This window comes from Sphingomonas kyeonggiensis, from assembly GCF_030812785.1.
Lineage (GTDB): Bacteria > Pseudomonadota > Alphaproteobacteria > Sphingomonadales > Sphingomonadaceae > Sphingomonas > Sphingomonas kyeonggiensis_B.
In genome coordinates, this window is sequence record NZ_JAUSTJ010000003.1 from 677073 (window position 1) to 731085 (window position 54013).

Here is a 54013-nt window from a genome sequence, read left to right on the forward strand (position 1 = left end):
TTTGCTCTTCCTCGGCGGCGCGCTCGTCCAGGGCTTCGCGCACGATCACACCCTGTTCGTCATCGCCCGCATCATCGGCGGCGTCGCGGTCGGCGCGGCCTCGGTGCTGTCGCCGGCCTATATCTCCGAAGTCGCCCCCGCGAACATCCGCGGCCGGATGACGACGGTGCAGCAGATCATGATCATCTCCGGCCTCACCGCCGCGTTCGTGGTCAATTATTACCTGGCCCAGGCCGCCGGCAGCTCGCTCGGCCAGCTCGGCGGGATCGAGGCATGGCGCTGGATGTACCTGATGCAGGCGATCCCCGCCGGCGTCTTCCTCGTCGCGCTGTTCTTCATTCCGGAGAGCCCGCGCTACCTCGTCGCCAAGCAGCGCAACCCCGAAGCGCTCAAGGTGCTCACCAGCCTGTTCGGCGCGACCGAGGGCGGCCTCAAGCTCGCCGAGATCCAGGCCAGCTTCTCGACCGATCACCGTCCGCGTCTCGCCGATATCTTCGCGCCCGGCGGCTTCCTCGGCATCCGCGCGATCGTCTGGGCTGGCCTGCTGCTCGCGGTGTTCCAGCAGCTCGTCGGCATCAACGTGATCTTCTATTATGGCGCCACCCTGTGGCAGCTCGCCGGCTTCACCGAGAATGACGCGCTGCTGATCAACATCGTCTCGGGCGCCGTCTCGATCGCCGCCTGCTTCATCACCATCGCGGTGATCGACAAGATCGGCCGCAAGCCGCTCCTCCTGATCGGCTCGGCCGGCATGGCAGTCACCCTGTTCGTGATGGTCTTCGCCTTCAGCCAGGGCACGCTCGACCCGGCCGGCAAGCTGGTCCTCACCCCGCAGATGGGCATGGTCGCCGTCGTCGCCGCCAACCTCTACGTGATCTTCTTCAACGTCAGCTGGGGCCCGGTGATGTGGGTGATGCTCGGCGAGATGTTCCCCAACCAGATCCGCGGCTCGGCGCTGGCGGTCTGCGGCTTCGCGCAGTGGGGCGCCAACTATGTCATCGCCCAGACCTTCCCGAGCATGGCCAAGTGGAGCCTCACCGGCGCCTACACCTTCTACGGCGTCTGCGCGGTGATCAGCTTCTTCCTCGTCCAGAAGTTCATCCACGAGACCAAGGGCAAGGAACTGGAGGCGATGGAGGGATAAGGGCCTTAAACTCCTCCCCGGAACGGGGAGGGGGACCGCGCCCGAAGGGCGTGGTGGAGGGGGCCCGCTCTCCCCAAACTGTTTCGCTGGTGGAGGGCGGGGCCCCCTCCACCATGCTTCGCATGGTCCCCCTCCCCGTGCCGGGGAGGAGTTTTTTGGAGCATGTCATGACCACCCGCCAACCCGTCCGTCCGTTCCGCTCGCGCGAATGGTTCGCCGCGCCCGGCCGCGCCGACATGGCTGCGCTCTATCTCGAGCGCTTCATGAACTACGGCATCACCCCGGAGGAGCTGACCAGCGGCAAGCCGATCATCGGCATTGCCCAGTCCGGGTCGGACATCGCCCCCTGCAACCGCATCCATCTCGAGACGGTCAAGCGCGCCCGCGCCGGCATCTTGGCAGCAGGCGGCGTGCCGATGGAGTTCCCGCTCCACCCGATCTTCGAGAATTGCCGTCGCCCCACCGCGGCGCTCGACCGCAATCTCGCCTATCTCGGCCTGGTCGAGATCCTCAACGGCTATCCGATCGACGCCGTCATCCTCACCACCGGCTGCGACAAGACCACGCCCAGCTCGCTGATGGCCGCCTCCACCGTCGACATCCCGGCGATCGTCCTGTCGGGCGGTCCGATGCTCGACGGCTGGCACGAAGGCGAGCTGGTCGGCTCGGGCACCGTCATCTGGCGCAGCCGCCGCAAGATGGCCGCCGGCGAGATCGACGAGGCAGAGTTCCTCAAGCGCGCGATGGAAAGCGCACCCAGCTCGGGCCATTGCAACACCATGGGCACCGCCTCGACGATGAACAGCATCGCCGAGGGCCTCGGCATGTCGCTCCCCGGCTGCGCGATGATCCCCGCGCCCTATCGCGAGCGCGGCCAGATCGCCTATGAGACCGGCAAGCGCATCGTCGAGATGGCCTATGAGGACCTTCGCCCGTCGAAGATCCTGACCAAGGCGAACTTCCTCAACGCGATCAAGCTGCTGACGGCGATTGGCGGCTCGACCAACGCCCAGCCGCACCTCGTCGCCATGGCCCGCCACGCCGGCATCGAGATCACCCCGGACGACTGGCGTTCGGGCTATGACCTGCCGCTCGTCGTCAACATGCAGCCGGCGGGCGAATTCCTGTCGGAGCGCTTCCACCGCGCCGGCGGCATCCCCGCCGTCCTCACCGAGATGCTGGCCAATGGCGCGCTAGACGGCTCGGTGATGACCTGCACCGGCAGGACGCTGGCGGAGAACGTCTCCGGTCACGGCGTCACCGATCGCGCGGTGATCTTCGATTGGGACAAGCCGCTCAAGGAGAAGGCCGGCTTCCTCGTCCTGTCGGGCAACCTGTTCGACATCGCGATCATGAAGACCAGCGTGATCGGCGAGGATTTCCGCGCCCGCTATCTCTCGCGCCCCGGCGCCGAGGGCGTGTTCGAGGGGCGCGCGATCGTGTTCGACGGCTCGGACGATTATCACCACAACATCAACGATCCGGCGCTGAACATCGACGAGAACTGCATCCTCGTCATCCGCGGCTCGGGCCCGATCGGCTGGCCCGGCTCGGCCGAGGTGGTCAACATGCAGCCGCCCGATCACCTGATCCAGAAGGGCATCATGAGCCTGCCGACGCTCGGCGACGGCCGCCAGTCGGGCACGTCGGACAGCCCCTCGATCCTCAACGCCTCTCCCGAGAGCGCGGCGGGCGGGGGCCTCGCCTGGCTGCGCACCGGCGACACGATCCGCGTCGATCTCAACAACGGCACCTGCGATGCGCTGGTCGACGCCGAAGAGATCGCCCGCCGCAAGGCCGAGCCGGCCCCGCCGATCCCGGAGAGCAACACCCCCTGGGAAGAGCTCTACCGCGAGAAGGTCGGCCAGCTGGGCGAGGGCGGCGTGCTCGACTTCGCGCTCAAGTACCGCAAGACCAGCGAGAAGGTGCCCCGGCACAACCACTGAGGGGCAACCGGCATCCCACTACCAACCCGTCACCCCGGCCTTGTGCCGGGGTCCACGGTGCCGCACGGGCTGTCCGTCGAGCCTCCTGTCCTCCGCCCGCTTCCCGGTGGACCCCGGAACAAGTCCGGGGTGACGAGGGAGGATAGAGTGGCGCCCGATCCCAACCGTCATCCCATCCCACCAACCGCCATCCCGGCGAAGGCGCGCAACCCTCACCCAAACCGTCACCCCGGCCTCGTGCCGGGGTCCACGGCGCCGCACCGACAATCCGTCGAGCCTCCCGTCCTCCCCCCGCCTCCCGGTGGACCCCGGAACAAGTCCGGGGTGACGAAGGAGGGCAGGCAGTCGTCCCATCCCCAACCGTCACCCCACCCCAATCGTCATCCCGACGAAAGTCGGGATCTCAGGCGAAGGCGCGTAACCCTCACCCAAACCGTCACCCCGGCCTCGTGCCGGGGTCCACGGTGCCGCACCGACAACCCGTCGAGCCTCCTGTCCACCGCCCGCCTCCCGGTGGACCCCGGAACAAGTCCGGGGTGAAGGCAGGCAGTCATCCCATCCCCAACCGTCACCCCACCCCAATTGTCATCCCGACGAAAGTCGGGATCTCAGGCGAAGGCGCGCAACCCTCACCCAAACCGTCACCCCGGCCTCGTGCCGGGGTCTACGGTGCCGCACCGACAACCCGTCGAGCCTCCTGCCCACCGCCCGCCTCCCGGTGGACCCCGGAACAGGTCCGGGGTGACGAAGTAGGGCATGACGCAAGCGTTTGCCCCCACGCCCCAACCGCGCCAAACCACCCCCATGCACCCCCTCGACAACCCCATCTGGACCGCGCTCACCACCAGCCAGCGACACCTTGCCCGCGGCGCACCCCCGGCGCTCCGCTACGACCAGGACCACGCGATCTTCGCCGCCACGCCGGACCATGGCCCGCAAGCCCTCGCCGCGCTGGCCGCGCTCATTTCCGAGACCGGACCGGCCATCATCGCCGAAGCCGCGCCGCTCCCGCCGGTGCCGGGCACGATCGTCCAGAAGCACCGCATGGCCGTCCAGATGGTCGCAGAGCATCCGGCCCCGGCGGACGCCGATCTTGCCTTTCTCGAGCTGGGCGACGCCGATGCGGCGGAAATGCTCGCGCTCGCCACCCTCACCGAGCCCGGCCCCTTCTTCTCCCGCACCCATGCGCTCGGCCGTTTCATCGGAATCCGCCACGCCGGCAGGCTGGTCGCGATGGCCGGCGAGCGCATGGCGGTCCCCGGATACACGGAAGTGAGCGGTGTCTGCACGCACCCCGATTCCCGCGGCCAGGGCCTTGCCGGGCAGCTGATGCGCGTCGCCGCCGCCCGCATGGTCGCACGCGGCGACACGCCGTTTCTCCACGCTTATGCAGACAATGCGGGCGCGATCGGGCTGTACGAGCGGCTCGGCTATCGCTGGCGCGCCGACATCCACATCACCGTGCTCGCGCCTGCCTGAGCCGGACACCTGCCAACTTTCGGGGCGGATTCAGTCCGCCGGCACCTGATCGCGTCCGATCTCGATCAGCTCGGCCAGCACTTCGCGGGCGTGCAGCAGCTTCTCGGCGCCCATCCGCGCCAGCAGCTCGGCGTCGATCGCCTCGCGTGCCGCCTTCTGGGTGTCCGCCGCGGCCTGGCCGCGCTCGGTAAGCGTCACGGTCAGCCGGCGCCGGTCGTCGGGGTCGGTCTGCCGCTCGAGATAGCCGCGCAACACCAGCGCATCGACCAGCTGTCCCGCCGCCTGCTTGGAGACGCGCAGCTCGCGGATGATCTGGCTCAGCGGCGCCTCGCCCAGCGCCAGCGCGCCGATCACGTACAGGCCGTTGCCGGGGATGTCGTCATAGCCCCGCGCGACCAGCGCCGCGCGCATCGCCGCGCCATAGGTATGCCGGGCATGGCGGAGCAGCGCAGGCAGCGCGACTTCGAGGAGCGGGGAGGGGGTATCGTCGGACATCGGACAAGCTTCCTTCCGTCATGCCCGCAAAGGCAGGAATGATGCGAAGTACTTTACAGTCCACAATATTGATAGTCAATTAAATTGACTATTTGTCCGCCAAAGCACCCCCTAGGTGTAACCTTGGCGAACGAAAGTGTCCGCTCAGACCCCTTCGCGGACCAGCGTCCCCGCCACTCCCGGCACCGAGACCCGGAAGGAGAACAGGTCCCCCGCCTGCGGGTTGGCCGCCTTGGCCTCGGCGGAGAGGTGCTTGTTGGCGGTGGTGGCATAGACCGTCTTCAGGTCCGGCCCGCCAAAGGCGATCTTGGTGATCGCATCGACCGGAAATTCCACGATCTCAAGCAGTTCGCCCGTGGGCGAATAGCGCCGCACCGCCGATCCCATGTACAGCCCGATCCACAGGCAGCCTTCGGAATCGACCGTCGGCCCGTCGGGATAGCCCTGGTCGTTGGGGATGCGGGCGAACGCGCGCCGGTTGGTAAGGCTGCGGTCCTCGGCGACGTCGCAGGCATAGATCACCCCGCCCAGCGTATCGACATGGTAGAGGGTGCGGCCGTCCGGGCTCAGCGCCGGGCCGTTGGTGATCGAGTAAGGCGGGCTGGAGGGCACGCACAGGCCATCCTCGCCCAGCCGGTGGATCATGCCGGTATCGGCCGCCTCGGCATCGTCCATCGTCCCGAACCACAGCCGGCCGTCGGGGCAGACGGTGCCGTCGTTGAGCCGGTTGCCGGGCAGATGCGGCTCGGGGTCGGTGAGGGGAGTGAAGCTGCCGTCCTCTGGGTCGAAATGGGCGAGGCCCGTCTGCAGCCCGGCGACGAAGCCGCCGCGCTCGACCGGCAGCACGAAGCCCACCTGCGCCGGCGCGTCCCAGCTCTTTTTGTCCCCGGTTTCAGGGTCGTAGCGATGGACCTTGTGGCCCTTGATGTCGACGAACCACAGCGCCGCGTCGCGCGCCACCCAGACCGGCCCTTCGAGCAACGGCGCGGCAAGCGGCCAGACACTCTCCGGTGCCGACGTCACCACGCGCATCGCTTACCTCCAGCCTGCGTCGACGAAATACTCATGCCCCGTGATAAGCCGCGCGTCGTCGGAGGCAAGGAACAGCGCCATCGCCGCGATGTCGTCGGGCACCAATCGGCCCTTGAGGCACTGGGCCTTGACGATCTCGGCCTCGCCCTCGGGCGTGTACCACTTCATCTGGCGCGGGGTCCTCACATTGCCCGGTACGATGCAGACCGAGCGGATATTGTCCGGCCCCAGCTCGCGGGCGAAGCTGCGGGTCAGCCCCTCGATGCCGGCCTTGGCGGTCTGGTAGAGCGTCAGCCCCTCCAGCGCGAGGTGCCAGGAGATCGAGCCCAGGTTGATGATCACCCCGGCGCCCTTGGCCTTCATCCCCGGGATCACCGCCTGGGCGCAGAAGAACAGGTGGCGCAGGTTCACGTTGAGCCGGTTTTCCCAATAGTCTTCCGTCACTTCCTCGATGGTGTGGCGGTCGTCATTGGCGGCGTTGTTCACCAGGATGTCGAAGCTGCCGAAATCCTCGATCAGCTGGGCGATCTTCGCCTTGGCACCCTTGATGTCGGTCAGGTCGACATTCTCGTAGACCGGCGCCTGGCCGATGCCGGCGAGGCTGGCGACCAGCTGCTGCGAATCCGCATCGGCGATGTCGAAGAAGGTGACGTCGGCACCCTGGCGGACAAAGCCTTCGACCAGCCCCGCACCGATCCCCGAGCCGCCGCCGGTGATCAGCACGCGCTTGCCCTTCAGGCTGGGATAGATGGCACGCTGATCGCGAGTCTGGGTCACGTGCATGGGATCAGCTTCCGACATGAGAATGAATTACCTTGGAAAAACGTAGAGGGGTGGCCGCTCGCGGCGCTCACAGCAGGCCGCGGCCCGCCAGGTTGCGCATCAGCTCGCGAATGCCGAAGGTCCAGGGCGCGGCGGCCTTGGAGGTGGTGACCCGGTTGACCAGTGCGCCGAGCTTGGGGCTCGAGATGCGCACCACGTCGCCGTCCTTGTGGGTGAAGCCGCGGCCGACATGGTCGCGGTCCTGGATCGGCGCGAACAGCGTGCCGAGGAACAGCGCGAAGCCGTCCGGATATTGATGCTCGCTCAGCGCCTGGCGGATCAGGTCCGTGGGATCGCGGCTGATCTGGCTCATCTTGTTGGTGCCCTCGAGGCGATATCCCTCGGGTCCGTCGATGACCAGGTCGACCTCGGCCGCGCGGACATCGTCCATCGTGAAGCCGGCGTCGAACAGGCGGATGAACGGCCCGATCGCGGTCGAGGCGTTATTGTCCTTGGCCTTGCCGAGCAGCAGCGCGCTGCGCCCCTCGAAGTCGCGCAGGTTGACGTCGTTGCCGAGCGTCGCGCCGCGCGGCGTGCCGGTCTTGTCGACGATCAGCACCACCTCGGGCTCGGGATTGTTCCAGTCGCTGTCCGAGCGCACGCCGATATCGGCGCCCGCGCCCACTGCGGAGAGCACCGGCGCCTTGGTGAACACCTCGGCATCGGGGCCGATCGCCACTTCGAGATATTGCGACCACATGCCCGCCTCGATCAGCGCAGCCTTGAGGTTCGCCGCCTCGGCCGTGCCCGGCACCACCGAGCGGATGCCAGATCCGACCTTGGCTTCCAGGTCACCGCGGATCTCGTTCGCCTTGTCGGCATCGCCGCGCGCGCGCTCCTCGATCACTCGCTCGATCGCCGAGAGGGCGAAGGTCACGCCGCAGGCCTTGACGCACTGCAGGTCGATCGGGGCGAGCAGCACGGGACCGTTATCGCTACCAAGTTCGGACACGGCGCCAATGTCGGTGCCGGTCACGCTCGCCGGATCGGCAAGGTCGAGCAGGTCGGACACGGTCGCAGCACTGGCCGAGACATCGTAGATTCGTCCGCCGCGCAGAATCACGGGACTGGGACCCGCTTCCGTCAGGACACGGCCAACCAGAATTGCCTGCTCGTGATCGGCAGGCAGCATTTCCGCCGGGGACGCTTTCAAAATCCTCTCGCCTCGATATTAGCTTGTGATAGCGCTACCATGCCGGGGCGCGGGTAGCGCTGTCAAGCGTGTCGCGCGGCTTTAGGGGTTATTTCGGAACCGCTTCCAGCAGGGCGACGATCTCGCCGACGATCTCGGCGGGCGGGCGCATCGCCCCGTCCGTGCTGGCGTGGACCATCCGCCACGGTCCGAGCAGCCCCGCCTCGACGATCGACTCATAATTGCCGCGCACGCGCTGCTGGAGCGCGACATCGGCCTCATACTCGTCGAAGCTCTTGCTGGTGTAGCTGCGCTCGGCCTTTTGCAGGATGAGCTGGCGGGCAAGGTCCCAGGGCGTGTTGAGATAGACGGAGAGGGTGGGGACGGGCAGGGCGAACTGGCCGGTCTCCAGCGCCAGGATCCACTCCATCAGCGCGCGGCTCTCCTCCGCCGGCACCCGCGCGCCCTGATAGGCCATGTTCGAGGCGACATAGCGGTCGAAGATCAGCACGTCATGCGCTTCGACGGCCTTCAATATCTCGTCCCGCCACTCGAACCGGTCGAGCGCATAGAGTGTCGCGGCGGCATGCGGGCTGACCGGCACGGGCATGTCGCCGGCCAGATAGCGGCCGATCGTCACCCCGGCGACGGTCTCGCCATAGCGCGGGAAGCCGATCACCGTGGCGGTCTTGCCCACGGCCTGGAGCGTCTCGCAGAGCAGCCTGGAGGTGGTGTTCTTGCCGACGCCGTCGGCGCCTTCGATCGCGACAATGATCCCCATGGGGCCGCGCCCTAGCACGGGCGCCGCGATCAGAGGAAGACGGCGGAGACGATCGCAGCGAGGCTCGCCGGATCGCAGTCGTCGAGCGGGACTTCCATGTCCGGGTTGACGCTATAGCCGATCATGCGCCCGTCGCGGCCCGAGGCGACCGAGAGCAGCCGCCAGCCTTCGCCTTCGCGCAGCGCCGCAAGGCCGCCGGGCAGGGGCAGGCGATCGGGATCGGCGACCACCGTCGCCTGAGCGGGCAGGCCGCCGCCCAGCGTCGCGCGGCACACCTTGAGCCCGAAGGCGCGGGGCCCGGCGATGTGTGGCGCCTCGACGGTCTCGCCGGTCGGCTGGTGGCCGATCAGCCCCTGGGGCAGCGGCATGCCGAAGATCGGCACCAGGCGGATCGCGCTCACCGGCGCGCCCGGCAGGGGCAGCGGCACGGCCGCCGGCGCGGAAGCGACAGGCACCTCCTCGTTCAGCGCGGCGACCAACTCGGCGATGCGCTCGCGGGTGCGCGCGATGCGCGTCTCCGGATTGGCGATGGTGGCGAGAAAGGCGTCGAGCGTCCCCGCGGCATGGCGCTGCTCCACCTCGGCGCGCAGTCCCGCTTCGTCGGCGACGTCGAACAGCGCGAACAGCGCGGTCTGCACCGCCCCGTTCCAGCGGGCGAAGGGCTTCTGCGCATTCTCGACCCGCGAGAGATTGACCGGGGGCAGGCCATAGTCGCGCTCGATCACCGCGATGGTCAGCGCCGGGTCGAGCGTGCGGCGGGCGCGCAGCGCGGCGCCGAGCAGCACCGCGAAACGCTCCTCGTCCTGGTCGAGCGCGGCACCGTCGCTGAACGGCTCGGCCCAGGCGGCTATGTCGAAATCGGGCGCGTCGATGTCGATCAGCAGGTCGGCCGGCGCCAGCTCGAGCGCGGCGGCGACGCGGCGCAGCTCGTCCGGCCGCGCCACGACTTCGCCGCGTTCGATCTTCGAAAGACGAATATAGGGAATCTCGGGGATCTTGGTCGAAAGGCGGAGCAGTTTGGCAAAACCGCGCCACTGGCGCTGCTCGCGCACCCGGTTCGGGAAGACAATGGCACGATAGAAGTCGATCATGGGTTCGCCTGCGGATCCCGTCCGCATCTTACCCTTCCCGTTCGCACTTGCCATGCCGATTCCCCAGAGACTCGGCGTACCTTGAAGCAATTCAAGGATAATACAAGGTAAACGGGGTTTCGTTAATGGAATGATCCGGCCGACTGGCTGCCGGAAAGCAGGCCGCAGGGACCCGTCGGATCGAGGTCCAGGATCATCGCCAGCGTGCTCTCGCCGATGGCGTGGCGCAGCAGCCAGCCTTCGGCCGAAGGGGCCGGATGATCGGGCGCGAAGGCCACGCCGGTGCCGTCGGTGATCACGCCGAGCGCGGCGGGCGGGCTCGGCCAGCGGCCGGCGAGATAATCGAGCAGCGCGGCGGCGGCGTCCTGCAGCGCGCCTTCGTCGCTGTCTTCGGGGCAGAAGGCGTCGGGCGCGGCAGAGATCGCCGCAACGCGCTTGAAGTTGTGCCGGCGCCACCAGATCAGGTGGATCTGGCCGTCGGCCGTGGCTTCCAGACCCAGGATCAGGTCATTGCCGGCGGGCAACAGCGGCTGGGCCAGGCGCGCCGCGTCCTGCGCGAGCGCGGTCAAGCGACGGTTGGGGCGCGGCAGGGATCCCTGTGCCTCTCCGCTGCCGTTCCAGTCGTAATTGCGATGCATCGGTTCCTCCTACCCTCTCAGGGGCATTATAGGATGGGGTTGGAAACGCCGTGCGTTCGGATGCGATCAGTGAAGCGAGGCGGTCGAGGGAGCCGGGGCGACGGTGAGCTGGATCGCCTCGACGCGCTCGCCCTGCTGGGCGGCGGTGGCGATGACCGGCGAGAGTGTGGTCGGGTCGACGGCGCGGACGCTCGCCAGGCGGTTGTGCGGCAGGCTGGCATCCGGAAGGATCGGCGTGGTGCACGCGGCCGGGGCCGGGCGACGCTTCGGGGTGCCGGGCTGGCCATATTCGGCCATCACGGCGAAGCGCGGATCCTTGGCTGCGATCTCGGCGATCGCCTTGGCGGCGCGCTTGGTGATCTGGCGGACGCGCTCCTTGGTCACGCCGGTGTCGAGCGACAGGTCGTCGAGCGTGGCGGTCTGGAACACGCGGCGCTCCACGATCTCGCGGTCACGGGCCAGCTTGGCTTCGAGCTTCTCCAGCTCGGCGGGATCGATGCCATGGGTGGCCGAGCGCAGGCGCGGACCCTCGGCGCGGCGCAGCGCGGCTTCGGCGCGCTTCGGGCGGGGGCGGCGGCGGAGCGCCTCGACGCCGACCTTGCGGAGCTGGTCGACATAGGCGTCGATGAGCTCGGAGACGGCGCCCTCGGCGAGATAGTCCGACGCGGCGGCCTCGGTGCGGCTCAGGGCATCCTCGTCCTCGATCATCGCCTCGGGCGAGATCTCGTCGCCGTCCGGCGAGGTGGCGAGGGCGCTGAGCGAAACGGTGGTCGCCTCGACCTTCTTCGCCGACGGGCGCTGGTCGGTCATCAGGCGGAAGCGCAGGCTCTGCAGCTCGCCGCGGATCTGCCAGTTCACGAAGGTGGTGAACTGGGCCTTGGCGGGGTCATAGGCTTCGATGGCGCGGTGCACGGCGATGGCGCAGCACTGCTCGGCGTCTTCCCAATGTGCGGTCAGGCCGTACTGGCGGACGAAGTGGCGGATGCGCGGGGCGATCAGCTTGAGGATCTGGGCGAAGGCACGATCGACATAGACACGCTGGCGGTTGCTGCGAGCGGCGCCGTCTTGCGGCGTATTCTCGATGACGGTGGCGACGGCTGCTTCCAGCGCGATCGTGATCTTCGACATTGCAAATCCCCTGTTTCGTCGACTGCCGGTTTCGGCCGCCGCTGACAGGGGCAACATGGTCTCTAATCCTTTAACAGAACCCTTAAATTCCTATATGTAGTCCTACCAATCGTGGAATCCCTCTAAGGTTCCACGTTAACCATAAAAGTCGGAAAATATGTGTTTTTATCCGGTTTTCCGCGCCTCGAAGGCTGCGGCAAAAACATTATAGGATAAAAAAATTTACCCTGCGAACTGTTCCGGACGGATTCTGCGATCGATGAATCCGAGCAGCCATTGGCGGTGTGCCTGGGTCGCGTTGCCCGCCGCGGCGATTCGTTGTTCGGCCGCGCCGCCGCCGATCTGGGCGGCGAGCAGCATGCGGGCGCGGCCCGGCTCGATCCCGCCGGCGAGGAACTTCTTGGCGTCGCCCAGCCCGAGATGGTGCGAGAGATAGGCCGACTTGGCCAGCGTCTCGGCATCGGTGTTCACCCGGATGCCCGATTGCTCAAGCTTGGTAAGGTTGACCTTGGCGAAGTCGGCGACGGCGAGGATCGAGGCCTGGCCGTCATAGCGCAGGGCGAGCAGCTCGCTGCGCGCGCCCGCCACGACCTTGCCGCGCCCGTCGAGCCAGCCGCGTTCGGAGGCGACCTGGTTCAGCCAGGTGCCCGAGGTCTCGGCGAGATGCTCCCAGGTTCCGCTCAGGAACTGGCCGAGGCCGGCGGCGCTGGAGCGCGGGTTGCGCGACATGGTGTTCCAGCTGCCGTCGCGGCCCTTGGCCGCCTCGGCATCGACGATCGCGGCGAGCGCGGTCGCGGGGATGCCGGTGCGCGCCTCGGCCATGGCGAGGGCAGGGGCGAAACGGCTGTTGGCGCCGAGCGCGAGGCCCGAATCCACCGCGCCCTTGGCAACCGAGACGGTCGCATTGGTGCTCATCATCGCCGCCATCCGGCGGCTGCCCTGCTCGGCGGCATCGCCGATCGCGCCGCGCAAATCCTCGACGCAGTCATTGGCGAAGCTCGCGCTGGCGGGCTTCTGGTGGCAGGAGCAGGCACAGGCGCAGTGGCAGCCCTGGGCGGCGCCCGGCTGCACGCCGTTCTGCTTGCCGAGCAGCTCGAGCAGCGAATCCCCGGCCAGTCCGTTCTGGCCGATGCCGCCATTCTTCTTGTCGTCGCGGTCGCCATCGCCGAGCGCCGCGCGCCAGAGGCGGCTGGCGAGCTCGGTCTGCGCCTCGCTATAGATCACCTTGGCGCGGTTGGCCGGGCTCAGCGATGCGAGTTCTGCGCGCGGAATCATGCGTTGCGCTCCACAGCGCGGCGCGCGATGACCAGCTTGGCGGCGGCGATATCGTCGATCATCGCCTGCTCCGCACCCGCGGCAACGCGCTCGGCTTCGTCCTTGAAGCGGCCGGCGGCGCCTTCGATGGCGCGCATCGTGCCATAGACCTCGACGGCCTGGGCACGCAGCGTGGTCAGCCGGACATTGGCGAGCTGGGACTGCTGGTCGAGCCGCGCACGCTCCGCCTTCATCCGCAGCCGCCAGGCGTCGCTGGCGACCGGCACGGTGAGGGCGAGCGCGCGCTCCTCGCGCATGCGGATCTCATGGGCCAGGGTCTGCTGGTCGAGGGTGGTGATCGTCTCGACCTCGACGCTGATCGACACCTTCACGGCATCGACCTCGCGGCGCTTGACGCGCAGCGCAGTATCGAACGGGGTCATTCGCCCATCTCCATGCTCAGCGCGACGACCTCTCCGAGCGCGGCGAAGGCGGCGTCGGCACTGCCCTGGTCGTTCTTGCCCTGGTTGAGCATCGCCTCGATCCGCGGGGCGAGCGCCACTGCGCGGTCGACCTCGGGCGAAGACCCGGCCTTGTAGGCGCCCAGCCGCACCATCTCTTCCATGTCGGAATAGGTGGAGAGCAGCTTGCGCGCGCCGACGCGGATGTCGTTCTGCTCGTCGTTCATGCAGTGCGGCAGGGTGCGCGACACCGATTTGAGGATGTCGATCGCCGGATAGCGGCCGCGCTCGGCGATCGCGCGGCGCATCACGACGTGGCCGTCGAGGATGCCGCGCACCGCGTCGGCGACCGGCTCGTTATGATCGTCGCCGTCGACGAGCACGGTGAACAGCCCGGTGATCATGCCCTTGCCCGGCTCGCCGGGGCCGGCACGCTCGAGCAGCCGGGGCAGCTCGGCGAAGACGGTGGGGGTATAGCCCTTGGTCGCCGGCGGCTCGCCCGAGGCGAGGCCGATCTCGCGCTGCGCCATGGCGAAGCGGGTGACCGAGTCCATCAGGCATAGCACGTTGAGCCCCTGGTCGCGGAAATGCTCGGCGACGGCGAGGGTGGTCCAGGCGGCCTGGCGGCGCATCAGCGCCGGCTCGTCCGAGGTGGCGACGACGACGACCGAGCGCGCCATGCCCTCGGGTCCCAGATCGTCCTCGATGAATTCCTGCACTTCGCGGCCGCGCTCGCCGATCAGGCCGATCACGGCGACGTCGCATTGGGTCCAGCGCGCCAGCATCGAGAGCAGCACCGACTTGCCGACGCCCGAGCCGGCGAACAGGCCGAGGCGCTGGCCGCGGCATAGCGGCACGAACAGGTCGAGCGTGCGTACCCCGGTCTCGATCCGCTCGGCGACGCGGGCGCGGTTGGCGGCGGCGGGGGGCGGGGCCTTGATCGGCTGCGGGTCGGCGCCATTGGGCAGCGGGCCGAGCCCGTCGACCGGCTGGCCGAGGCCGTTGATCATCCGGCCGAGCCACGCCTGGGAGGGGCGGACGCTGAACTGGCCGGCGCCGAGCTCGGCGCGCGCGCCCAGGCCCACACCCTGCGGGTCCACGAAGGGAAGGCACAAGGCGACTTCGCGGTCGAGCGCGGTCACTTCGGCCTGGACGATACCATTCGGCGAGGTGATCTCGATGCGGCTGCCGATCTGCGCGGCACCGGCGAGCCCTTCCACTTCGATCAGCGCGCCGCGCACGGCGACGACCCGACCGAAGCGGCGGTCGGGGATCATGTCCCGGATCGCACGGGCTGCGCTGGCAAGCGTCTGCACCTTATAGGTCCTCAGGCTGCCTGCTGGGCGATGACGGCGTCCTCGAACGCGATCACTTCGCGCGCGCTGGCGAGCGCCTTGTAATATTCGCCCTGGGCGATCTCGCCGGCGAAGCGGATGCAGGCCGCCTTGGCCTCCTGCGTCTCGAACGCGCCGATCAGCGCGCCGACCAGGCCGACCACGGTGTCGTGGTGGCTGTCGCGGCTGGCCGGGTCGATATAGGCGAGCATCGCGGAGAAATAGAGCTGGCGCGCCGGGGTGGTGGCTTCCTCGGGGCGCATGATCTCGCGCCCGCGCAGGATGGATACCTTGTTCTCCACGGCGATCTGGGTGCGGCCCACCGCACGGATCACCGCGCCGTTGACGATCGCCTTCTCGCCGTCGCGAAGGGTGATGCGGAGCATTGGGATACAGCCTTTCGTTCGTTTGGCTGCATTATAGGATGCCTTTCGCATCACCGGCGCCGCACCCGGCAATTTTTGCCCAGCACGATCTTTTTGCATGTGCTTCGGCGGTCTTCGCTTTCCTTATCCTACAATTGGGGCGTGGGCCTGCGCGCGTTTCGCGGGCATCGAGGGAGTATACGTCTTGAGCCTCTATTCCGCTCTCTACGCCGGCGTTTCCGGTCTCAACGCGCAGTCCAGCGCGATGGCAGCGGTTGCCGACAACATCACCAACATCAACACCATCGGCTACAAGGGCGTCGAAGCCCAGTTCAAGACGATGGTCACCGACGGCCGCGCCCGTTCCAGCTATTCCGCCGGCGGCGTCGTCGCCGCGCCGACCGCGATGATCTCGAAGCAGGGCATGATGCAGGCTTCGAGCAGCAGCACCGACATCGCCATCGACGGCAAGGGCTTCTTCGTCACCCGCACCGCCTCGGGCGGCCAGGGCGAAGTCGCCTTCACGCGCGCCGGCTCGTTCCGTGCCGACGAGGAAGGCTTCCTCAAGAACCCGGCGACCGGCCTGTACCTCTATGGCTATCGCCTCGATGCCGAGGGCAAGTACAACAACACCGGCAACATCGACGATCTCGAAGCGATCCGCGTCAGCGACCTTACCGGCACCGCCGCGGCGACGTCGCGCATCCAGGCCCGCATCAACCTCAACACCGCGACCGACGTGTCGCCGGCCGCTGCCGGCTACACCAAGGGCGACCTGGCCAAGTATGCGGCGAACAACAGCTACACGCCGAAGACCGAGAACCAGTTCCAGCGCTCGTTCACCGTCTATGACCAGCAGGGCGGTTCGCACACGCTGAACATGGCCTTCATCAAGACCGGCCCGAACGCGTGGAAGGCGGAAGTCTATTCGGTCCCGGCCAGCGACATCATGGACACCAGCGTGACGCCGGCGGTGCCCAGCACCAACGGCCTCATCGCGGGCGGCGACGTCAACTTCAAGCCGGACGGCAGCCTCGACCTTCCGTCGGGCAGCTGGCTGAACAGCGCGCTGAACGTCACCTATGCCAACCAGGCATCGTCGGTGCCGATCAAGCTCGAACTGGGCAGCGACGGCAAGATCGACGGTCTCACCCAGTTCGGCCAGCCGAGCTCGCTGATCTCGGGCAACACCGACGGCGGCACGCTGGGCAACCTGTCGCAGATCGAGATCACCAAGGAAGGCGTGGTCAACGCGGTGTTCGACGACGGCACCACCCGTGCCGTGTTCCAGCTCCCGCTGGCGACCTTCCAGAACCCGGACGGTCTCACCCGCGTGTCGGGCAATGCCTACACCGCCAGCCGTACCTCGGGCGGCTTCACGCTGAACGAGCCGGGCGAGCTGGGCGCGGGCGCCATCGCGCCGAACTCGCTCGAAGCATCGACGGTCGATCTCGCCAGCGAGTTCACCAACATGATCCGCTTCCAGCGTGCGTACAGCGCGTCGTCGAAGATCATCACGACGGTCGACGACATGCTGCGCGAAGTCAGCGACCTGAAGCGCTAACACTCTAGACTGAACGCAGGGGATCATGGCGCTCAACGACATTCTCGGTACCGCGATTTCCGGCCTGAACGCTGCTCAGGCCGGACTTCGCTCGGTTTCCAACAACATCGCGAATGTCGGGGTGGCCGGCTATGCGCGCGAGCGCGTCAGCCTCACCACGGGCGTGGTCGCGGGACAGGTCAGCGGCGTGGTGGTGGGCGAGCCCACCCGCGTCGCTGACAAGTTCCTCGAAGCGACGGTCTATAGCCGCGCGGGCGATTTCGGCCGCTCGGAAGTGGTCTCCAACTATCTCGATCGCATGCAGGCGCTGCTCGGCCAGCCCGGCAGCAAGTCCGGCCTGTCCGCGCGCCTCGACGACGTTTCGGCCTCGGCCGTGGCGATGACGGGCTCGCTCGCCTCCACGCAGACGGTGGCGCAGTTCACCAACGACGTGCAGGACGCGATCACCTCGATGCAGCAGATGGACAAGGACGTGTCCCAGCTGCGCTCCGACGTGGAATCGGAAGTCGGCTATTCGGTCGACAAGATCAACACGCTGCTCCAGCGCATCCATGACCTGAACGGCACCATCGCCCAGGCGACCGGCCTCGGCCGCAGCGCCGGCGGCGCCGCCGACCAGCGGATGAGCGCGCTTGAGGAGCTGAGCGGCATGATGCAGGTCAACATCCGCGAGCAGCCGGACGGCCGCGTCTCGATCGAGACCGCCAATGGCCAGACCCTGCTCGACAAGCGCCTGCGCCAGCTCAACTATCCGAGCAGCGGCTCGGTCTCGCAGGCCACCTATCCCCCGATCGAGATCCGCCTGGCCCAGCCCGATGCGGCGACCGGGGACAAGATCGATTCCGCCGCGATCGGCGGCAAGCTCGGCGGCCTGCTCGATCTGCGCGATCGTGCGCTGCCGGCGGTCCAGGAGCAGCTCGGCACGCTGTTCACCGGCCTGTCCCAGGCGCTCAACGCAGTTTCGAACGCCAGCAGCACCGTGCCGCCGCCCGCCAGCCTCACCGGCCGCAACAGCGGCCTGGTCGGCACCGACCGGCTCGGCTTCACCGGCGCGGCCACCTTCGCAGTGACCAAGGCCGACGGCACGCTCGTCGCCAGCACCAAGGTCGATTTCGATGCGCTGGGTCCGACCGCGACGGTCGACGACATGATCAGCGCGATCAATTCGGGCCTGGGCGGCGCCGGCACGGCGAGCTTCGTCGACGGCAAGCTCACTATCACCGCAGCGGGTGCCGGCAACGGCGTGGCGGTCGGTCAGGATGCGACCAAGCCCAGCGCGCGCGCCGGGCAGGGCGTCTCGCAATATTTCGGCCTCAACGACCTCGTCCGCAGCGATAGCAGTTCGCTGGTCCCCTCGGGTCTCGCAAGCAGCGACCCCCATGGCTTTGCTGCGGGCGAGACGGCGCAGATCGTCCTGCGCGACAGCTCCGGCCGGGCGCTGACCAGCTACACGCTGTCGCCCGCCGCCGGCGGCACCGTCGGCGACATGGTCAGCGATCTCAACGCCAGCCCGCTTGCCAATTTCGGCACCTTCTCGCTCGACGATGCCGGCCGCATGCGCTTCCAGCCTTCGGCGAATGTCGCGGGCGCCACGCTGTCGATCCCGGCGGATTCGACCAATCGCTTCGGCACCGGCCGCTCCTTCTCGCAGATGATGAACCTCACCGGTGCATCGAGCGGGCTCGGCATGGCGCAGGTGCGCCCGGAGATTCTCGCCGATCCGTCCAAGCTCGGGCTTGCCCAGCTGCAGGATGTCGCGGTCGGCGCCAAGGCGCTCGGCTCGGGCGACACGCGCGGGGCGACTGCCTTCGTCAACAAGCTCGGCAGCGCGATCGATCTCGGCAAGGACGGCAAGTCCACGGTCGATGCCTTTGCCAGCAACCTGATGGGCAAGATCGGCCTCGACGCCAACCAGGCGCAGGGCCGGCTCGCCGATGCCTCGGCGCGCAGCGCCGATGCGATCAACCGCCGCGACAGCTTCGCCGGCGTCAACATCGACGAGGAACTCTCGCAGATGGTGGTGCTGCAGAACAGCTATTCGGCCGCCGCGCGGGTGATCTCCACCGCCAACGACATGTACGACACGCTCCTCGGCATGCTCCGCTAAGGGCCAGAAAGAAGGGAAGACCCATGACCCGCGTCGCCACCATTCCGCTCCAGAGCACCATGTCCAGCGCGATCATGCGCGCGCAGGAAAGGCTCGCCAACACCCAGACCCAGCTTTCGACCGGCAAGAAGGCCGCGACCTTCGCCGATCTCGGCACCGAGTCCGTGCGCAACCTGTCGGCCCATACGCTGCTCGCGCGCCAGGAAGCGCAGTCGACCGTCTCTAAGCGCGTCGGCACCACGCTTTCGCTCTACCAGGCGAACATGGAAGGCATCGAGGATGCCACCACGGACCTGCGCTCCAGCCTGATGAACGCGGTCGGCACCGGCGATGCCGCCGGCCTGCAGGAAGCGATCCAGCAGGCGTTCGACCAGTTCCGCACCTCGCTCAACGCCTCGGAGGGCGGCACACCGCTGTTCGGCGGCAGCCAGATCGACCAGGCACCCTTCTCGGTGGACACGCTCGCCGATGCGGCGGCCACGCCGGGCAGCGCTGCCTTCCACAACGACACGGTGCGCGCCAATGCCCGTGTCGGGGAAGGCGTGGACGTCAAGTACGGCGTCGGCGCCAGCGAGATCGGCGCCAATCTCTATGAGGCGTTCCGCACGCTCGGCGGTGCCGGCGCGATCGGCACCAAGCTCACCAGCACCCAGCTCGACGCGGTCAAGCAGGCGGTGTCGCAGCTCGATACGGGCCTGGGCGATCTGCGCGCGGTCAATGCGGAGAATGGCCGCAAGCAGAACCAGGTCGACACGCTCGCCTCGCGCGGCGAGGAGCGTGGCCTGGTGCTCAAGAACGTGATCCAGGAGAATGAGGACGCCGATCTCGGCCAGGTCGCGATCGACCTCGCCCAGCAGAAGAGCGTGCTCGAGGCGAGCTATTCGGTGTTCGCCCAGCTCTCGGGCCTGAACCTCACCGCCTATCTGAAGTAGGCTTGCCTTCATTCCCCTCCCTGCAAGGGAGGGGCAAGGGGTGGGTAAGAAAAGGTCGGGCTCGATGCCCGGCCTTTTCTGTTTGGAGCGACGTGGCCCGCACTGCTTGCAAAGCAGGATTTGGCCTGATCGGTTCGTGCGCCCATGGCCCCCGTCCCGATCACTCTCTCTTCGTCGAAATAGCACGCCGGCTCGCATTGCCCCTTGGTTCCCCGGCGAAGGCCGGGGCCCAGTTTCGGCGCAAGCGGTTGGGGGTGGTCAGACTTCTCGAACACCATCGCAACTGGGCCCCAGCCTTCGCCGGGGAACAGCTAGGACGCGAAGTTGGGCGCTATCCTCCCGCGCGGGAAGGATCGAGGAATCAGCCGCCGGCGTCGAGCAGGTCGCCGATCGAGCCCGCCGGGCTCGCCTCGGGGATCGCGCCGATCGCGGCGTCGAGCTTGGCCGGGTCGATCTTGTCGATGCTCGCGGTCAGCATGTCGAAGGCGCCGGCGGTCGGCTGGCCCTTGAACGCCGCGGCATAGCGGCCGTGCAGCCCGCGCAGCTTGTCCTCGCGGTTGAGCATCGCCAGCGCCACGGCATAGCGCAGCACGGCGGCCTGTTGTGGCGCGCCGAGCCCGGCCTTGGCGCCGGGAAGGCTCTTCTCGCTTTCGGTGACGAAGCTGCCCCAATCCTGGGTGCGCCAATGGATCTCGGCGCGCACCGCCGCGCCGTCCGGCACGCCGTCCAGAGCCGCCGCGGCGGCATCGTCCTTGCCGAGGCGGTGGAGCGCCACGGCTTCCATCCGCTTGCGATCCCAGCGCATCTGCGGGGAATAGCTCGGCTGCTCGCTGCCCTGCAGCGCCTTGAGCGCCAGGTCCGGGCGGTTGGCGAGGATCTGGAGCATCGCGACGCGTACCGAGAGCGGGCCCTGCGCCACGTCCTGCGCGCGCTGGGTCAGCTGGTAGGAGAGCAGCTCGGCGGCGCGGGCATAGAGGCCGGCGGCCTGGAGCCGGTCGGCCAGGCGATTGGCGAGCACGTCGCCGTCGCCGCCCGCCGGGGCCAGCTCGCGGAAATCCCAGTAGAGGCCGGCCGCCTGGGGCAGCGGCACGCCGCTATCCAGCGCCAGCACCGCGCTCAGCGTCTGCTGCAACTCGGCGAGCATCGGGCCCGCCTGGCCGCCCAGCTTGAAATAGCGCAGCAGCGTGGCGCCGCTCTTCAGCTCGGCGCGCAGGTCCTGCGCTTCCTTGGCCAGGCCATATTCGATGGTCAGGGCGCGCCGCTCTACCGCGCCGCCGCGCCAGCCGAAGCGCAGCCCGTCGAGCTGCTTGATGGCTTCGGACGGGGCGATCGAATGGCCGGCGATCGACACTTCGATCGCGCCGAGCCGCGCGCCGGCCTTGACCTCGGGCGAGCCGGTGAGCACGGCGCGCTCGAAGCGCAGGCGCGCGCCGGGCAGGTCCTTCTGGGCCAGCAGCGCGCGGCCGCGCAGCAGGTTGGCGTCGGGATTGCGGTCGCTGAACAGCTGGAGCCATTGCAGCGCCGGCTGCGGCTGGCCGACATCGATCGCGGCGCCGGCGGCGGCGAGCATGAACGGCACCCGATCGCGCGGGGCGCGGGCGTTGATCGCGCCGCGGGCGCATTCGATCTGGCCGACCGCCTCGGGCGCGGCACTAGAATGGGCAAGCGCGCGCATCCGCCAGGCACAGGCCTCGGCATTGCCGGCCAGCTCGGCCGAGCTCAGCGATTCCACTGCCTCGGCATCGCGGCCGAGCAGGGTCAGCGCCGCGCCGCGCGCGAGCTGGAAGGGGGCGACCAGCGCCAGGTCGGGATCGGCGAGGCGCATCGCCTCGAGCACGCCCATCGCCTCGCCGCCGCGGTCGCTGGCGATCAGGCCCTTGGCATAGTTCCAGCGGATCGACTGGCGCGTGTCCGGCGTCGCGGTGGCGAGCTGGTGCCAGGCCTCGGTGCCGGTCACGCCGGTCCAGCCGTCGCCACCGGTGATCATCGGCATCTGGGCGAGCGTGGCGGCGAAGCGGGGCAGGGCGACGCTCGGGATCGTCGTGGCCGGCGCGGCGGCTGCGCTCGGCGTGGCGGCAGGCGCTGGCGTGCCGTGCGGCGCGACGGTCGGCGCGGTCGTCGTGGCACCGGCGGCAAGCGCGAGGAACAGGGTACGCATCAGCCGAGCCCGAACGGCCGGACGATGATCACGGCGACGCCGCCGCCGATGCAGGCGAGCAGGAACAGGACGGCCTGCATCATCGGCAGCCCTGCCTTGGCCGCTGGTGCCGCGGCGGGCGCCGACGGGCGCACGACTTCGGCCGTGCCTTCGATGGTGGTCCGCACTTTGGGGCCCGCATCACGGACGACACGCATCTTTCCCGGGCGCTGATCGTGGCTCAACTCATCACCTGCTCGCTGATTCCATTCTATTATAGAGGAGTGGGCGCTCTTGCGGCGCCGAGTCATGGATTCGGAAGGACGAGATGTTGCGACGCGAAACGCTGGTTGCGCTGGGTCTGGCGGCATTGCCGCTGGGGGGCGGCGCGCAGGCTTCGGGCGGTGGCGGTGGTGCTGCCGGCGAAGGGCTGCATCTCGTGACGATGGACGAAGTCACCGTCCCGATCATCGATTCCGACCGGGTGAACGGCTCGCTGCGCTTCAAGCTGGTGATCGACGCCGGCTCGGCCGAGACCGCCACCAGGATGAACGGCGAGATGCCGGTGCTGCGCGCCGCGACGGTCGCCGCCGGGCTCGAATTCGCCCGGCTCAACGCCTCGGCGCTGCGCGCAGTCGATGCCCAGCAGCTCGACCATGACCTCACCGCCGCGCTCAAGGCCGCCGAGCCGGGCCTGGTCCGCGTGCTGATCGTCGAGGTCGAAGCCCGCACCGGCTGACGCTTTTCCCCAGAGTGCACGAAAAAGCCCACCCCGGCACGGCGCCGGGGTGGGCTTTTTCTTGTGGTTCCCTACGCGCTCAGCGCCGGGCGGCCGTCGGTGCCCCACCCGTCGTCGCCTGACCCTGGAGTCGCGCCGCCGCGCCCTGGGGCTGGGCCGCGGGACGCGCGCCGGCATTGCGCCGCGCCATCGCCATGCTCAGCGCCGCCGCGCCCTTGGGCGTCATCGCCGCCATGATCATCGCGGTCGAGCGCTCGCGCATCCGCTGCGCGACCTTCATCTGCACTTCCATGTCGAGCTGCTCGAAGACCACCGCGGCGGCCTTGGGCTTCATCGCCTGGTAGATGCGGGCGAGCTCGTCGAACTGCGAATCCGCCGGATTGGGCGCGCCGGGAGCGCCGCTCGGGCCGCCGGCCATCTGCTGCTGCGCCTCGTCCTGCTTCTTGCGCGCTTCCGCATCGGCGGCGAGCCGGGCGGAGGCAGCCTTGGCTGCCTGCTCGCGCAGGTCGAGACCGCGCTTGCGGCGCGCGGCCGCAGCGTCGCGGGCGCTCATGTCCTGCGTGATCTCATTGCCGAGCCGGGTCTGGCCGCCCGTGTCCTGCTGCCCGGTCGCGATCGTCGCCGCATTGGCGACCACCGCGAGCCCGGCCACGCCGGCCGTGAGGAGAAGGAGGGAGGGGCGGGCCATCATGCGGCTTCCGCCATCTTCGCGTCGCCCTCGGCCTGCTCGCCCTCGATCTCGCCGGCATCGTCGCGCTGGGCATTGGCCATGCCGACCGCATTGACGATCCGCTCGGCGGCGGCGTCGGCGATGCCGGTCATCAGGCTCAGCTCGTCGCGCAGCTCACGGGCGCGCTCGACCAGCTGGGCGTGGCGGGCGCAATCGGTGCCCAGCGTGTGCTTCATGTCCGACAGCACGGCGCGGGCCTGGACGGTGGCGACCTGCAGCGCCTCGACCACCTGGGTCAGCGCGCCGTCCTTCACGGTGCGAAGGCTCTTCATCATCCGCACGCTCTGCACGAGCACGGCCATGCACAGGATGATCGTCAGCACATTGGCGAGTAGCGCGATGCTCATTGCTTCACCTTCTTGTCGGAGGAAACGTCGTTGACCAGGCGGACGGCAACCTTGCCGTTGCGCTGGCCGATCTGGCCCTGGGCGAGCTTCACGCCGCCACAGGCGATATCGAGGGAATCGTCGGGGCTCTTGTGGAGCGCGATGGTCTGGCCGATCTCGAGGCCGCGCAGCTCGGCGATCGACATCGCCTTCTCGCCCAGCAGCACGTTCATCGACACGCTGGTCTTGCGCACCTCGGCGGCCATGTGCGCCTCCCAGATGCTGTCGCGGCCGCTCTTCTCGCCCATGAAGCGCTGGAGCAGCTTGTCGCGCACCGGCTCGAGCGTCGCGTAGGGGAACACCAGGGTGAAGCGCCCGCCGCGGCCGTCCATGTCGACGCGGAAGGTCGCCGTGGCGCAGATGTTCGACACGCCGGCGATCGCCGCGAAGCGCGGATTGGTCTCGATGCGCTCGAGGTTCATGTTGACCTCCTCGATCGGCGCGAACGCCTCCGAGAAGTCGTTCAGCGCCAGCGTCAGCATGCGCGAGACCAGGCCGGTCTCGATCGTGGTGAAGGCGCGGCCGTCGATCACCACCGGCGAACCGCCGCCGCGGCCGCCGAGCAGCGCGTCGACCACCGAGTAGATCAGGCTGGAATCGACGGTGACGAGACCGTAGCTCTCCCACTCCTCGATCTTGAACACGCCCACCATCGCCGGCAGGGCGACGCGGTTCATGAACTCGCCGAAGCGCGTGGAGGTCACTTCCTCCAGGCTGACGTCGACGCCGTCCGAGGTGAGGTTGCGCATCGAGCTGGCGAAGGTGCGCACCACCCGGTCGCACACCACTTCGAGCATCGGCAGACGCTCATGGCTGATGACCTTGGATTCGATGACGGCGCGCAGGCCCTTCTTGCCCACCGTGGGCCCGAAATCGCCGAACAGCGCATCGATGTCCGCTTGGTCGAAGCTGCCGCCGACCAGGTCCCCGGGAGGGGCGGGCGGATCCGGCAGGTCGAAATCCTCGAGATCGATCATTGCTGCACCAGATCCTGGATCAGAATGTCCTTCACCTTGCCGTCGCCGAGCGTGGCGGTGGCGCGGACCATCATCTCTTCCTTGATGCGGAAGACGGCGGCCGATCCGGCCAGATCCTCGGGACGCAGCTCGCGCAGGAAGGGCTGGAAGCTGTCGAGCACCAGCGGCAGCTTCTCCTTCAGCTCGTCCGCGGCGACGCCGTCGCCCGGCACGATCATGAAGTGCAGCTTGAGGAACCGCGCCTGGCCGTCCGGCGAGCGCAGGTTGACCATCATCGCGGGCACGTCGAGGAAGGCGTCCTTGCCGCCGGCCTCGCCGCCTTCGCCATGGCCGCCCTCGGCGCTCTTCTCTTCCTTCTTCTCCTCGCCATGCGCGTCCTTGGCCCCCTCGGCCTTGGCGCTGGGGCCGGAGAACAGGAAAGCGGCACCACCGCCGCCGCCGAGCAGCAACACGCCCGCCGCGGCACCGATGATGATGAGCTTCTTCTTCGACTTGGGCTTGGCTGCCTTCGCAGCCTCCGCGCCCTCCTCGATGATTTCCGGAGACGACATTCCCTGGTGACCTTCCGAAATCTGCACGCCGACACCGCGTCGGTGCATTTCCCTCTATTATAGGATCAGCGCCCGGCAATTGTTGCCTAGTGCGAATTTTTGAGGATCCGTCCGGTGGACATTTCTTCCTATGTGCTGCTCAGCCAGGAAACGGCGCTTCGCCGTCGTATGGACGTGGCGGCGAACAACCTCGCCAACATGAACACGGTTGGCTTCAAGCGCGAGCAGCCGGTCTTCCGCGAATATGTGGAGAAGACCGAGAGCGCGGTGAAGCCGGCGAACAAGACGGCGTTCGTGCTCGATTACGGCGCGGTCCATGATTTCAGCCAGGGCGGCTTCCAGCCGACCGGCAATCCGCTCGACGTGATGATCGAGGGGCAGGGCTATCTGTCGGTCGAGGCGCCGGACGGCTCGACTGCTTATACGCGCGCGGGCCAGCTCAAGATGCTGCCCTCGGGCGAGCTCGCCACCTCGAGCGGCAACCGGGTGCTGGGCGAGGGCGGCAAGCCCATCGTGATCCCGGCCGAGGCCGCGAACCAGGTGTCGATCGGCAAGGACGGCACGATCAACGGCCCGGGCGGGCCCTTTGGCCGCCTGACGGTGACCCAGTTCGACGAAGCCGGCGTGGATCCGCGCGGCGACGGCCTGTTTGCCGGTACCGGCGGCCGCGAGCTGCCTTCGGGCGAGACGCGCCTGATGGGCGGCGGCCTCGAGGGCTCCAACGTCAACGCGATCCAGGAAACCACCGACATGGTGGAGATCCTGCGCGCCTATCAGACCAGCCAGAACCTCTCCCAGAGCATGAACGACATGCGCAAGTCGGCGATCGACAAGCTCAGCCGGGTCGGCTGACCCCCCGCCATAAGCATAAGGAACTGATCCATGCGTACGCTTTCCATCGCCGCGACGGGCATGCTCGCGCAGCAGACCAATGTCGATGTGATCTCGAACAACATCGCCAACATGAACACCACGGGCTTCAAGCGCCAGCGCGCCGAGTTCCAGGACCTTCTCTACGAGCAGGTCGTGCGTCCCGGTTCGTCGACCAGCGCCCAGACCCGCAGCCCCACCGGCATCCAGATCGGCTCGGGTGTGAAGACCGGCGCGATCTACCGGATCAACGAGCAGGGTTCGACCCAGCAGACCGACAACCAGTATGACCTGGCGATCCAGGGCCATGGCTATTTCCAGATCACGCTGCCCGACGGCTCGACCGGCTATACCCGCGACGGCTCGTTCGGCGTGTCGGATCAGGGCGAGCTGGTCAATTCGGACGGCTTCCCGGTCCAGCCGGGCATCACCGTGCCGCAGAACGCGGTGGGCGTCACCGTCTCGAAGACCGGCCAGGTCGATGTAGTGCTCGGCGGCGCCGACCCGACGCCGCAGACCATCGGCCAGCTCCAGCTCACCACCTTCGTCAACGAAGGCGGCCTGGAGGCCAAGGGCGGCAACCTGTTCCTCGAGACCGCGGCTTCGGGCGCGCCGATCACCGGCACCCCGGGCGATCCCGGCTTCGGCACGCTGATGCAGGGCTTCGTCGAGGCCTCGAACGTCAATCCCGTGGCCGAGATCACGGCGCTGATCACGGCGCAGCGCGCCTATGAGATGAACAGCCGCGTGGTGAAGACCGCTGACGAGATGCTGGCGACCACCAGCCAGCTGCGCTGATGATCAGCATCCTCGGCCTTGCGCTGCTCGCCTTCGGTACCCCCGAGGAAGTGCCGGTCGCCGTGCTCGGCCATGCCGTGCAGAAGGGCGATCGCATCGAGGCGGGCGATTTCTCGGTCGAGCCGCGCCCCGCTGCTGCGGCGCGCGGTGCGCTCACCATCGATCAGGCTTCCGGCATGGAAGCCGCGCGCAACCTGCCCGCGGGCACGGTGGTGCGCCAGGCAGACCTGATGCGTCCGCAGATGGTTCGTCGCGGCGAGCCGGTGACGATACGGATCGTCAGCGGCCCGCTGATCATAACCGCGGCGGGCCGTGCGCTTGCCGGCGGCTCCAAGGGCGAGGCCGTGCGTGTCGTCGCCAATGCAACCAACCGCACGCTGGACGGGGTCATCGAGGCCTCGGGCATCGTGCGGATCGTCACGCCTTGAACTTGCAGCTTACAGGGAAAGTAGCATGCGTAAGATCATTCTGATTGCGGCGATGGCCGCCACGCTTTCGGGTTGCGGCGCCGTCGGGCGCCTGAAGCAGGTGGGCAAGGCCCCCAAGCTCTCGGAGATCCAGCCGGTCACTGCACCGGAGATCGAGCCGTCGCTGGCAATGCCGTCGGAGCGCGTCCGCGGCGCGACCGCCAACGGCACGGTGGCGATGCAGCAGCCCCAGCCGGGCAGCAGCGCCTCGCTGTTCCGCACCGGCGCCGGCGCGCTGTTCCGCGATCAGCGCGCGAACAAGCTCGGCGACATCCTGACGATCAAGATCAACATCGCCGACAAGGCGGACCTGGGCAACAACACCTCGCGCACCCGCGGCGGCAGCGAGAGCGGCGGCCTGGGCGGCCTGCTCGGCATCAGCCCGGTCAAGAAGCTGCTCGGCGCCGACGCCAATGCCGCGCTGGAGACCAATTCGGGCTCGAAATATGCCGGCGGCGGCACCACTGCGCGCTCGGAGAACATCAACATGACGATGGCCGCCATCGTCACCCAGGTGCTCCCCAACGGCAATCTGATGATCAAGGGCCGCCAGGAGGTCCGCGTGAACTTCGAGATGCGCGAGCTGATCATCACCGGCCTGATCCGGCCGGAGGACATCGCCCGCGACAATTCGATCCGCCACTCGCAGATCGCCGAGGCGCGCGTGATCTATGGCGGCAAGGGCCAGCTCACCGACGCGCAGCAGGCGCGCTGGGGCCAGCAGATCTACGACGCGCTCTTCCCGTTCTGAGCCTGTCGACAAGCCTGAAAGAGGATCGCCTCGCAGCCCGTGCTGCGGGGCGATTTTCGTTTCTCCCTCTCCCCGCTGGCGGGGAGAGGGCAGGGGAGAGGGGGCTGTCGAGGGCGGGTTGCCCCATGCCCCTCTCCCCGACCCTCTCCCCTGAAGGGGAGAGGGAGATTACGCCTCCCTCCCTCCCGCCACCCCAGGCCGTCATCCCGACGAAAGTCGGGATCTCGTGCGGCTCCTTCCCCGCGCCATCGCCTGAGATCCCGGCTTCCGCCGGGATGACGAGAGGAGGCGAGGGTCCAAATCCCCGTTAACTATCTATTAACCATTTAAATTCGTGGGATAATTTTGGTCATCCTATAAATTTTCCCACAATGAACATGCGGGACATACCGATCATGTCTCCGTCGCGAACCGGCGTCTCCGGTTCGGGCCGCAGAAGCAGCCCCTCGATCCAAGAAGGATAGTAACATGGCATTTTCGGTTAACACCAACGTCGGTGCGATGGCGGCTCTTCAGAGCCTCAACGAGACCAACAAGGGCCTGTCGCAGGTTCAGAGCCGCATCAACACCGGCCTGAAGGTTGCGTCGACCAAGGACGACTCGGCTTCGTACACCATCGCTCAGGGCCTGCGTGGCGACATGGGCGGCCTCGCGGCCGTTTCTTCGTCGCTGAGCCGCGCCAAGAGCGTGACCGACGTGGCGGTGGCTGGCGCCGAGCAGATCTCGGACGTCGTGAACCAGATGAAGGCGAAGGCCTACCAGGCTGCCGACTCCGGTATCGACACGGCGACCCGTGACGCGCTCAACGGGGACTTCGTTGCCCTGCGTGACCAGATCACCACGATCGTGAACTCGTCTGACTTCAACGGCACGAACCTGCTGAAGACCGGCGGTGGCACCGTTTCGGCCCTTCAGTCGCTGAAGGACTCGAACACCGGCTCCACCACCTGGGATCCGGACTCGCTCAGCGTTGCCAACCAGGCTCTTGACCTGGGCGGCGCGACCGTGACGATCGCTTCGGGCGCCACCATCAGCACCCAGGCGACTGCTCAGGCGATGATCGACACGATCACCACCACCCAGTCGAACCTGAAGACCAGCCTCAGCACCCTGGGCGCTGCCTCGCGCAAGATCGACGCGCAGTCGACCTTCACGAGCAAGCTCTCGGACGTGATCGAAGGCGGCATCGGCAACCTCGTCGACGCCGATCTGGCGAAGGAATCGGCGAAGCTGCAGGCCCTTCAGGTCAAGCAGCAGCTCGGCGTGCAGGCTCTGTCGATCGCCAACCAGGCGCCGTCGACCATCACGTCGCTGTTCCGTTAAGGCCAGACTTTTTCCCTGGAGTCTATGGCCCTGACGAGGAGGCCGGGACGCAAGTCCCGGCCTCCTTTTTTTGTGCCCTTTGGGTCGGTTTCGGCGCGTTCGCGCGTCTCTGTTGGTTGACGCCTCTATAATGATCCCAAGAGGAGAATAGGTCTTGTTTCCCAGGATCAGAGAAATCACCGATGCGTTCGGCGGCCGCCTGCAGGTGAGCGTCGAGGAGCATCCGTCGGGCGCGCTGGTCGTGCTCGAGCGTCCGGACATCACCGGCCGGCCGCGCATCATGCTCGATGGCTACGGCGTGGACGTGCTGTCGGGCTATATCATGTCGGCGCGCCTGGCCGTGCCGCACGGGCTTCCGGACGAGCATATCGACGGCGTCTTCGCCACCCGCTTCCGCCTGGGGCTCGACCCCTGCGCGCAGCTGGCGCTCGCCCAGTCGGGCGGTCCGGCGCTGGATATCCCCGCGCCCTTCTGGGACCGGCTCTATGCCGAGCTGTGCCTCGTCGCGGCGCATGCCCGCGAGCTCGGGCGCCGCGCCGAAGCGCGGGTCCATTGATTCCGCAAAACCACATACGGGCTTGCCCGTACTTCGCCGCGGGCCGCATTTGCGGCATCTAGGACAAAATTCACACGAACGGGTCAGGGGCAGACAAATGGGCGTAAGTGAAATGGGGTATGGTTCCGTAGCTTCGGGTAGCTTCACGGTGTCGCTCACTCTCAAGGTCGAAGATGCTCGTGCCCTCTGGGCGGCCGCCGCCGATCGGGCGCTGGCCGCGCCGGGGATGACGCTGGCGGACGTGCTGGACACGATCGGCCCGCGCGAGGATCCGTCGATCGCCGAGTGCATCGCGATGCTCACCGCGCCGGCGGCGCTGCCGGGCTGCGCGCTCGACGCCTATGAGGTGATCGAGGCCGATGCCGGGCTGGCGCCGGTGCAGATCATCCAGCTGCCCACCCAGCCGGTCCTGCGCGCCGCGCACGCCTGAACCACCGATCCTTCGGAACAGCGAGCGGGGTCCTTCGGGGCCCCGTTTTCGTTTGCCTGGACGTGATGCCGCCCGCCGGCCGGCGCGTCTCGCGCGCACGAAAAAAAGACGGGCCGGTGGAGGAGGAACCGGCCCGTCTCTTGATAAGCGAAAGGAAAACAGGGCGCCTGGGCGCCGGTGGAGAGGCGGACGGATCGCGAGGGGATTGATACGTCCGCCCGCCTCTCTTCTTTCATTATAGGAAGAGGGGAGGGGTGGCCCAAACGCCACCGCCTCCGGAAAAACCCTAGGCGCCGGTGCCCGTGTCGGTGCCGCCGCCGGTGCCGCCGGTGGTAGGCGTGGCGCCGACGCGGATCAGCTTGCTCGCATCCACCTCGTTGCCGTTCACCGTCACCAGGACCGAGCCGTTGGCGAGCTGCACGTCGTTCACCACGCCGATGCTGTGCACCGTGGTGTTGGTGATCTCGGTGCCCGAGGCGTCGAGCGCCTTGATCGACAGCGAATATTTGCCCGCAGGCATTTCCTTGCCGTCCGAGGTCAGGCCGTCCCAGGCGAGCGTGCCCTGGTCGCCCTTCACTTCGACGGTGCGGGTATCGACCACCTTGCCCGAGGAATCGGTGATCGTGGCAACGACCGAGGTGGCGGTGCGCGGGGTCGTCCAGCTCCACTGCGCGGCCTGGGTGTCGCTCAGGCCCGAGACCGGCGTGTCCACTTCCACCGCGCGACCGATCAGCGACGAGGCCTGGGTCAGGTTCTGCGTGCCGAGCGTCGACAGGATGTCCTTCAGCGTCGAGGTCTGCGCCATCGACTGCTCGACCTGCGAATACTGCACCAGCTGCTGGGTGTACTGGCTGGTGTCCATCGGGCTCAGCGGGTCCTGGTTCTGCATCTGCGTGGTCAGCAGCTTCAGGAACATCGTGAAGTCGGCGTTCAGGCCCGTGCTGTTCGGATTGGCCGTGTTCGTCGTCGTGTTGGTGGTGTTGTTCGTATTGACGCTGGTCATGCTGAAGCGCTCCTAGGCGAGGAGATCGACCTGGCCGTCACCGCGGATCTCGCGGTAAGCCGGCTGGGCGGTTTCGGGTTCGTCATTGCCGGCGAACTGGCCGCCGCGACTATTCTGGCCCTGCTGCTGGGCCTGTGCGTTGCTGCCTTCGCCGCGGCTCTCGAAGCGGAAGCTCTGCGCGTCGGAGCGGATGCCCGCCTGATCGAGCGCGCGGCCGAGATCGGGCGCGTCCTGGCGGAGCAGGTCGAGCGCGTGCTGGCTCTCCGCGCGCACCGTGGCGTGCATCTTGCCGCTGTCGTCGAACGACAGCGTCACTTCGACCTTGCCGAGATTGTCCGGGCTCAGGCGGACGCGCAGCGTGTCTTCGCCGGCCTCCACCTTGCGCGCGATCTCGACGCCCATCTGCTGGCCGAGATGGCCGGGGCGCGCCGCGATCACCGGCTCGGCCGCGGCTACCGCGGGCGCAGCCTGGGTGCGGGCGGCTTCGGTGGCGTGATGGGTCGGCGTCGGCGCGGTGGCGGCGTCCTGGCGCAGCGTGAACGCCGGCGCCTGGCCGCGCTCGTCGCCGGCGGCATTGTCGTTCTTCTGGCCGGACTTGCCGGCGATCGCCGAGGTCGCGGCCTCGAGCTTGTCGTTCACAGTGGGCTCGGCACCCTTTGCGTCCGTCGAAGCGACCTTGGCATCGGCCTTGCGCGTACCGGTCGAGACTTCGCCGAACTGGCGCGTGGTCGAAGGCTGCGGCTTCACCGCGACTTCGGGCTGCACCGGTGCCTGGGCGACAGCGACCGCGACCATGTCGACGGTCGGCGCATCGGCCGGGATCATCGCGGTATCGGCCGCGGGCAATGCCGCGTCGTCGCCGGCGAGGCGCGGGCCGCGCTTGACCGGGGCCTTGGGCCCCTCGGCCGGCGCTTCGGCCTTCACCTCGGCTGCCGGTTCGGCAGGGGCGGGCAGGGTGCCCTGCGTGGCGGGATCGGGTTGCACCGCTGCGACCGGCTTGCCCGGCTTTGCTGGCTTGGCCTCGACGGGCGGCGTCGCGACGACCGGCTTGTCCGGGGTCGCGGGCAGGGCAGCGGCGGGTTCTTCCGCCGTGACCGGCAATGCGTCCACCGGCGCCTGCACCGTCGGCGCAGCCGGGACGAGGGTCTCGGGCAGCGCATCGGCGGCAGGCGCGGGCATTGCCGTCGCGGTCTCGGGCGCGGTCGCCGGAGCCGTCGCGATGGCGGCCGGCGCGGCGGTGGTGAGCAGCTGCGCCATGCTCAGCGAGGTCGCCGGAGCAAGCGCGTCATTGGCGGCCGTCGGGGGCGCGCCCGTGGCGGGCACGGCGAGCTTGGCCGGGGTTCCCATGGGGGCCGGTGCGCCGAGCATCAGCCCCAGCGTCTGGGCGAAGCCGGTGCCGGCATCGCCGGGGTTGGCGCCCCCGGCGCCGAGCAGACCAGCGAACCCGATATTGTTTATCTGCATTCAGGCGCCTCATGGGCGGGCGTCTGGGCCCGCATTATTCCTTATAGGACGGTCGCGACCAACCGGGTCGGGACCCTATCCAATTGTCCCCAGCGCACGGATGCGGGCGCGGGCGTGGATCTCGTTCTGCGACAGCACCACCGTGGCCGGGCGCACGCGCTCGATGATCGAGCGGACGAACGGACGGATCGCCGGGCTGGTCAGCATGCAGGGGATCTCGCCGTCCTGCGCCAGCCGGTCATAGGTCTCGCGGACATGCTGGATGAACTTGTGCAGCGAGCTCGGCGCCATCGCCAGCTGGCGGTCGTCGCCCTGGCCCAGAATGCTCTCGGCGAACTCCATGTCCCATTCGGGCGACAGGGTGACCACCGGGATCGCCTCGCCGCGCACCTGCGATGCGCTGATCTGCCGCGCCAGGCGCGAGCGGACATGCTCGGTCATCTGGGTCAGGTTGCTGGTCAGCGGCGCCGCCTCGGCGATCCCTTCCAGGATCGTCGGGATGTCGCGGATCGAGATGCTCTCGGAAAGCAGGTTCTGCAGGATGCGCTGCACGCTCGACACCGAGACCTTGCTGGGGACGATGTCGGCGACCAGCTTCTCCGATTCCTTGTGGACTTCGGTGAGCAGCTTCTGCGTCTCGGTGTAGGAGAGCAGGTCGGCGATGTTCTCCTTGACCAGCTCGGTCAGGTGAGTGGTGATGATCGTGCCGCACTCGACCACGGTCAGGCCGCGGAAGCCCGCCTCGTCGCGCAGCTCGCGATCGATCCACAGGGCGGGGAGGCCGAAGACCGGCTCGGTGGTCGGCTCGCCGGGCAGGCCGGCCGGGCCGCCGCCCGGATTGATCATCAGCAGCTTGTCGATGCGGATCTCGCCGCGCGCCGCCTCGGTCTCCTTGATCGTGATGACATATTCGTTGGGCTTCAGGCCCATATTGTCGATGATCCGGACCGAGGGGAGGACGAAGCCGAAATCGGTCGCCATCTGGCGGCGCAGCGCGCGCACCTGGTCGTCGAGGCGCGGCTCGCGCTCGGCCTCGTTGATCATCGGCAGCAGCGCATAGCCGATCTCGATGCGCACGGCGTCGATCGCCAGCGTCTGCGAAATCGGCTGCTCGACCACGGCGCTGGCGGCCTGCTCCTGTGCCTCGACGAGCTTCTCCATCGCGGCCTTGGCGGCGGCGTTCCTGCTCATCTTCCACGCGGCGAAGCCCGAGGCGGCCGAGAAGATGGCGAAGGGCAGGAAGGGCATGCCCGGCATGATCGCCAGCGCGCCCATCAGGAACGAGACCATGCCGAACGCCTTGGGGTAGCGGCCGAGCTGGTCGCTGAGCGCCGAGCCGGTCTTGCCCTTCACGCCGCCCTTGGAGACGAGCAGGCCCGCGGCGATCGAGATGATCAGCGCCGGGATCTGGCTGACCAGGCCGTCGCCGGCGGTCAGCACGGTATAGGTGTGGAACGCCTCGCCGATCGGCACGCCGTGCGAGACGACGCCGATGGTCAGGCCGACGACGATGTTGACCGCGGTGATCAGCAGGCCGGCGATCGCGTCGCCCTTCACGAACTTCGAGGCACCGTCCATCGCGCCGTAGAAGCCGCTCTCGGCTTCCACTTCGGCGCGGCGGGCCTTGGCCTGGTCCTCGTTGATCATGCCGGCCGAAAGGTCGGCGTCGATCGCCATCTGCTTGCCGGGCATCGAGTCCAGGCTGAAGCGCGCGGCGACTTCGGCGATGCGGCCGGCGCCCTTGGTGATGACGACGAAGTTGATGACGATCAGGATGATGAAGATGGTAAGGCCGATGATGACCTCGCCGCCCATCAGGAACTCGCCGAACGCCCCGATCACGCCGCCCGCCGCATTGTGGCCCTCATGCCCGTGGGTGAGGATCAGGCGGGTCGAGGCGAGGTTGAGGCCCAGCCGCAGCATCGTCGCGACCAGCAGGATCGTCGGGAAGGCGCTGAGCTCCAGCGGCTTCTCGATGAAAAGCGCGGTCATCAGGATCATCACCGACACGGTGATCGACAGGGCCAGGCCCAGGTCGAGCAGCCAGCCCGGGATCGGCAGGATGAGCATCGCGATGATCGCGATCACACCGACCGCGAGCGCCATGTCGCGGTTCGCGCCGATCTTCTGCATGAAGTTGATGATCACGGGAGGCATCAGGGGCGAGCTTTCCAAACAGCCTTGGCCGGCGCCGAGGGCGACTGGCCGAGCGTGAAGCGATGGCAGAGCGCTGCGCTGGGCAGCACCTGCGGCAGATCAGCCTCCGCCTGGGGCAGGCGGAGGCTCTGGATGGCGAAGAGCGGACGCGGGCTCATGCCGCGGGCGGCACGGCGATGCCGCCCTCGATGAAGGTGCGCAGCTTGTTGCGCATCGTGCGCACCGAGATGCCCAGGATGTTGGAGGCCGAGGTGCGGTTGCCCTGGCAGCGCTCCAGCGTGCCGAGGATCAGCTCGCGCTCCACCTCTTCCACGGTGCGGCCGATCAGGCTGTCGACTTCGATCCGGCCGTCCGCCGCGGGCAGCGACACGATCGCTTCCAGCGGCGAGCCGTCGGCGCGGGTCAGGTCCTCGGCTTCGATGCGGGTCCCGCGCGCCAGCAAGGCGGCGCGGTGGATGCATTCCTTGAGCTCGCGGATGTTGCCCGGCCAGCCATAGGCGCGCAGCACCGCCATCGCGGTCGGCGAGAGCGGGCGGGCGGGAAGCCCGTCGGCCTCGGCGAACTGCGCGACGAAATGCTCGGCCAGCGCGGCGATGTCGCCATCATGCTCGGTGAGCGGCGGCACCTCGATGCGCGCCAGGCTCAGGCGGACGAGCAGGTCCTCGCGGAAGCTGCCGGCTTCCACCGCCAGCTCCAGGTCCATGCCGGTCGATGCGATCAGCCGCGCCTCGAAGGGCACGTCCTCGGTGCCGCCCAGGCGGCGGAAGCGCTTCTCGATCAGCGCGGCGAGCAGCCGGGCCTGGGTGGCCGGTGCCAGCGCGCCGACTTCGCGCAGGAAGATCGTGCCGGTGCGGGCGCTTTCGAGGCGGCCGACGCGGCGCGCGGCGGCGCCCGGAAAGGCATCGGCCTCGTGCCCGAACAGCTCGGACTCCAGCACGTCGGCGGCGACGCCGGCGCACTCGACCGAGACGAGCGGGTCGGCGCGGCCCGAGAGCCGGTGGATCTCGCGCGCCATCATCTCCTTGCCGCTGCCCTTGCCGCCGGTGACGAGCACCGGGGCGGGGCTCGGCGCGACCGCGGCGCCCAGCGCCATGGCGCGTTCGAGCACCGGGTGGCCCCCGATGCGCACCTGCGCCTGGCGCTCGACCACCGAAGCGATGGCGGCGGCGATCAGCTCGCGCTGCGGGGGCAGGGGCACATAGTCGCGGGCGCCGGCACGGATCGCCGCCACCGCGCGCTCGGCCGGGGCGGAGATGCCGCAGGCGAGCACGGGAACGACGAAGCGCTCGCGGCGCAGGTCGCCCAGGAAGCCGACAGCGTCTTCCAGCACGTCGATCATCACCAGGTCAGCGCCCTGCTCGCGCAGCGTCTCGAGGGCGGGGGCAGGCGCATCGGCCATGGTGACCTCGGCGCCCGCGCCCTGCGCCAGTTCGGCGGCGCGGCGAAATTCGCTGCCCGGCGCGCCGATCAGCAGCATCCGGATCGGTCCCATGCTCAATGCTCGGCCCGCACGATCTCGGTGAGCGTGACGCCCAGGGCATTGTCGATCAGGACGACTTCACCGCGGGCGATCAGCCGGTCGTTGACGAAGATGTCCACCGGCTCGCCGACGCGGCGGTCGAGCTCGACCACGGTGCCGGCACCCAGGTGCAGCAGTTCGCCGATCGGCATGCGGGCCCGGCCCAGCACTGCCTGCACGCGCACCGGCACGTCATGGACGGCCTCGAGGCCCTCGGTGCCCTGCGGGGCTTCGCCGCTCGGGTTGATGTCGAAATCCTCGAACACCGGCGCGGGCTGATCCGCGGTGGTTTCGGTCGGGATGATGTCGTGGGGTTCGATATCCATGGTCACAGTCCTATGCGTTCATCCACTGACGGATCACCGAGGCCGCCTCGGGCGGGCTGGCGGAGATCGCGTCCCCGATGCGCTTGAGCGCGGAGAGTTTGATGCGGCCGTCGACCTGGGCGAGCGCGATCTCCTGATCGAGCTGCGGCACGTCGGGGGTCATTGCCTCGAGCTGGGCCATCGCCTCGGTGTCGCCGTCCGCGGCGCGCTCGGCGAGCGCGAGCATCTCGGGCGAGTGCGTCGGCAGGGCAGGGGCGGCTTCGGCCATTTCCAGCGCGGGGGCGGGCTTCGGCTTGAGCATGCGGATGGCGACCAGGCCGACCACACCGATCACGACGAGCTGGAGCAGGCCCCAGATCCGGTCCATCGGCAGCGACGAGAGGAAGCTCGTCGTGGCGTCGGCAGGCGCCTCGCCGGTGTTGAACCGCATGCTCTCGACGACGACGCTGTCGCCACGCTGGGTGTCGGCGCCCACGGCGTTCTCGACCAGGCGCTGGAGGCGGTCGATCTGCGGCTGGGGCAGACCCTTCTCGCCGCCATCGACCATCACCGCGACGCTCAGGCGGGTCACCTTGCCCGGCGTGCGGACGGTGACCGTCTTGGTCGAGCTGTTGTCGTAGGTCGTGTCTTCCGAGGTCTGGTTGCTGCCCGACTGGCGCGAGGCGCCCGGCGTGTTGGCGGCGGCAGTCTGCGCGGCGGGCAGCTGGTTGCCGACCGAGGCAGTCTGCTGACCGGCATCGGTCTCGCGGTTCTGCTCGCCGGTCTCCACGCTCACCTGGCGCGAGATCACCTGCTTGTCGGGATCGAAGACGTTCGATTCCTCGCGCGACTGGTCGCGGTCGATCTGGGCCGAGACTTCGGCGCGGACCTTGCCCTGGCCGACGATCGGCTCGAGCAGCGATTCGATCTCGTCGCGCAGCTTGCCTTCGACCGCCTGCTGGCGCTGGTCGGCATCGCCGGCGCTGGCCGTGCTGGGGTCGCCGGCACGGGCGAGCAGCGCACCGGTCTGGTCGACGACCGAGACGGCATCGGGCGAAAGCTCGGGCACCGAGGAGGAGACGAGATAGCGGATCGAGGCGACGGTCTCGCTCGGGATGCGGCCGCGCGTCTTGACGGTGACCGCCGCGGTCGCCTTGCGGCTCTCCTCGGCGAACATCGCGCGCTCGGGCATCACGATATGGACGCGCGCGGCGCTGACGTTCTGGATCGTCTGGATCGACTTGGCCAGCTCGCCCTCGACCGCGCGGGTCTCGTTCATCTTGGCCCGGCTGGCGGAGACGCCGAAGGGCTGCTCCTCGTCGAGCACCTCATAGCCGATCTTGCCGCCCAGCTTCTCGCCGGCCATGCCCATGCGCAGCTCGGCCAGCTTGTCCTGCGGCGCCATGATCGAGGTGCCGTCGGCCGAGAGCTGGAACTCGACATTCTGCGCCTTGAGCTTCTCGGTGATCGCCGCGGCGGCCGAGGGGTCGAGGTCGGTATAGAGGAAACCCATGCTCGGGTTCGAGCCGCGGGTGGCGACGAAGGCGAGGGCGGCGAGCAGCGCGAGCGCCACTCCCCCCATCAGCATCAGCCGCTTGGGGCCGATCTGGCCCACCAGGTTTTTGATCGCTTCCAATGTCGCCCCGTTGGGTAGAACTGGTGAGGCGGATGCCCCTTGCGATCATTATAGAGGGGTGGGGGAGGCGGCAGTTTTTGCCGGGGGAAATTTTTGCCTAGTGGGTTGTACCGACTGGCTTTCCCCAGAATCGTCATCCCGGCGAAAGCCGGGATCTCAGGCGGCAAGCGGACGGCTCGCGGCACGAGATCCCGGCTTTCGCCGGGATGACGGATATTGGTTGGAGGCCTTAGGCAGCCTTCAGCAGCGTCTCGAGCTCGCTCAGCACCGCCTCGCGCCGTGCCGCGACATCTAGCGCCAGCCCGCCCTCTTCCCAGCCGATACGGGCATCGCCCACCGGGATGGTCTCGTCGGGCACCACGATCAGGTTGAGCTTGCGGCGGTCGCGCGACTGGCGGTCGGCGACGCGGCCCTCGATATCGTCGAGCAGGTCGGGATGGACGCGGATCTGCAGCTCGGTGCCGCGCGCGACCTGGCCGAGCGCCCGGCCGATCGCCTCGTCGATCGCCGCGCCCGGCGCCACTTCCAGCGCACGGCCGGCGATCAGCTCGGCGGCGGCGAGCGCCACTTCGGCGGCCTCGCCGGTCACCCGTTCGGAGACCTTGCCGAACTGCGCGTCGATGCCCTCGATGCCGGCCTGGAGCGCGTCGACCGCGCTCAGCAGCGCGACCTCGCGCTCGGCCCGTGCCTGGGCGAGCCCGGCCTCATAGCCCTGGGCCCGGGCCAGCGCGAGCGCCGACTCCTGCTCGTTGCGCAGCAGCGCCAGCTCGGCGCGCAGCGTCGCGACCTCGAGCGTGGCATCGGGACCGATCGGCCCGCTTTTGCCCGGCGGCACCGCGAAGATGCGGTCGAAGCCGAAACGCTCGACATTCACATGGGCATGCATGCTCATCGGCAATGTTCCTTAGATGATCATCGCGTCGTCGGACTTGGGGTCGACGAGCAGGATCTCGCCGCGGTCCGCCAGGTCCTTGGCCAGGCGCACCAGCGCCGACTGGGCCTCTTCGCAATCGCGGGCACGCACCGGGCCCATGCCCGCCATGTCCTCGCGCAGCAGCTTGGCCGCACGCTCGGTCATCGCGCCGAAGAACAGAGTCTTCAGGCTGTCCGGCGCGCCCTTCAGCGCCAGCGCCATCTGGCGCTTGTCGGCGCTGCGGACGATCGCGGCGATCGCCGGCGGCAGCAGGTTGCCCAGGTCCTCGAAGGTGAACATCAGCGCGCGGATCCGCTCGGCGCTTTCCGGCGCCTTGTTGTCGAGCGCGTTGAGCATCGCTTCCTCGGTCGAGCGGTCGAGCGAGTTGAACAGCTCGGCCATCGATTCGTGCGGATCGCGCTTCTGCGAACGCGACAAATTGGTCATGAACTCGCTCTTCAGCGTCTGCTCGACCTGGTTGATCACGTCCTTCTGCACGGTCTCCATGCGCAGCATGCGCATCACCACGTCGACCGAGAATTCGCGCGGCAGCTCGGCGAGCACGCGCGCGGCATGGTCGGGACGCAGCTTGGTGAGGATCACCGCCACGGTCTGCGGATATTCGTGCTTCAGCGCGCCGGCGAGCACGGTCTCGCTGACGTTGGACAGCTTGTCCCACATGGTGCGACCCGAGGGACCACGGATGTCCTCCATGATTTCCTTCACCTTCTCGCTCGGCAATATGCCGGCGAGCAGGCGCTCGGTGGTCTCGTAGCTGCCGTGCATCGACGACATCGATGCGATCTCGCTGGTGAACTGGACGAGGAGATGCTCCACCACCGGGGCCGGAATGCGGCCCAGTCCGGCGATGGTCGACGACAATTCCTTCACCTCGTCGGTGGAGAGCTGTTCCCAGATCGGTGCGCCATGTTCCTTGCCCAGCGCGAGCATCAGGGCGGCGGCGCGCTGCGGGCCGCTGAAGCGCTTGAGTTCGGGCGGTTCGGCTACCGGGGCCATCATCGTCATTTTTTTCGTTTCCCTCGCGAAAAAATTGCGCCCGCACACACGGGTGGGAGCGGCTTTCCCTCTATTATAGGACCAAGCAAAGCGAGGCGGAGCGCGATGACGGTTAATTTGTCGGGTAGTCTGATCGGGTTAAGTATTCTGACGGGGTCGAGCTCGACGATGACCTCGGCGGTGTCGACGATCCCCTATGACAGCAAGGCCGTGCGCGCAGCCAAGGCGCAGTTCACGCTCGCCGCCACCGTCGCGCCGTGGAAGACCACCGACGAGCTGCCGGTCAATGCCAGCCAGGTCGCCAAGATCACTGCGCTGCGCTCGATCATCACGCCCTCGACCACCGACGCCAGCGGCAGCCTGTTGCCCAAGGACGTCCAGACCAGCTTCACCGCCTATCAGGCGCTCGACAAGCTGCGCGTGCTGGCCGAGACGGCAAGCGCCAAGACCACGTCGGACGCCCAGCGCGCCGCGCTCCAGAAGACCTTCCTCAAGGGGATGGACGATCTCCAGACCTATCTGAGCACCGCCCCGTCGGACCTGGTGACGCTTGCCTATGGCAAGCCCGCCTCGACCGCATTGTCGAACAAGCTGGTCGCGACCAACGTCTTCGAGACCGAAGGCAAGGGGCTGGTCAAGACGCGCACCGAAGCGGTCCCGGGCCTCACCGGCAGCGAACAATTCTCGATCACGCTGAGCAAGCCCGGCGTTGCCGCGCAGACGGTAACCGTCGATCTGTCGCAGGGCACCCAGCCGCCGACGCTGGACTCGGTCGCCGCGCAGTTCAACGCCGCGATCCAGGCGATCCCCAATCTCAATACCGACGGCACCCCGCAGCTCGACGCCAATGGCAATCAGGTTCCGCGCTGGAAGGCGACCTTCAAGGTCACCAATGAGAACGGCAAATGGGGCTTCACCCTGTCGAACCCGACGGGGTTCGAGCAGGTCACCCTCGACCAGACCAACGCCAAGGACGCGATCGTCGTCGCGACCGGCCAGACTGCGCTCGATGCCCCCAGTTCGACCCAGCTCTTCCGCTTCGATGACCCCACCGGTGCCAATACGCGCACCGCGATGGGTACGATCCAGGCGCTCGATCGTCAGGCGACCGCGCAGAATGTCGCGGCCAAGAAGACGACCACGATCACCACGACCACGACCGATCTCGATGGTAAGGTGAAGACGGTCAAGACCGAGACCAGCAACGTCTACGCCAATACCGATGCCGCGCAGGTCGTCACCGACGCGCAGGGCAACTCCTATATCGTCGGCACCACCAAGGGCGACCTTGGCGCGAACCTGTCGGACGGCGACAACAACCTGTTCCTCACCAAGGTGGACGGATCGGGCAATGTCGTGTGGCAGCGCAGCCTGGGGGCGACCGGCTCCTCGACCGGCGCGGCGGTAAGCCTCGCCCCCGATGGAAGCATCGTAGTTGCCGGCACCGTGACCGGCAGCTTCGGCGGCGCCTCCACCGATGGCGACATGGTCGTCGCCAAATACGCCGCGAACGGCGACGAGAAATTCTCCACCGTGGTCCGCTCGACCGGTGCGACCCCGGACACCGCCAAGGCGGTCGCAGTCGGCGCGGACGGCTCGATCTATGTCGGCGGCCGCATCTCCAACGGCAGCGACGGCTTCGTCGCCAAGATCGATACCAGCGGCAAGATCGCCGAGCGCCGCACCATCACCGGCGCCGGCAGCGACAGCGTCAATGCACTCGCGGTCGACAATGACGGCAATCTCCTCGCGCTCGTCTCGCATGACGGCACCGCGGAGCTGCGCAAGCTCGACGGCAATTCGCTGGCCACCGATCTCGGCAGCCTCAATCTCGGCACCGCCGATGCCCGCGTGCTCGCCGTGGCCGATGACGGCACGATCGGTGTCGGTGGCGCGACCTCGACGGCGATTGCCGGCAGCCAGGCCAATGCGATCAGCGGCGGCCGCGACGGCTTCGTCACGCGGATCGACGCCAGCCTTTCCGGCGCCAGCACCACCTATATCGGCTCCTCGGCCGACGATCAGGTCGACAGCATCGCCTTCATGAACGGCGATCTCTATGCCGGCGGCCGCACCACCGGCGACCTGGCGGCAACCCGCCGTGGCCCCACCGACGGCTTCGTGTCGCGGATCGACGCCACCACCGGAGCGGTCGAGAACACCAGCCAGTTCGGCCAGGCGCAGCTGCGCACCGAGCCTGTCCGCGTCTCGGCGGATACCGGCGGCGCCAGCGCCGTCGCGGCGCTCGGCTTCGGCCGCGGCACGATCAACGCGATCGCCTCGAACAAGGTGACCACCCAGACCGGGCTCAAGGCCGGCGACACCTTCTCGTTCAAGGCCGATGACGGTGCGCTCCGCAAGTTCACCATCCTTGCCGACGATACGCTCCAGTCGATCGCCACTCGCCTGCAGGGCAATATCGGCGCCTCGAAGGGCACCGTCACCGCCACCGTGGTCGATGGCGTCCAGCAGTTGCGCATCACGATGAAGTCCGGGCACGAGCTCCAGCTTCTTCCCGGCAGCGGCGATACTGACGCGCTCGCCAAGCTCGGCATCGAGCCGCAGCGCATCTCCAGCCCGGCGCCCGTATCGAGCAGCGCCCCCAAGGTGCGCCCGGGCGGCAATTTCGGCCTCGATCTGGGCGAAGGGCTCAGCCTGGCCAATGTCGACATGGCCAAGGTCGCGCTCGGCAAGATCAAGGATGCGATCTCGATGACGCAGACCGCCTATCGCTCGCTCTACTGGGACGATGGCAAGGCGACGATCGTCGACGGCACCAAGCGCAATTCCGCGACGGGCACCGAAAGCACCGCGATCGTGAATGCCCAGCTCGCCAACTACCAGGCGGCGCTCGATCGCCTGACCAGCTCCACTCCCTCCACCTACGGATTCTGATCCATGGACATGCCCCCGATTCTCGCCGGCATCCGCCGCCAGATGGACAATCTCTCCGATCGCCAGCGCGTGATCGCCCAGAACATCGCCAATAGCGAGACGCCGGGCTTCAAGGCGCGCACGGTCGAGAACGCCGATTTCTCCGATCTGGTCGGCAGCAGCAGCGGCATCTCGATCGCCAAGCCGCGCGTCCAGCTGACCGCGGGGATGAAGGGCCTGGGCGCGATCCAGCCGGCCGGCGCCGGTATTGTGCTCGACAAGGACATCAGCGAGACCAAGCCCGACGGCAACAACGTCACGCTCGAAGACCAACTGCTCAAGCTCGGCCAGGTCCAGGCGGACTTCACCGCGATGACCAACCTCTACCGCAAGCAGATCAACATGCTGAAGATCGCCGTGGGGAAGTAAGTCGACCTCCCAGCAGATGGAAAAGCAAAGGCCCGCGAGCAATCGCGGGCCTTTCTTGTTGGCGGGGCGGTCTTTATTTCGTCATCCCGGCCTTGTGCCGGGATCCACTGTGCCGCGAAGGCTGCGCTATCGCTTCTCGGTCTGCACTTGCCTCACGGTGAACCCCGGCACAGGGCCGGGGTGACGGATTGGGGCTAACCCTTCCTTTCCCCGGCGAAGGCCGGGGCCCAGACTAAACAGTGCGTGTAGAAGACGCGCCAACCGGCGCGTGACTTTCAAGTCTGGACCCCGGCCTTCGCCGGGGAAAGGAGCGTGCCGCTCCCAGGCCGGTAGGAAACATAGGACACGCGCTCACCCACACGCCCGCAAGATCCAAACAAAAAAGCCCGACCCCCACGCTGTGGTGGGTGCCGGGCCTTTGTGACTTTCCGCGCCGGCGCTCACCCGCAGCGTAGGACGAACCCCAACCGCGAGAAACGCGCTTTGGCGTGTACTTCGTGTACTTTGGGCGCCGCTTACAGCCGCGCGTTGATCGAGATCGGGGCCGGGGCCTCGCTCGCCGCCAGGGCGCCGCATGCGCCATAGACGGTGTTGCGGGTGCCGGTCAGGCGCTGCGCCTCGGCGGCGATCGCGCCCATCATCTCGGTCGAAAGCTCGATCTGGCGCTTGAGGATCTGGGCGTTGACGCTCGAGGCGTCGCGCAGGCAACGGCTCGCCTCGGCGAGCTGCTCGCGCGCTTCGGGGGCCAGCCGCTCGGCCCAGTCGTCCGGCGCCTCGCGCTTCATCCGCGCCACCTCGGCCTCGATCCGGCCGGTGAGGCGCAGCTTGACCGCGGCGATCTCGGGAAGCTCGGGGAAATAGGGGGCCTTGGCCAGCTGCTCGCTTTCCTCCTCCATGATGTGGGTGAGGGACACCATCGCGTCGATGAGCTGCTCGGTCATTATTTGTTACCCTGTTGGAGCTTGATGATCTGGTCGAGCACGACCGGCGCCAGGCCGATCCCGCCCCGGTCGGCGATGGAGGCGCCGAGCTTCTCGGCCATGATGCCGCGGAACATCTCTTCGCCATGCCCGCCGGAGAATTCGCCTTCGCCCTGCGGCACGCTCTCGAGCATGATCTGGGTCATCTGGCCGAGGAACACCGCCTCGAAATTCTTCGCGGTCTCGCGGTTCTTGGCGTCGAGTTTGGGATTGGTCGTGGTGGCCGGGACCTGGGGGCCCGGCGCATTGGTCACGTTCTGCATCACTGTACCTCGATATCGGCCTGTAGGGCGCCGGCGGTCTTGATCGCCTGAAGGATGGTGATCAGGTCGCGCGGGCTGACGCCCAGCGTGTTGAGCCCGCTCACCAGCGTCTGCAGGCTGGCACCGTCGATCATGGCGAGGCTGGCGCCATTGCCGTCGTCGACCTGCACATTGGTGCGCGGGACCACCGTGGTCTGGCCGTTGGAGAAGGGCGCGGGCTGCGAGACCTGCGGGCTCTCGGTCACCGTGATGGTCAGCCCGCCCTGGGCGATCGCCACCGGGGTGATGCGGACATCGGCGTTCATCACGACCGTGCCCGAGGCCTCGTTGATGACGACGCGGGCCGGCTGGTCGACCTTGATCTGCAGCTCGCCGATGCGGGTGACCAGGTCGATCACGTTGCCGACGAAGTTCTGGCCCGGGGTCAGCTGCACCGTCGCCGGGTCGAGTACCGTGGCGCTGCCGGGGTACCTGCCGTTGATCGCCGCGGCGATGCGGTCGGCGGTGGCGAAGTCGGGGTTCTTGAGGGCGAGCTTCAGGCTGTTGGCCGAGAGCAGCGAATAGGGAACCTCGCGCTCGATGATCGCGCCGCCGGCGATGCGCGCCGAGGTGGTCACGCCGCGGCTCACATTGGCCGCCGCGCCCTGCGCCTTGAAGCCGGAGACGGCGACATTGCCCTGGGCGACGGCGTAGATCTCGCCGTCGAGGCCGCGCAGCGAGGAGACGATCAGCGTCCCGCCCTGCAGGCTGGTCGCATCGCCCAGCGCCGAGACCTGGACGTCGATCCGCGAGCCGGAGCGCGAGAAGGGCGGCATCGTCGCGGTGATCGAGACGGCCGCGACGTTCTGCGTCTTCATCTCGGTGCCACGGATGTTCACACCCATCCGCTCAAGCATCGCCTGCATCGACTCTTCGGTGAACGGCGTGTTGCGCAGGCGATCGCCCGTGCCGGCCAGGCCGACGACGAGGCCATAGCCTACGAGCTGGTTGTCGCGGACGTTCTCGACATTGATCACGTCCTTGATCCGCGTCTGGGCCATTGCCGAGGGCGCTAGCCCCATGCTCAGGAGCAGGGCGATCATGGGAGCGGCGAAGCGCAGCATATAACCCCTGGAACTGGAAAATTTCCGATAATTCTCTTATAGAATGGAGGTAGGCAAAAAGTGCCCGAGGACGAGATTTCGTGCGTATCGAGAACCTGCAAGCGCCCCTGCTGCGTAGCCTGATGGCCGCGCTGCCCAAGGTCGCGTCCGGCTTCTCGGTGAAGGAGGGCGAGGCGCTCGCCGCACCTGCGCCCATGCCGCAGGGCACCGGCGCCGCACAGGCGCTCAACCCCTCGGTCGCGATGCTCGTCACGCTCGCCGCCGCCGATCCCGGGATCGAGCGCCGCCGCAAGCAGGCGGTCGACGCGCAGCGCGGCATCGACATGCTCGACGGCCTCCACCGCGAGCTGGTCGCCGGCGTCGTCGCGCCTGAGCGGCTGCGCGAAATCGTCGAATGGTCGGAGACCTTCCAGCATTCCGACGACCCCGTGCTGGCCTCGATCCTGTCGGACATCGAGGTGCGCGTCCGAGTCGAGCTCGCCAAACTCGATCTTCGGGCCTGATCCGGGCTCCTGCCTGCCGCTACGGCATCCTCGACTTTTCCGTTTCAAATCCGAACGTAATTGCATACCCGGTTTTTGGAACCTAGTGAGGCGACAGCGGTTTCGCGTTCGAAAGGGCGATACCGTTTCCCCCATGACCGCCCGGAAGAGCGCGGCATGGAGACCCCCTCGAGGAGAGTATGCCTATGTTGGCTTTGCTGTTGGGGCTCGCTGTCGCAGCCGCCCCCGCACCCCAGTCCGGCGACGCCGTGGTCGGCCGCTGGAAGACTCCGGTCCATAACGGTATCGTCGAGATCTCGCGCTGCGGCGCGTCGATCTGCGGCAAGATCGTCGGATCGGACAAGCTGCGTACCAACCCCAATCTCGCCGATGGCCGGAACAGCGACGCGTCGCTGCGCAACCGCCGGCTGATGGGCCTCCAGATCCTGTCCGGCTTCAAGCTGCAGGGCGGCGGCTGGTATGGCGGCAAGATCTACAATGCCGAGGACGGCAAGACCTACAGCGCCGAGATCACCATGACCGGCAACGACCAGCTCAATCTGCGTGGCTGCGTGTTCAAGCCCTTCTGTCGTACCCAGACCTGGACCCGCGTGCGCTAATACGCGTTTCCGAGTTCCAGCGTTCGAGTTCAGTACCGCGTACAAGGATTACCCAATGTCCCCCATCAAGTTTTCGCTCGCCACCGGCAGCGCGCTGATCGCGCTTGCGGGCTTCTCCCAGGCCGCCCATGCCCAGGCATTCTACCTCCAGGAACAGTCCGCCCGCGGCGCCGGCCGCGCCTTTTCGGGTGAGGCGGCCGACACCGGCTCCGCCTCGATCTGGTGGAACCCCGCCGCGATCGGCGGCATCGAGGACGGGGATGCGACGCTCTCCGCATCGCTGATCCTGCCCCACGGCGAAGTCGCCGACAACGGCACGCTGATCGTTCGCCCGGGCCAGCCGGCCGCGCCGATCGGCGGCAACGGCGTCACCCGCAATCCGATCAACAACGGCGTGCTTCCCTCGGGCGCCATCGCCATTCCGGTCACCAACCGTATCGCCTTCGGTGTGTCGGTCACCTCGCCCTTCAGCTTTACCACCGACTATCCGGCCGACAGCTGGGCGCGCTACAGCGCCGACAAGACCAGGTTGCGCACGATCGACATCCAGCCGACCGTTGCCATCGCGCCGACCGACTGGCTGCGCCTCGGCATCGGCCTCAACGTCGAATATACCGAAGCGAGCCTCGGCAACGCGCTGCCCAATGTCCTGGCGACGCTGCCCGACGGGCATCAGGAACTGAAGGGCAAGGGTTGGGATACCGGCTGGAGTGCCGGTGCCCAGGTCCACACCGGCCCGATCACCCTCGGCCTGAGCTACAAGTCCTCGATCGAGCATAATCTGACCGGCGATCTCGCAATCACCGGATTGGTCGGCCCGCTGGCCGGCTCGAACCTCCAGCTTTCGAACGTCACCGCGCGCTTCTTCACGCCGTCTCAGGCGATCGGCGCCGTGCGCTTCGCCGCGACGAACAAGCTGACGCTCAACGCCCAGGTGATCCGCTACGGCTGGGACAAGTTCGACGCGATCCGCCTCGGCGTGCCGCTCAACACCGCGATCCCGGAGAATTACCGGACGAGCTGGAGCTATGCCGGCGGCCTCGATTATGCGCTGAGCCCTAAGCTCACGGTCCGCGCCGGCGTGCAGCGTGCGCTCACCCCGACCCGTGATGGCGAGCGGGATGCTCGCGTGCCGGATTCGAACCGCTGGAACTTTGGCCTGGGCGGCAGCTATTCGGCCAGCAAGAAGCTCGCCTTCGACGTCGCGGCCAACTACGTCACCTTCGCCGACGCGCCGATCGATCGGGTGACGGCGGCCTATGCCGGCACCGCCGCGCAGACGCCGATCCTCACCGATGGCGAGTTGCGCAACGCGAGCGCCGTGGTGCTCACTGCCGGGGCGCGGCTGAAGTTCTGAGGTCTTGTCCGCCATCCTTGCTCAGGCGGGGATGGCGGGACCCATCCTTCCCGTCATGCTGAACTTGTTTCAGCATCCAACCCTCCACCGGCGATATCGCCCGTTGGACGTTGGACCCTCAAACAAGTTCAGGGTGACGCCTACGGAACAGCAGGGTTAGGCGCGCTTCCTCGAGATCTTCAGGACGTAGCTGATCACCTCGGCCACCGCGGCATAATGCTCCACCGGGATCGGGCGATCCAGGTCGGCGCTGGCATAGAGGGCGCGGGCGAGGGGACGGTTCTCGACGAGCGGGATATTGTTCTCGGTCGCGATCTCGCGGATCTTGAGCGCGATTGCGTCCACGCCCTTCGCAACCACCACCGGCGCGGCCATCTGGCCGTGATCATATTGCAGCGCGACGGCGTAGTGGGTCGGGTTGGTGATCACCACGCTCGCCTTGGGCACGTTCTGCATCATGCGGTTGCGCGAGCGCTGCATCTGGATCTGGCGGATCTTGCCCTTGATGTGCGGATCGCCCTCGCTCTGCTTGTGCTCGTCCTTGATCTCCTGGAGGCTCATCCGCATCCGCTTCATGAAGGCGCGGCGCTGCCAGACGAAGTCGAACAGGGCGAGCGCACCCACCAGCATCGCGATCGGGCGCAGCATCGAATAGACGATGCCGTGCGCCGCGCCGCCCACTTGCTGCAGGTCGGCGCCCACCATCGAATCCACCGTGGCGGCATGGGGCCATGCCAGATATGCCGCCACGCCGCCGATCAGGCAGAGCTTGGCCAGCGTCTTGGCGAATTCGACCATCGCCTGCTTGCCGAACAGCCGCTTGGCGCCGCTCATCGGATTGAGCTTCGACCATTTCGGCTTCACCCGGCTCCAGCTGAGCATCGGCCGGCCCTGCAGGATGCCGCCGAGCAGCGCGATGCCGAACAAGGTGGCGAGGATCGGGAGCAGGGCGGTGGCCACCGCGCTCATCACGCCGGTCGCGAAGTCCTCGGCGCCGGTCGGCTCCATCCGGAAATCGTCGGCGCTGCCCCATAGCCGGACGAACAGATTGCCCATCAGCTGGAGCGTATAGGTGCCCATGCCCCCCATCACGACAAGCATGGCGATGAACATCGCGGCATGCTTCATCTCGGGAGCCATCGGCACGTCGCCCTTCGCGCGGGCATCCTCCAGCTTCTTGTCTGTAGGATCGTGTGTCTTGTCTTCCTGGTCGCTGTCGCCGGACATCACCAGCCTCCCTGCATCGCGTCACCCATGGCTTGGGCGAAGAAGGTGAGCATGGTGCCGAGCGTGGCGGCGGCCAGGCTGATGCCGAGCAGCAGGTTGAGCGGCTGGGCGATGAAGAAGACCTGGATCGCCGGGGCCACGCGGGCGGAGACGCCGAGCGCGACGTTGAAGACGATACCGTAGATGAGCAAGGGCGCGGCCAGGCTGAGCCCGAGCGCCATCGAGCGGGTGATCGCCTCGACCGCGAGCATCGCGAAGTCGTGCGCGGGGGGAAGGCCGCCGATCGGGAAGCTCTGATAGCTGTGGACGATCGCGCCCAGCCAGAGATGGTGGACCTGCATGCCCATGCAGACCAAGGCTGCCGCCATGGCGACGAACTTGGAGAGCATCGGCGCGCTGCCGCTCTGCGCGGGATCGAAGATCACCGCGGAGGACAGGCCGATCTGGGTGGAGATCACCGAACCTGCCATCGAGACGGCGAAGAACAGGATCTTGACGATCATGCCCATCGCCAGCCCGGTCATCAGCTCGGCGACCAGCACTGCGGGCAGCGCCGCGCCGGATTCCACCGCCACCCGGGCAGGGGCGCCGACCAGGCCATACATCGCCGCCGACAGGCCGAAGGCGATCAGCAGCCGGACACGGCCGGGGATCGCCTCGTCGCCGAAGACGGGCAACAGCATGAGCACTGCGCCGACGCGGGCGAAGACGATGAAGAAGGCAGATGCCTGCAGGGCGAGATCGGGGGGAAGGGTCATCCGCCGGTCACGATCAGGCTGCTGATCTTGGTCATGAAATCGTTCAGAGCCGCGCCGATCGTCGGCAGCATCAACAGCAGCACCAGCCCCATGGCGAGCAGCTTGGGGACGAAGGTGAGCGTGGTTTCCTGGATCTGCGTCAGTGCCTGGAGCAGGCCGATGATGGTGCCCACGATCAGCGAGGTCAGCAGCAGCGGACCCGCGACGGTGAGCACCAGCATCAGCGCGCTCTGCGCCAACTGCATGACCTGTGACGGCAGCATCGTGACTAGGACCGATCCATGTTCGGAGAAAGGCTCGAACTGATCCCCGGCGAGCGCCAGGGATCAGGAGAAGTGGACAGCGCGGTCAGATCTGCATCCGCATGATGTCGGAATAGGCGTTCACCACGCGGTCGCGCACGGCGACCATCGTGTCGAGCGCGGTCTCGGCGGCGCCGATCGCGGTGACGACGTCGATCAGGTCGCCCTTGCCGGCAACCTGCTGGGCCGAGGCCTTTTCGGCGGTGCGAAGCTGGTCGGCGGTGCCGGTGACCATGTCCTCGACCATCGCGCCGAAGCCGCCGGCGCTGCCGCCCGACTTGATCGGGTCGGTCTTGCTGTTGGTACCGCCAATGCCGGCGACGCGGCCATAGGCCGACATCGCATCAAGTGCTCCGATGGACATTCTTTGTATCCCTTACTTGAGGAGGTCGATGGTGCGCATCGTCAGGCTCTTGGCAGCCTCGATGGCATTGAGATTGGCTTCGTAGCTGCGCTGCGCCGCCTTCATGTCGGCCGTTTCGATAAGGCCGTTCACATTGGGCTTGAGGACATAGCCGTCCTTGTCCGCGGCCGGGTGGCCGGGCTGATAGACCTTGGTGAAGTCCGACTTGTCGTTCTCGATCGCCTTGACCTTCACGCCCATGCCGCCGTTCGAGCGGTCGACCTCGGCCTTGAAGCTGGCGACGCGGCGGCGATAGGGATCGCCGCCCGGCGTGTCAGAAACCGAGTCCTGGTTCGCCAGATTCTCCGCGATCACGCGCATGCGCAGCGACTGCGCGCGCAGGCCCGAGGCAGAGATGCCGAGCGAGGTCTTGAGGTCCATGATCGTCCTTCCAAGAGGGCCGCAAGGGCCGTTTCCTCCATTGTAGGCAAAAATTGCCGGGGTGGGCGCCGGGCACGGAAAAAAGGTTCCTATAAGTCCTCCTGAAAGGAAGACGCATGTCAGTGCTCGAAGGAATTATGGTCGAGATGTCGATCGTGCTGGGCTCGGCCAATGTGCCGATCCGTCAGGTTCTGCAGATGAGCCGCGGCGCGATGATCCCGCTGGAAAGCAGCCAGGACGATCCCTCGCTCGTGTACGTGAATGACGAACTGGTCGCGAAGGGCGTCGTCCTCGTCGACGGCGAAGTGATGTCGCTCGAGATCACCGAGCTCGTGAAGAAGCAGCGCCACTGATGGATATCCTGTCGATGCTGCGCACCATCGGTGCGCTCGGATTGGTGCTCGGCATGCTTGCCGGCGCGCTGTGGTTCGTGAAGCGCTATGACGTGAAGCTGCCGGGCCGGGTGTCCAACACGCGCCGCAAGCGGATCGAGATCGTCGAGCGCCTGTCGGTGGACGCCAAGCGCTCGGTCGCGCTGATCCGCCGCGACGGCATGGAGCATCTCGTGATGTTCGGCCCCGAGGGCCAGTCGACGATCGAGACCGGCATCGCCGCGCCCGAGCCCGTCGAGCCCGAGGTGGTCAAGGCGCCGGAACCGGCCGCGAACCTCGCCGAGGATCTCGCCGCGCTGCGCGGCAACTTCGCCAAGCTGGTCGAACTGCCCAAGAAGATCGATCTGCCGAAGATCGAGCTTCCCACCAAGTTCGAGCTGCCGGCCGCCGTGCGCCGTGCCGCCAAGACGCCCGCCACCAGCAATGCGCGTGCCACCACCGTGGTTGCCGCTGCCACTGCCCAGCAGCCGCCGCGTGCCCCGAAGCGGGTCCGCGAGCAGCGCAACACCACGCGGTGGAACCGCGCAGCGGTCCGGGCCGCGCTCGATGCGTAAGCTCCTCGCGGCGGCGGTCGCCGTCCTGATCCTCGCGCCGGCTGAGGCCTATGCCCAGTCCAAGGGCACGACGATCAACATCGGCGGAGCTACCGGTGCCGACGGCGCGCTGTCGGCCAAGGCCATCCAGCTGGTGCTGATGCTGACGGTGCTCAGCCTGGCCCCGGGCCTGCTGATGACCGTCACCAGCTTCACCCGCATGGTGGTGGCGCTGTCGCTGCTGCGCACCGGCATCGGCGCGCCCGGCGTCCCGCCCAACCCGGTGATCATCAGCCTGGCGCTGTTCCTCAGCTTCTTCGTGATGGCGCCGACCTTCAACAAGGCATGGGAGCAGGGCGTCGATCCCTATACCAAGGGCAAGATCACCGAGCAGGTCGCCTTCGAGCGGACCGCCGAGCCCTTCAAGAAGTTCATGCTCAGCCAAGTGCGCGACAGCGATCTCAAGCTGTTCGCCGATCTGGGGGGCAAGCCGATCCAGAACCGTGCCGAGACGCCGCTGACCACGCTGGCGCCAGCCTTCATGATCTCGGAGCTGCGCCGCGCCTTCGAGATCGGCTTCCTGCTGCTGCTGCCGTTCCTGGTCATCGACCTGGCGGTGTCGGCGGTGCTGATGGCGATGGGCATGATGATGCTCCCGCCACCAACGATATCCTTGCCGATGAAGATCATCTTCTTCGTGCTGGTGGATGGCTGGGCGCTGGTCGCCGGGTCGCTGGTCAAGAGCTTCGCGACATAGCGCGGAGCGGCCAAAGTTCAGGGAAGAAGGGCGGGTGCCGGGGGGCGCCCGCCCTTTTTATTGCGTCCTGTCCGCCGCACCGGGCTCGATCAGGCTGGCGATGACGGGGGTCAGGAGGTCGACCAGCACGCCGGGCTCGGCCTTGGCCAGCGGCTCAAGCTCCAGCATCTGCCGCATCATCTGGACACCGGCCACCAGCGCGAGGAACAGCGCGGCGCGTTCCGAGGCATGGTCTCCGGCGATCGCCGCGGTCGCGGTCGCCTGATGGACCTGGGCGATACGCTCGCGCGCGATGCGGGTAGCGGTCTCGCTGCCGGCCGAGCGGAACGAGATGAGGAAGCCGTCAAGCGGCGTCTGTCCCTGGGTCGTCACCTTGACGAGCCCCTCCGCAAAGGCGCGCGACAGATCTGCCCGGTCCAGGTTCCCCTGCGACAGGATGATCGGGTCGCGCATCGTGTCGGTGACGACTTCGCCGAACAGGCCTTCCTTCGATCCGAAATAGCGCCCGACCATCATCGCGGTGACGCCCGCGGCCTCGGCGATGCCGCGCAGTCCGGCGCCGTCATAGCCATGTTCGGCGAACGCCTTGCGTGCGGAGGCAAGGATCGCGGCTCGGGTGGCATCGGCCTTTGCGGCACGGCTCGTCGGGGATGATTCAGATTTCATCATACACCTGTAGACTCATTCTCGGAATTCAGTATACGACTGTATATCAAAT

The 54013-nt window shown here is 67.7% G+C and carries 58 protein-coding genes (1 of these 58 running past the window's edge); 22 read left to right on the forward strand and 36 right to left on the reverse strand.

The features are described 5' to 3' along the window. The 3 genes from J2W22_RS20650 to J2W22_RS20660 form a co-directional block, all read left to right on the forward strand. A protein-coding gene (locus tag J2W22_RS20650; RefSeq protein ID WP_307120162.1) for a sugar porter family MFS transporter crosses the window boundary here: on the forward strand, positions 1–1144 show its 3' portion. Its footprint begins 260 nt before the window's first position; only the last 1144 of its 1404 coding nucleotides appear in the window; the start codon falls outside the window, past its left edge; the stop codon is at positions 1142–1144. A gap of 167 nt (positions 1145–1311) precedes the next feature. Beyond that, the gene (locus tag J2W22_RS20655) at positions 1312–3090 is read left to right on the forward strand and encodes an IlvD/Edd family dehydratase (protein WP_307120163.1); all 1779 of its coding nucleotides are present in this window, start codon (positions 1312–1314) and stop codon (positions 3088–3090) included. Between the two features lie 804 nt (positions 3091–3894). Then, a complete protein-coding gene (locus J2W22_RS20660; RefSeq protein WP_307120164.1) occupies positions 3895–4569 on the forward strand; it encodes a GNAT family N-acetyltransferase in 675 nt (224 codons plus the stop codon). Positions 4570–4599: 30 nt separating this feature from the next. On the opposite strand, the gene J2W22_RS20665 is transcribed toward J2W22_RS20660, so the two are convergent. The 12 genes from J2W22_RS20665 to J2W22_RS20720 form a co-directional block, all read right to left on the reverse strand. Continuing rightward, positions 4600–5064, reverse strand: coding sequence for a MarR family winged helix-turn-helix transcriptional regulator (locus J2W22_RS20665; RefSeq protein ID WP_307120165.1), 465 nt, complete (start codon positions 5062–5064; stop codon positions 4600–4602). Between the two features lie 144 nt (positions 5065–5208). Next, complete coding sequence (locus J2W22_RS20670) at positions 5209–6096, reverse strand: SMP-30/gluconolactonase/LRE family protein (protein ID WP_307120166.1); 888 nt, start codon at positions 6094–6096, stop codon at positions 5209–5211. Positions 6097–6099: 3 nt separating this feature from the next. After that, positions 6100–6879 (reverse strand): SDR family NAD(P)-dependent oxidoreductase, encoded by a 780-nt coding sequence (locus J2W22_RS20675; protein WP_307120167.1) that lies wholly within the window; start codon positions 6877–6879, stop codon positions 6100–6102. 67 nt (positions 6880–6946) lie between these two features. After that, a complete protein-coding gene (locus tag J2W22_RS20680; RefSeq protein ID WP_307120168.1) occupies positions 6947–8050 on the reverse strand; it encodes a fumarylacetoacetate hydrolase family protein in 1104 nt (367 codons plus the stop codon). A gap of 109 nt (positions 8051–8159) precedes the next feature. Then, entirely contained in the window at positions 8160–8831 is a 672-nt protein-coding gene (locus tag J2W22_RS20685) for a dTMP kinase (RefSeq protein ID WP_307120169.1), read from the reverse strand. 29 nt (positions 8832–8860) lie between these two features. After that, a complete protein-coding gene (locus tag J2W22_RS20690) occupies positions 8861–9922 on the reverse strand; it encodes a helix-turn-helix domain-containing protein (protein ID WP_307120170.1) in 1062 nt (353 codons plus the stop codon). A gap of 122 nt (positions 9923–10044) precedes the next feature. Next, positions 10045–10560, reverse strand: a complete 516-nt coding sequence (locus J2W22_RS20695; RefSeq protein WP_307120171.1) for a hypothetical protein — start codon at positions 10558–10560, stop codon at positions 10045–10047. A gap of 66 nt (positions 10561–10626) precedes the next feature. Beyond that, positions 10627–11688: a sigma factor-like helix-turn-helix DNA-binding protein gene (locus J2W22_RS20700; protein ID WP_307120172.1), complete on the reverse strand. Its 1062-nt coding sequence runs from the start codon at positions 11686–11688 to the stop codon at positions 10627–10629. Positions 11689–11910: 222 nt separating this feature from the next. Further along, positions 11911–12963, reverse strand: a complete 1053-nt coding sequence (locus J2W22_RS20705) for a peptidoglycan-binding protein (RefSeq protein ID WP_307120173.1) — start codon at positions 12961–12963, stop codon at positions 11911–11913. After that, positions 12960–13385, reverse strand: coding sequence for a hypothetical protein (locus tag J2W22_RS20710; protein ID WP_307120174.1), 426 nt, complete (start codon positions 13383–13385; stop codon positions 12960–12962). The genes J2W22_RS20705 and J2W22_RS20710 overlap by 4 nt, the downstream gene beginning before the upstream one ends. After that, positions 13382–14719, reverse strand: coding sequence for a flagellar protein export ATPase FliI (gene fliI / locus J2W22_RS20715; protein ID WP_307120175.1), 1338 nt, complete (start codon positions 14717–14719; stop codon positions 13382–13384). Before fliI ends, J2W22_RS20710 begins: the two co-directional genes overlap by 4 nt. A gap of 11 nt (positions 14720–14730) precedes the next feature. Further along, a complete protein-coding gene (locus tag J2W22_RS20720) occupies positions 14731–15123 on the reverse strand; it encodes a flagellar biosynthesis repressor FlbT (RefSeq protein ID WP_307120176.1) in 393 nt (130 codons plus the stop codon). A gap of 184 nt (positions 15124–15307) precedes the next feature. Here J2W22_RS20720 and J2W22_RS20725 point away from each other — a divergent pair, with 184 nt between their 5' ends. From J2W22_RS20725 to J2W22_RS20735, 3 genes are read left to right on the forward strand one after another with little or no spacing between them, the layout of a single operon-like run. Further along, positions 15308–16666 (forward strand): flagellar hook protein FlgE, encoded by a 1359-nt coding sequence (locus J2W22_RS20725; protein WP_307120177.1) that lies wholly within the window; start codon positions 15308–15310, stop codon positions 16664–16666. 25 nt (positions 16667–16691) lie between these two features. Beyond that, entirely contained in the window at positions 16692–18773 is a 2082-nt protein-coding gene (gene flgK / locus J2W22_RS20730) for a flagellar hook-associated protein FlgK (protein WP_307120178.1), read from the forward strand. Between the two features lie 23 nt (positions 18774–18796). Then, on the forward strand, positions 18797–19705 hold the full coding sequence (locus J2W22_RS20735) for a flagellin (RefSeq protein ID WP_307120179.1): 909 nt from the start codon (positions 18797–18799) through the stop codon (positions 19703–19705). A gap of 361 nt (positions 19706–20066) precedes the next feature. On the opposite strand, the gene J2W22_RS20740 is transcribed toward J2W22_RS20735, so the two are convergent. Continuing rightward, positions 20067–21863 carry a hypothetical protein gene (locus J2W22_RS20740; RefSeq protein WP_307120180.1) on the reverse strand — a complete coding sequence of 599 codons (1797 nt, stop codon included), beginning with the start codon at positions 21861–21863 and terminating at the stop codon, positions 20067–20069. Next, positions 21863–22060, reverse strand: coding sequence for a hypothetical protein (locus J2W22_RS20745; RefSeq protein WP_307120181.1), 198 nt, complete (start codon positions 22058–22060; stop codon positions 21863–21865). Before J2W22_RS20745 ends, J2W22_RS20740 begins: the two co-directional genes overlap by 1 nt. Positions 22061–22170: 110 nt before the next feature. Here J2W22_RS20745 and J2W22_RS20750 point away from each other — a divergent pair, with 110 nt between their 5' ends. Next, entirely contained in the window at positions 22171–22581 is a 411-nt protein-coding gene (locus J2W22_RS20750) for a hypothetical protein (protein WP_307120182.1), read from the forward strand. A 79-nt stretch (positions 22582–22660) separates the two neighbouring features. Here J2W22_RS20750 and J2W22_RS20755 read toward each other — a convergent pair whose 3' ends face one another. The 4 genes from J2W22_RS20755 to J2W22_RS20770 are packed head-to-tail and all read right to left on the reverse strand — an operon-like array spanning position 22661 to position 25225. Next, positions 22661–23269: a MotE family protein gene (locus tag J2W22_RS20755; protein WP_307120183.1), complete on the reverse strand. Its 609-nt coding sequence runs from the start codon at positions 23267–23269 to the stop codon at positions 22661–22663. Further along, on the reverse strand, positions 23269–23658 hold the full coding sequence (locus J2W22_RS20760) for a DUF6468 domain-containing protein (protein ID WP_307120184.1): 390 nt from the start codon (positions 23656–23658) through the stop codon (positions 23269–23271). The genes J2W22_RS20755 and J2W22_RS20760 overlap by 1 nt, the downstream gene beginning before the upstream one ends. After that, a complete protein-coding gene (gene fliM / locus J2W22_RS20765; protein WP_307120185.1) occupies positions 23655–24674 on the reverse strand; it encodes a flagellar motor switch protein FliM in 1020 nt (339 codons plus the stop codon). The genes J2W22_RS20760 and fliM overlap by 4 nt, the downstream gene beginning before the upstream one ends. Further along, positions 24671–25225, reverse strand: coding sequence for a flagellar basal body-associated FliL family protein (locus J2W22_RS20770; RefSeq protein ID WP_307120186.1), 555 nt, complete (start codon positions 25223–25225; stop codon positions 24671–24673). Before J2W22_RS20770 ends, fliM begins: the two co-directional genes overlap by 4 nt. Before the next feature lie 114 nt (positions 25226–25339). On the opposite strand from J2W22_RS20770, the gene J2W22_RS20775 reads away from it, so the two are divergent. The 7 genes from J2W22_RS20775 to J2W22_RS20805 all read left to right on the forward strand — a co-directional run bounded on the left by J2W22_RS20775 (position 25340) and on the right by J2W22_RS20805 (position 30420). Then, complete coding sequence (locus tag J2W22_RS20775; protein ID WP_307120187.1) at positions 25340–26077, forward strand: flagellar hook-basal body protein; 738 nt, start codon at positions 25340–25342, stop codon at positions 26075–26077. Between the two features lie 30 nt (positions 26078–26107). Next, positions 26108–26893, forward strand: coding sequence for a flagellar basal-body rod protein FlgG (flgG, locus tag J2W22_RS20780; RefSeq protein WP_307120188.1), 786 nt, complete (start codon positions 26108–26110; stop codon positions 26891–26893). Further along, the gene (gene flgA / locus J2W22_RS20785; protein ID WP_307120189.1) at positions 26893–27321 is read left to right on the forward strand and encodes a flagellar basal body P-ring formation chaperone FlgA; all 429 of its coding nucleotides are present in this window, start codon (positions 26893–26895) and stop codon (positions 27319–27321) included. The genes flgG and flgA overlap by 1 nt, the downstream gene beginning before the upstream one ends. A 25-nt stretch (positions 27322–27346) precedes the next feature. Further along, entirely contained in the window at positions 27347–28111 is a 765-nt protein-coding gene (gene flgH / locus J2W22_RS20790; RefSeq protein ID WP_307120190.1) for a flagellar basal body L-ring protein FlgH, read from the forward strand. Between the two features lie 468 nt (positions 28112–28579). Beyond that, positions 28580–29434 carry a flagellin gene (locus J2W22_RS20795; protein ID WP_307120191.1) on the forward strand — a complete coding sequence of 285 codons (855 nt, stop codon included), beginning with the start codon at positions 28580–28582 and terminating at the stop codon, positions 29432–29434. 154 nt (positions 29435–29588) lie between these two features. Then, the gene (locus J2W22_RS20800) at positions 29589–29990 is read left to right on the forward strand and encodes a hypothetical protein (protein ID WP_307120192.1); all 402 of its coding nucleotides are present in this window, start codon (positions 29589–29591) and stop codon (positions 29988–29990) included. A 112-nt stretch (positions 29991–30102) separates the two neighbouring features. Next, the gene (locus J2W22_RS20805; protein WP_307120193.1) at positions 30103–30420 is read left to right on the forward strand and encodes a hypothetical protein; all 318 of its coding nucleotides are present in this window, start codon (positions 30103–30105) and stop codon (positions 30418–30420) included. Positions 30421–30706: 286 nt separating this feature from the next. Here J2W22_RS20805 and J2W22_RS20810 read toward each other — a convergent pair whose 3' ends face one another. The 9 genes from J2W22_RS20810 to J2W22_RS20850 form a co-directional block, all read right to left on the reverse strand. Further along, complete coding sequence (locus tag J2W22_RS20810; RefSeq protein WP_307120194.1) at positions 30707–31423, reverse strand: flagellar hook assembly protein FlgD; 717 nt, start codon at positions 31421–31423, stop codon at positions 30707–30709. A gap of 12 nt (positions 31424–31435) precedes the next feature. After that, on the reverse strand, positions 31436–32887 hold the full coding sequence (locus tag J2W22_RS20815; protein ID WP_307120195.1) for a flagellar hook-length control protein FliK: 1452 nt from the start codon (positions 32885–32887) through the stop codon (positions 31436–31438). A gap of 75 nt (positions 32888–32962) precedes the next feature. Further along, the gene (gene flhA / locus J2W22_RS20820; RefSeq protein ID WP_307120196.1) at positions 32963–35044 is read right to left on the reverse strand and encodes a flagellar biosynthesis protein FlhA; all 2082 of its coding nucleotides are present in this window, start codon (positions 35042–35044) and stop codon (positions 32963–32965) included. Next, on the reverse strand, positions 35044–35202 hold the full coding sequence (locus J2W22_RS20825; RefSeq protein ID WP_307120197.1) for a hypothetical protein: 159 nt from the start codon (positions 35200–35202) through the stop codon (positions 35044–35046). Before J2W22_RS20825 ends, flhA begins: the two co-directional genes overlap by 1 nt. Further along, positions 35199–36536, reverse strand: a complete 1338-nt coding sequence (locus J2W22_RS20830; RefSeq protein ID WP_307120198.1) for a sigma-54-dependent transcriptional regulator — start codon at positions 36534–36536, stop codon at positions 35199–35201. The genes J2W22_RS20825 and J2W22_RS20830 overlap by 4 nt, the downstream gene beginning before the upstream one ends. A 2-nt stretch (positions 36537–36538) precedes the next feature. Beyond that, positions 36539–36889: a flagellar motor switch protein FliN gene (fliN, locus tag J2W22_RS20835; RefSeq protein WP_307120199.1), complete on the reverse strand. Its 351-nt coding sequence runs from the start codon at positions 36887–36889 to the stop codon at positions 36539–36541. A gap of 10 nt (positions 36890–36899) precedes the next feature. Further along, positions 36900–38504 carry a flagellar basal-body MS-ring/collar protein FliF gene (gene fliF / locus J2W22_RS20840; protein WP_307120200.1) on the reverse strand — a complete coding sequence of 535 codons (1605 nt, stop codon included), beginning with the start codon at positions 38502–38504 and terminating at the stop codon, positions 36900–36902. Between the two features lie 229 nt (positions 38505–38733). Next, on the reverse strand, positions 38734–39396 hold the full coding sequence (locus tag J2W22_RS20845; protein ID WP_307120201.1) for a FliH/SctL family protein: 663 nt from the start codon (positions 39394–39396) through the stop codon (positions 38734–38736). Positions 39397–39408: 12 nt separating this feature from the next. Next, positions 39409–40443, reverse strand: coding sequence for a flagellar motor switch protein FliG (locus J2W22_RS20850; RefSeq protein WP_307120202.1), 1035 nt, complete (start codon positions 40441–40443; stop codon positions 39409–39411). 159 nt (positions 40444–40602) lie between these two features. Between J2W22_RS20850 and J2W22_RS20855 the strand changes: the two genes are divergently transcribed. Together J2W22_RS20855 and J2W22_RS20860 are read left to right on the forward strand one after the other, a co-directional pair. Beyond that, positions 40603–43329: a hypothetical protein gene (locus J2W22_RS20855; RefSeq protein WP_307120203.1), complete on the forward strand. Its 2727-nt coding sequence runs from the start codon at positions 40603–40605 to the stop codon at positions 43327–43329. A 3-nt stretch (positions 43330–43332) separates the two neighbouring features. Further along, the gene (locus J2W22_RS20860) at positions 43333–43737 is read left to right on the forward strand and encodes a flagellar basal body protein (protein ID WP_307120204.1); all 405 of its coding nucleotides are present in this window, start codon (positions 43333–43335) and stop codon (positions 43735–43737) included. Between the two features lie 515 nt (positions 43738–44252). Here the strand turns inward: J2W22_RS20860 and J2W22_RS20865 are convergent. From J2W22_RS20865 to J2W22_RS20875, 3 genes are read right to left on the reverse strand one after another with little or no spacing between them, the layout of a single operon-like run. Beyond that, positions 44253–44678, reverse strand: coding sequence for a flagellar protein FlgN (locus J2W22_RS20865; RefSeq protein WP_307120205.1), 426 nt, complete (start codon positions 44676–44678; stop codon positions 44253–44255). After that, positions 44678–44980, reverse strand: coding sequence for a rod-binding protein (locus tag J2W22_RS20870; RefSeq protein WP_307120695.1), 303 nt, complete (start codon positions 44978–44980; stop codon positions 44678–44680). Before J2W22_RS20870 ends, J2W22_RS20865 begins: the two co-directional genes overlap by 1 nt. Then, positions 44980–46062 carry a flagellar basal body P-ring protein FlgI gene (locus tag J2W22_RS20875; protein WP_307120206.1) on the reverse strand — a complete coding sequence of 361 codons (1083 nt, stop codon included), beginning with the start codon at positions 46060–46062 and terminating at the stop codon, positions 44980–44982. The genes J2W22_RS20870 and J2W22_RS20875 overlap by 1 nt, the downstream gene beginning before the upstream one ends. Positions 46063–46163: 101 nt before the next feature. Between J2W22_RS20875 and J2W22_RS20880 the strand changes: the two genes are divergently transcribed. The 3 genes from J2W22_RS20880 to J2W22_RS20890 all read left to right on the forward strand — a co-directional run bounded on the left by J2W22_RS20880 (position 46164) and on the right by J2W22_RS20890 (position 48542). Next, positions 46164–46586 (forward strand): flagellar assembly protein FliX, encoded by a 423-nt coding sequence (locus J2W22_RS20880; RefSeq protein ID WP_307120207.1) that lies wholly within the window; start codon positions 46164–46166, stop codon positions 46584–46586. A gap of 185 nt (positions 46587–46771) precedes the next feature. After that, a complete protein-coding gene (locus J2W22_RS20885; protein ID WP_307120208.1) occupies positions 46772–47185 on the forward strand; it encodes a DUF2147 domain-containing protein in 414 nt (137 codons plus the stop codon). 55 nt (positions 47186–47240) lie between these two features. Beyond that, a complete protein-coding gene (locus J2W22_RS20890) occupies positions 47241–48542 on the forward strand; it encodes an OmpP1/FadL family transporter (protein ID WP_307120209.1) in 1302 nt (433 codons plus the stop codon). A gap of 156 nt (positions 48543–48698) precedes the next feature. Here the strand turns inward: J2W22_RS20890 and flhB are convergent, their stop codons facing one another. From flhB to flgC, 5 genes are all read right to left on the reverse strand, one after another. Further along, on the reverse strand, positions 48699–49769 hold the full coding sequence (flhB, locus tag J2W22_RS20895) for a flagellar biosynthesis protein FlhB (RefSeq protein ID WP_307120210.1): 1071 nt from the start codon (positions 49767–49769) through the stop codon (positions 48699–48701). After that, complete coding sequence (fliR, locus tag J2W22_RS20900; RefSeq protein WP_307120211.1) at positions 49769–50527, reverse strand: flagellar biosynthetic protein FliR; 759 nt, start codon at positions 50525–50527, stop codon at positions 49769–49771. Before fliR ends, flhB begins: the two co-directional genes overlap by 1 nt. After that, positions 50524–50790: a flagellar biosynthetic protein FliQ gene (locus tag J2W22_RS20905; RefSeq protein WP_307120212.1), complete on the reverse strand. Its 267-nt coding sequence runs from the start codon at positions 50788–50790 to the stop codon at positions 50524–50526. Before J2W22_RS20905 ends, fliR begins: the two co-directional genes overlap by 4 nt. Before the next feature lie 85 nt (positions 50791–50875). Continuing rightward, positions 50876–51193, reverse strand: a complete 318-nt coding sequence (locus tag J2W22_RS20910; protein WP_183998021.1) for a flagellar hook-basal body complex protein FliE — start codon at positions 51191–51193, stop codon at positions 50876–50878. A 12-nt stretch (positions 51194–51205) separates the two neighbouring features. Continuing rightward, positions 51206–51613 carry a flagellar basal body rod protein FlgC gene (gene flgC, locus J2W22_RS20915; protein ID WP_307120213.1) on the reverse strand — a complete coding sequence of 136 codons (408 nt, stop codon included), beginning with the start codon at positions 51611–51613 and terminating at the stop codon, positions 51206–51208. A gap of 116 nt (positions 51614–51729) precedes the next feature. Between flgC and J2W22_RS20920 the strand changes: the two genes are divergently transcribed. The 3 genes from J2W22_RS20920 to fliP are packed head-to-tail and all read left to right on the forward strand — an operon-like array spanning position 51730 to position 53295. Beyond that, entirely contained in the window at positions 51730–51966 is a 237-nt protein-coding gene (locus J2W22_RS20920; protein ID WP_183998025.1) for a FliM/FliN family flagellar motor switch protein, read from the forward strand. After that, a complete protein-coding gene (locus tag J2W22_RS20925) occupies positions 51966–52559 on the forward strand; it encodes a FliO/MopB family protein (RefSeq protein ID WP_307120214.1) in 594 nt (197 codons plus the stop codon). Before J2W22_RS20920 ends, J2W22_RS20925 begins: the two co-directional genes overlap by 1 nt. Continuing rightward, complete coding sequence (fliP, locus tag J2W22_RS20930) at positions 52552–53295, forward strand: flagellar type III secretion system pore protein FliP (RefSeq protein ID WP_307120215.1); 744 nt, start codon at positions 52552–52554, stop codon at positions 53293–53295. Before J2W22_RS20925 ends, fliP begins: the two co-directional genes overlap by 8 nt. Positions 53296–53352: 57 nt before the next feature. On the opposite strand, the gene J2W22_RS20935 is transcribed toward fliP, so the two are convergent. Beyond that, positions 53353–53964 (reverse strand): TetR/AcrR family transcriptional regulator, encoded by a 612-nt coding sequence (locus J2W22_RS20935; RefSeq protein ID WP_307120216.1) that lies wholly within the window; start codon positions 53962–53964, stop codon positions 53353–53355. Positions 53965–54013: the final 49 nt, after the last annotated feature.

Excerpts from the sequence above, each read along its gene's own strand:
- J2W22_RS20870 (WP_307120695.1), bottom strand. The coding sequence starts at position 44,980 with ATGCAGAACGTGACCAATGCGCCGGGCCCCCAGGTCCCGGCCACCACG.
- J2W22_RS20665 (WP_307120165.1), bottom strand. The coding sequence starts at position 5,064 with ATGTCCGACGATACCCCCTCCCCGCTCCTCGAAGTCGCGCTGCCTGCG.
- flgK (WP_307120178.1), top strand. The coding sequence starts at position 16,692 with ATGGCGCTCAACGACATTCTCGGTACCGCGATTTCCGGCCTGAACGCT.
- fliR (WP_307120211.1), bottom strand. The coding sequence starts at position 50,527 with ATGACCCTTCCCCCCGATCTCGCCCTGCAGGCATCTGCCTTCTTCATC.
- fliP (WP_307120215.1), top strand. The coding sequence starts at position 52,552 with ATGCGTAAGCTCCTCGCGGCGGCGGTCGCCGTCCTGATCCTCGCGCCG.
- J2W22_RS20735 (WP_307120179.1), top strand. The coding sequence starts at position 18,797 with ATGACCCGCGTCGCCACCATTCCGCTCCAGAGCACCATGTCCAGCGCG.
- J2W22_RS20935 (WP_307120216.1), bottom strand. The coding sequence starts at position 53,964 with ATGATGAAATCTGAATCATCCCCGACGAGCCGTGCCGCAAAGGCCGAT.
- J2W22_RS20760 (WP_307120184.1), bottom strand. The coding sequence starts at position 23,658 with ATGAGCATCGCGCTACTCGCCAATGTGCTGACGATCATCCTGTGCATG.
- J2W22_RS20695 (WP_307120171.1), bottom strand. The coding sequence starts at position 10,560 with ATGCATCGCAATTACGACTGGAACGGCAGCGGAGAGGCACAGGGATCC.
- J2W22_RS20845 (WP_307120201.1), bottom strand. The coding sequence starts at position 39,396 with ATGAGCATGCATGCCCATGTGAATGTCGAGCGTTTCGGCTTCGACCGC.
- J2W22_RS20690 (WP_307120170.1), bottom strand. The coding sequence starts at position 9,922 with ATGATCGACTTCTATCGTGCCATTGTCTTCCCGAACCGGGTGCGCGAG.
- fliM (WP_307120185.1), bottom strand. The coding sequence starts at position 24,674 with ATGATCGATCTCGAGGATTTCGACCTGCCGGATCCGCCCGCCCCTCCC.
- J2W22_RS20675 (WP_307120167.1), bottom strand. The coding sequence starts at position 6,879 with ATGCACGTGACCCAGACTCGCGATCAGCGTGCCATCTATCCCAGCCTG.
- J2W22_RS20830 (WP_307120198.1), bottom strand. The coding sequence starts at position 36,536 with ATGGGACCGATCCGGATGCTGCTGATCGGCGCGCCGGGCAGCGAATTT.
- J2W22_RS20805 (WP_307120193.1), top strand. The coding sequence starts at position 30,103 with ATGGGGTATGGTTCCGTAGCTTCGGGTAGCTTCACGGTGTCGCTCACT.
- J2W22_RS20680 (WP_307120168.1), bottom strand. The coding sequence starts at position 8,050 with ATGCTGCCTGCCGATCACGAGCAGGCAATTCTGGTTGGCCGTGTCCTG.
- J2W22_RS20685 (WP_307120169.1), bottom strand. The coding sequence starts at position 8,831 with ATGGGGATCATTGTCGCGATCGAAGGCGCCGACGGCGTCGGCAAGAAC.
- J2W22_RS20875 (WP_307120206.1), bottom strand. The coding sequence starts at position 46,062 with ATGATCGCCCTGCTCCTGAGCATGGGGCTAGCGCCCTCGGCAATGGCC.
- J2W22_RS20705 (WP_307120173.1), bottom strand. The coding sequence starts at position 12,963 with ATGATTCCGCGCGCAGAACTCGCATCGCTGAGCCCGGCCAACCGCGCC.
- flgG (WP_307120188.1), top strand. The coding sequence starts at position 26,108 with ATGCGTACGCTTTCCATCGCCGCGACGGGCATGCTCGCGCAGCAGACC.
- flgA (WP_307120189.1), top strand. The coding sequence starts at position 26,893 with ATGATCAGCATCCTCGGCCTTGCGCTGCTCGCCTTCGGTACCCCCGAG.
- flgC (WP_307120213.1), bottom strand. The coding sequence starts at position 51,613 with ATGGACCTCAAGACCTCGCTCGGCATCTCTGCCTCGGGCCTGCGCGCG.
- J2W22_RS20660 (WP_307120164.1), top strand. The coding sequence starts at position 3,895 with ATGCACCCCCTCGACAACCCCATCTGGACCGCGCTCACCACCAGCCAG.
- J2W22_RS20755 (WP_307120183.1), bottom strand. The coding sequence starts at position 23,269 with ATGGCCCGCCCCTCCCTCCTTCTCCTCACGGCCGGCGTGGCCGGGCTC.
- J2W22_RS20910 (WP_183998021.1), bottom strand. The coding sequence starts at position 51,193 with ATGTCCATCGGAGCACTTGATGCGATGTCGGCCTATGGCCGCGTCGCC.
- J2W22_RS20865 (WP_307120205.1), bottom strand. The coding sequence starts at position 44,678 with ATGACCGAGCAGCTCATCGACGCGATGGTGTCCCTCACCCACATCATG.
- J2W22_RS20770 (WP_307120186.1), bottom strand. The coding sequence starts at position 25,225 with ATGTCGTCTCCGGAAATCATCGAGGAGGGCGCGGAGGCTGCGAAGGCA.
- fliN (WP_307120199.1), bottom strand. The coding sequence starts at position 36,889 with ATGGATATCGAACCCCACGACATCATCCCGACCGAAACCACCGCGGAT.
- J2W22_RS20710 (WP_307120174.1), bottom strand. The coding sequence starts at position 13,385 with ATGACCCCGTTCGATACTGCGCTGCGCGTCAAGCGCCGCGAGGTCGAT.
- J2W22_RS20890 (WP_307120209.1), top strand. The coding sequence starts at position 47,241 with ATGTCCCCCATCAAGTTTTCGCTCGCCACCGGCAGCGCGCTGATCGCG.
- J2W22_RS20925 (WP_307120214.1), top strand. The coding sequence starts at position 51,966 with ATGGATATCCTGTCGATGCTGCGCACCATCGGTGCGCTCGGATTGGTG.
- J2W22_RS20905 (WP_307120212.1), bottom strand. The coding sequence starts at position 50,790 with ATGCTGCCGTCACAGGTCATGCAGTTGGCGCAGAGCGCGCTGATGCTG.
- J2W22_RS20885 (WP_307120208.1), top strand. The coding sequence starts at position 46,772 with ATGTTGGCTTTGCTGTTGGGGCTCGCTGTCGCAGCCGCCCCCGCACCC.
- flhA (WP_307120196.1), bottom strand. The coding sequence starts at position 35,044 with ATGCCTCCCGTGATCATCAACTTCATGCAGAAGATCGGCGCGAACCGC.
- J2W22_RS20670 (WP_307120166.1), bottom strand. The coding sequence starts at position 6,096 with ATGCGCGTGGTGACGTCGGCACCGGAGAGTGTCTGGCCGCTTGCCGCG.
- J2W22_RS20795 (WP_307120191.1), top strand. The coding sequence starts at position 28,580 with ATGGCATTTTCGGTTAACACCAACGTCGGTGCGATGGCGGCTCTTCAG.
- J2W22_RS20860 (WP_307120204.1), top strand. The coding sequence starts at position 43,333 with ATGGACATGCCCCCGATTCTCGCCGGCATCCGCCGCCAGATGGACAAT.
- J2W22_RS20810 (WP_307120194.1), bottom strand. The coding sequence starts at position 31,423 with ATGACCAGCGTCAATACGAACAACACCACCAACACGACGACGAACACG.
- J2W22_RS20720 (WP_307120176.1), bottom strand. The coding sequence starts at position 15,123 with ATGCTCCGCATCACCCTTCGCGACGGCGAGAAGGCGATCGTCAACGGC.
- J2W22_RS20700 (WP_307120172.1), bottom strand. The coding sequence starts at position 11,688 with ATGTCGAAGATCACGATCGCGCTGGAAGCAGCCGTCGCCACCGTCATC.
- J2W22_RS20825 (WP_307120197.1), bottom strand. The coding sequence starts at position 35,202 with ATGAGCCCGCGTCCGCTCTTCGCCATCCAGAGCCTCCGCCTGCCCCAG.
- J2W22_RS20815 (WP_307120195.1), bottom strand. The coding sequence starts at position 32,887 with ATGCAGATAAACAATATCGGGTTCGCTGGTCTGCTCGGCGCCGGGGGC.
- J2W22_RS20655 (WP_307120163.1), top strand. The coding sequence starts at position 1,312 with ATGACCACCCGCCAACCCGTCCGTCCGTTCCGCTCGCGCGAATGGTTC.
- J2W22_RS20850 (WP_307120202.1), bottom strand. The coding sequence starts at position 40,443 with ATGACGATGATGGCCCCGGTAGCCGAACCGCCCGAACTCAAGCGCTTC.
- J2W22_RS20750 (WP_307120182.1), top strand. The coding sequence starts at position 22,171 with ATGTTGCGACGCGAAACGCTGGTTGCGCTGGGTCTGGCGGCATTGCCG.
- J2W22_RS20745 (WP_307120181.1), bottom strand. The coding sequence starts at position 22,060 with ATGCGTGTCGTCCGTGATGCGGGCCCCAAAGTGCGGACCACCATCGAA.
- J2W22_RS20855 (WP_307120203.1), top strand. The coding sequence starts at position 40,603 with ATGACCTCGGCGGTGTCGACGATCCCCTATGACAGCAAGGCCGTGCGC.
- flgH (WP_307120190.1), top strand. The coding sequence starts at position 27,347 with ATGCGTAAGATCATTCTGATTGCGGCGATGGCCGCCACGCTTTCGGGT.
- J2W22_RS20920 (WP_183998025.1), top strand. The coding sequence starts at position 51,730 with ATGTCAGTGCTCGAAGGAATTATGGTCGAGATGTCGATCGTGCTGGGC.
- flhB (WP_307120210.1), bottom strand. The coding sequence starts at position 49,769 with ATGTCCGGCGACAGCGACCAGGAAGACAAGACACACGATCCTACAGAC.
- J2W22_RS20740 (WP_307120180.1), bottom strand. The coding sequence starts at position 21,863 with ATGCGTACCCTGTTCCTCGCGCTTGCCGCCGGTGCCACGACGACCGCG.